Annotated in this window: 51 protein-coding genes and 2 rRNA genes (1 of these 53 running past the window's edge); 25 read left to right on the plus strand and 28 right to left on the minus strand. The window is 35.7% G+C overall.

Annotation, left to right across the window (positions count from 1 at the left end; all coding sequences use genetic code 11):
• The 3 genes from HHU12_RS04690 to HHU12_RS04700 form a co-directional block, all read left to right on the plus strand.
• A 23S ribosomal RNA gene (locus tag HHU12_RS04690) occupies positions 1-975 on the plus strand; the annotation flags it as partial.
• A gap of 117 nt (positions 976-1092) precedes the next feature.
• Positions 1093-1204, plus strand: a 5S ribosomal RNA gene (gene rrf / locus HHU12_RS04695).
• A 178-nt stretch (positions 1205-1382) separates the two neighbouring features.
• Entirely contained in the window at positions 1383-2357 is a 975-nt protein-coding gene (locus tag HHU12_RS04700; RefSeq protein ID WP_169655478.1) for an alpha/beta hydrolase, read from the plus strand.
• A gap of 76 nt (positions 2358-2433) precedes the next feature.
• Here the strand turns inward: HHU12_RS04700 and HHU12_RS04705 are convergent, their stop codons facing one another.
• The 3 genes from HHU12_RS04705 to rnr all read right to left on the minus strand — a co-directional run bounded on the left by HHU12_RS04705 (position 2434) and on the right by rnr (position 5657).
• Entirely contained in the window at positions 2434-2676 is a 243-nt protein-coding gene (locus HHU12_RS04705; protein WP_044211768.1) for a hypothetical protein, read from the minus strand.
• Between the two features lie 253 nt (positions 2677-2929).
• Positions 2930-3439, minus strand: a complete 510-nt coding sequence (locus tag HHU12_RS04710; protein ID WP_044211770.1) for a phosphoribosyltransferase family protein — start codon at positions 3437-3439, stop codon at positions 2930-2932.
• Positions 3440-3467: 28 nt separating this feature from the next.
• Entirely contained in the window at positions 3468-5657 is a 2190-nt protein-coding gene (rnr, locus tag HHU12_RS04715) for a ribonuclease R (protein WP_169655480.1), read from the minus strand.
• 130 nt (positions 5658-5787) lie between these two features.
• Here rnr and HHU12_RS04720 point away from each other — a divergent pair, with 130 nt between their 5' ends.
• A complete protein-coding gene (locus tag HHU12_RS04720) occupies positions 5788-6924 on the plus strand; it encodes a hypothetical protein (protein ID WP_169655482.1) in 1137 nt (378 codons plus the stop codon).
• 41 nt (positions 6925-6965) lie between these two features.
• Here HHU12_RS04720 and cdd read toward each other — a convergent pair whose 3' ends face one another.
• Complete coding sequence (gene cdd / locus HHU12_RS04725; RefSeq protein ID WP_169655484.1) at positions 6966-7454, minus strand: cytidine deaminase; 489 nt, start codon at positions 7452-7454, stop codon at positions 6966-6968.
• Between the two features lie 90 nt (positions 7455-7544).
• The gene (locus HHU12_RS04730; RefSeq protein ID WP_169655486.1) at positions 7545-8174 is read right to left on the minus strand and encodes an Ezrin/radixin/moesin family protein; all 630 of its coding nucleotides are present in this window, start codon (positions 8172-8174) and stop codon (positions 7545-7547) included.
• A gap of 399 nt (positions 8175-8573) precedes the next feature.
• On the opposite strand from HHU12_RS04730, the gene dtd reads away from it, so the two are divergent.
• From dtd to HHU12_RS04770, 8 genes are all read left to right on the plus strand, one after another.
• On the plus strand, positions 8574-9026 hold the full coding sequence (dtd, locus tag HHU12_RS04735; RefSeq protein WP_169655488.1) for a D-aminoacyl-tRNA deacylase: 453 nt from the start codon (positions 8574-8576) through the stop codon (positions 9024-9026).
• Positions 9023-10156, plus strand: coding sequence for a DUF4271 domain-containing protein (locus HHU12_RS04740; RefSeq protein WP_169655490.1), 1134 nt, complete (start codon positions 9023-9025; stop codon positions 10154-10156). The genes dtd and HHU12_RS04740 overlap by 4 nt, the downstream gene beginning before the upstream one ends.
• Before the next feature lie 67 nt (positions 10157-10223).
• The gene (locus tag HHU12_RS04745; RefSeq protein ID WP_044211785.1) at positions 10224-11000 is read left to right on the plus strand and encodes a uroporphyrinogen-III synthase; all 777 of its coding nucleotides are present in this window, start codon (positions 10224-10226) and stop codon (positions 10998-11000) included.
• A gap of 318 nt (positions 11001-11318) precedes the next feature.
• On the plus strand, positions 11319-12263 hold the full coding sequence (locus tag HHU12_RS04750; RefSeq protein ID WP_262889371.1) for a PorP/SprF family type IX secretion system membrane protein: 945 nt from the start codon (positions 11319-11321) through the stop codon (positions 12261-12263).
• Positions 12264-12428: 165 nt separating this feature from the next.
• The gene (gene porK / locus HHU12_RS04755) at positions 12429-13481 is read left to right on the plus strand and encodes a T9SS ring complex lipoprotein PorK/GldK (RefSeq protein WP_205959779.1); all 1053 of its coding nucleotides are present in this window, start codon (positions 12429-12431) and stop codon (positions 13479-13481) included.
• A gap of 72 nt (positions 13482-13553) precedes the next feature.
• The gene (porL, locus tag HHU12_RS04760; RefSeq protein ID WP_169655494.1) at positions 13554-14378 is read left to right on the plus strand and encodes a type IX secretion system motor protein PorL/GldL; all 825 of its coding nucleotides are present in this window, start codon (positions 13554-13556) and stop codon (positions 14376-14378) included.
• Between the two features lie 54 nt (positions 14379-14432).
• A complete protein-coding gene (gene porM, locus HHU12_RS04765; protein ID WP_169655496.1) occupies positions 14433-16052 on the plus strand; it encodes a type IX secretion system motor protein PorM/GldM in 1620 nt (539 codons plus the stop codon).
• Between the two features lie 15 nt (positions 16053-16067).
• The gene (locus HHU12_RS04770) at positions 16068-16955 is read left to right on the plus strand and encodes a gliding motility protein GldN (RefSeq protein WP_169655498.1); all 888 of its coding nucleotides are present in this window, start codon (positions 16068-16070) and stop codon (positions 16953-16955) included.
• Between the two features lie 373 nt (positions 16956-17328).
• On the opposite strand, the gene tsf is transcribed toward HHU12_RS04770, so the two are convergent.
• From tsf to HHU12_RS04810, 8 genes are all read right to left on the minus strand, one after another.
• Positions 17329-18159 (minus strand): translation elongation factor Ts, encoded by an 831-nt coding sequence (tsf, locus tag HHU12_RS04775; protein ID WP_169655500.1) that lies wholly within the window; start codon positions 18157-18159, stop codon positions 17329-17331.
• Between the two features lie 127 nt (positions 18160-18286).
• A complete protein-coding gene (locus HHU12_RS04780; RefSeq protein WP_044211810.1) occupies positions 18287-18466 on the minus strand; it encodes a hypothetical protein in 180 nt (59 codons plus the stop codon).
• A gap of 31 nt (positions 18467-18497) precedes the next feature.
• On the minus strand, positions 18498-19259 hold the full coding sequence (gene rpsB / locus HHU12_RS04785) for a 30S ribosomal protein S2 (RefSeq protein ID WP_062619111.1): 762 nt from the start codon (positions 19257-19259) through the stop codon (positions 18498-18500).
• Positions 19260-19359: 100 nt separating this feature from the next.
• Positions 19360-19746, minus strand: a complete 387-nt coding sequence (gene rpsI / locus HHU12_RS04790) for a 30S ribosomal protein S9 (protein WP_044211815.1) — start codon at positions 19744-19746, stop codon at positions 19360-19362.
• 12 nt (positions 19747-19758) lie between these two features.
• Complete coding sequence (gene rplM, locus HHU12_RS04795; protein ID WP_062619110.1) at positions 19759-20202, minus strand: 50S ribosomal protein L13; 444 nt, start codon at positions 20200-20202, stop codon at positions 19759-19761.
• 255 nt (positions 20203-20457) lie between these two features.
• Positions 20458-21297: a hypothetical protein gene (locus tag HHU12_RS04800; protein WP_169655502.1), complete on the minus strand. Its 840-nt coding sequence runs from the start codon at positions 21295-21297 to the stop codon at positions 20458-20460.
• Positions 21298-21470: 173 nt separating this feature from the next.
• Positions 21471-22745, minus strand: a complete 1275-nt coding sequence (gene glyA, locus HHU12_RS04805) for a serine hydroxymethyltransferase (protein WP_082795984.1) — start codon at positions 22743-22745, stop codon at positions 21471-21473.
• Between the two features lie 263 nt (positions 22746-23008).
• A complete protein-coding gene (locus HHU12_RS04810) occupies positions 23009-23695 on the minus strand; it encodes a Crp/Fnr family transcriptional regulator (protein WP_169655504.1) in 687 nt (228 codons plus the stop codon).
• Between the two features lie 288 nt (positions 23696-23983).
• Between HHU12_RS04810 and HHU12_RS04815 the strand changes: the two genes are divergently transcribed.
• The 3 genes from HHU12_RS04815 (at position 23984) to HHU12_RS04825 (ending at position 30688) form a co-directional block, all read left to right on the plus strand.
• A complete protein-coding gene (locus tag HHU12_RS04815; protein WP_205959780.1) occupies positions 23984-28927 on the plus strand; it encodes a lamin tail domain-containing protein in 4944 nt (1647 codons plus the stop codon).
• Positions 28928-29061: 134 nt separating this feature from the next.
• Entirely contained in the window at positions 29062-29304 is a 243-nt protein-coding gene (locus HHU12_RS04820; protein WP_062619101.1) for a type B 50S ribosomal protein L31, read from the plus strand.
• Between the two features lie 196 nt (positions 29305-29500).
• Complete coding sequence (locus HHU12_RS04825; protein WP_205959781.1) at positions 29501-30688, plus strand: GlmU family protein; 1188 nt, start codon at positions 29501-29503, stop codon at positions 30686-30688.
• A gap of 90 nt (positions 30689-30778) precedes the next feature.
• Here HHU12_RS04825 and HHU12_RS04830 read toward each other — a convergent pair whose 3' ends face one another.
• The 3 genes from HHU12_RS04830 to HHU12_RS04840 all read right to left on the minus strand — a co-directional run bounded on the left by HHU12_RS04830 (position 30779) and on the right by HHU12_RS04840 (position 32830).
• Positions 30779-31354, minus strand: a complete 576-nt coding sequence (locus tag HHU12_RS04830) for a hypothetical protein (RefSeq protein ID WP_169655508.1) — start codon at positions 31352-31354, stop codon at positions 30779-30781.
• Positions 31335-31817, minus strand: coding sequence for an RNA polymerase sigma factor (locus HHU12_RS04835; protein ID WP_169655510.1), 483 nt, complete (start codon positions 31815-31817; stop codon positions 31335-31337). Before HHU12_RS04835 ends, HHU12_RS04830 begins: the two co-directional genes overlap by 20 nt.
• Positions 31818-32089: 272 nt before the next feature.
• Complete coding sequence (locus HHU12_RS04840) at positions 32090-32830, minus strand: hypothetical protein (RefSeq protein ID WP_169655511.1); 741 nt, start codon at positions 32828-32830, stop codon at positions 32090-32092.
• Positions 32831-32972: 142 nt separating this feature from the next.
• Here HHU12_RS04840 and HHU12_RS04845 point away from each other — a divergent pair, with 142 nt between their 5' ends.
• The 3 genes from HHU12_RS04845 (at position 32973) to HHU12_RS04855 (ending at position 35701) form a co-directional block, all read left to right on the plus strand.
• A complete protein-coding gene (locus tag HHU12_RS04845; RefSeq protein WP_169655513.1) occupies positions 32973-33587 on the plus strand; it encodes a hypothetical protein in 615 nt (204 codons plus the stop codon).
• A gap of 176 nt (positions 33588-33763) precedes the next feature.
• Positions 33764-34780, plus strand: a complete 1017-nt coding sequence (gene pdhA, locus HHU12_RS04850; protein ID WP_169655515.1) for a pyruvate dehydrogenase (acetyl-transferring) E1 component subunit alpha — start codon at positions 33764-33766, stop codon at positions 34778-34780.
• 195 nt (positions 34781-34975) lie between these two features.
• Positions 34976-35701, plus strand: coding sequence for a tetratricopeptide repeat protein (locus tag HHU12_RS04855; protein WP_169655517.1), 726 nt, complete (start codon positions 34976-34978; stop codon positions 35699-35701).
• 80 nt (positions 35702-35781) lie between these two features.
• On the opposite strand, the gene HHU12_RS04860 is transcribed toward HHU12_RS04855, so the two are convergent.
• The 3 genes from HHU12_RS04860 to HHU12_RS04870 all read right to left on the minus strand — a co-directional run bounded on the left by HHU12_RS04860 (position 35782) and on the right by HHU12_RS04870 (position 38333).
• Positions 35782-36621 carry a helix-turn-helix domain-containing protein gene (locus tag HHU12_RS04860; RefSeq protein WP_169655519.1) on the minus strand — a complete coding sequence of 280 codons (840 nt, stop codon included), beginning with the start codon at positions 36619-36621 and terminating at the stop codon, positions 35782-35784.
• An 87-nt stretch (positions 36622-36708) separates the two neighbouring features.
• Entirely contained in the window at positions 36709-37029 is a 321-nt protein-coding gene (gene trxA / locus HHU12_RS04865) for a thioredoxin (RefSeq protein ID WP_062619082.1), read from the minus strand.
• A 518-nt stretch (positions 37030-37547) separates the two neighbouring features.
• The gene (locus HHU12_RS04870; protein WP_169655521.1) at positions 37548-38333 is read right to left on the minus strand and encodes an alpha/beta fold hydrolase; all 786 of its coding nucleotides are present in this window, start codon (positions 38331-38333) and stop codon (positions 37548-37550) included.
• A 131-nt stretch (positions 38334-38464) separates the two neighbouring features.
• Here HHU12_RS04870 and HHU12_RS04875 point away from each other — a divergent pair, with 131 nt between their 5' ends.
• The 7 genes from HHU12_RS04875 to HHU12_RS04905 all read left to right on the plus strand — a co-directional run bounded on the left by HHU12_RS04875 (position 38465) and on the right by HHU12_RS04905 (position 47644).
• Positions 38465-39337 carry a dienelactone hydrolase family protein gene (locus tag HHU12_RS04875; RefSeq protein WP_169655523.1) on the plus strand — a complete coding sequence of 291 codons (873 nt, stop codon included), beginning with the start codon at positions 38465-38467 and terminating at the stop codon, positions 39335-39337.
• A gap of 116 nt (positions 39338-39453) precedes the next feature.
• Positions 39454-40245, plus strand: coding sequence for a transporter family protein (locus tag HHU12_RS04880; RefSeq protein WP_169655525.1), 792 nt, complete (start codon positions 39454-39456; stop codon positions 40243-40245).
• Positions 40246-40260: 15 nt separating this feature from the next.
• Entirely contained in the window at positions 40261-41022 is a 762-nt protein-coding gene (locus HHU12_RS04885) for a transporter family protein (protein ID WP_169655527.1), read from the plus strand.
• Between the two features lie 119 nt (positions 41023-41141).
• Positions 41142-42578 (plus strand): hypothetical protein, encoded by a 1437-nt coding sequence (locus HHU12_RS04890; RefSeq protein ID WP_169655529.1) that lies wholly within the window; start codon positions 41142-41144, stop codon positions 42576-42578.
• A 148-nt stretch (positions 42579-42726) separates the two neighbouring features.
• The gene (locus HHU12_RS04895) at positions 42727-44448 is read left to right on the plus strand and encodes a tetratricopeptide repeat protein (protein ID WP_169655531.1); all 1722 of its coding nucleotides are present in this window, start codon (positions 42727-42729) and stop codon (positions 44446-44448) included.
• A gap of 197 nt (positions 44449-44645) precedes the next feature.
• Positions 44646-46796 carry a ligand-binding sensor domain-containing protein gene (locus tag HHU12_RS04900; RefSeq protein WP_169655533.1) on the plus strand — a complete coding sequence of 717 codons (2151 nt, stop codon included), beginning with the start codon at positions 44646-44648 and terminating at the stop codon, positions 46794-46796.
• Positions 46797-46882: 86 nt separating this feature from the next.
• Positions 46883-47644, plus strand: a complete 762-nt coding sequence (locus HHU12_RS04905; protein WP_169655535.1) for a hypothetical protein — start codon at positions 46883-46885, stop codon at positions 47642-47644.
• Between the two features lie 63 nt (positions 47645-47707).
• Here the strand turns inward: HHU12_RS04905 and HHU12_RS04910 are convergent, their stop codons facing one another.
• The 9 genes from HHU12_RS04910 to HHU12_RS04950 form a co-directional block, all read right to left on the minus strand.
• The gene (locus tag HHU12_RS04910; protein ID WP_169655536.1) at positions 47708-48700 is read right to left on the minus strand and encodes a S41 family peptidase; all 993 of its coding nucleotides are present in this window, start codon (positions 48698-48700) and stop codon (positions 47708-47710) included.
• Positions 48701-48823: 123 nt separating this feature from the next.
• On the minus strand, positions 48824-49636 hold the full coding sequence (locus HHU12_RS04915; RefSeq protein WP_169655538.1) for a LytTR family DNA-binding domain-containing protein: 813 nt from the start codon (positions 49634-49636) through the stop codon (positions 48824-48826).
• A gap of 829 nt (positions 49637-50465) precedes the next feature.
• Entirely contained in the window at positions 50466-51842 is a 1377-nt protein-coding gene (locus tag HHU12_RS04920; protein ID WP_169655540.1) for a BatD family protein, read from the minus strand.
• On the minus strand, positions 51836-53587 hold the full coding sequence (locus HHU12_RS04925) for a VWA domain-containing protein (protein WP_169655541.1): 1752 nt from the start codon (positions 53585-53587) through the stop codon (positions 51836-51838). The genes HHU12_RS04920 and HHU12_RS04925 overlap by 7 nt, the downstream gene beginning before the upstream one ends.
• On the minus strand, positions 53584-54573 hold the full coding sequence (locus HHU12_RS04930) for a VWA domain-containing protein (protein WP_169655543.1): 990 nt from the start codon (positions 54571-54573) through the stop codon (positions 53584-53586). The genes HHU12_RS04925 and HHU12_RS04930 overlap by 4 nt, the downstream gene beginning before the upstream one ends.
• Positions 54566-55063 carry a DUF4381 domain-containing protein gene (locus HHU12_RS04935; protein WP_169655546.1) on the minus strand — a complete coding sequence of 166 codons (498 nt, stop codon included), beginning with the start codon at positions 55061-55063 and terminating at the stop codon, positions 54566-54568. Before HHU12_RS04935 ends, HHU12_RS04930 begins: the two co-directional genes overlap by 8 nt.
• Positions 55064-55065: 2 nt before the next feature.
• Complete coding sequence (locus HHU12_RS04940; protein ID WP_169655548.1) at positions 55066-55998, minus strand: DUF58 domain-containing protein; 933 nt, start codon at positions 55996-55998, stop codon at positions 55066-55068.
• 11 nt (positions 55999-56009) lie between these two features.
• A complete protein-coding gene (locus HHU12_RS04945) occupies positions 56010-56984 on the minus strand; it encodes an AAA family ATPase (protein WP_044212563.1) in 975 nt (324 codons plus the stop codon).
• A gap of 285 nt (positions 56985-57269) precedes the next feature.
• Positions 57270-57671, minus strand: the 3' portion of a protein-coding gene (locus tag HHU12_RS04950) for a hypothetical protein (protein WP_169655550.1). 297 nt of this gene lie beyond the right edge of the window; only the last 402 of its 699 coding nucleotides appear in the window; its start codon lies off the right edge, out of view; it ends in the stop codon at positions 57270-57272.

The raw sequence follows: 57671 nt of genomic DNA on the forward strand, positions 1-57671 counted from the left end.
GGCGGCCGTAACTATAACGGTCCTAAGGTAGCGAAATTCCTTGTCGGGTAAGTTCCGACCTGCACGAATGGTGCAACGATCTGGACGCTGTCTCGGCCATGAGCTCGGTGAAATTGAAGTAGCGGTGAAGATGCCGCTTACCCGCAACGGGACGAAAAGACCCCATGAACCTTTACTGCAACTTAACGTTGGCCGTTGGCCAGGAGTGTGTAGGATAGGCGGGAGACTATGAAGGAGTGTCGCCAGGCATTTTGGAGTCATTGTTGAAATACCGCCCTCTCCTGTTCGACGGTCTAACGGGCTTTGCCCGGACATTGTTTGGTGGGTAGTTTGACTGGGGTGGTCGCCTCCAAAAGAGTAACGGAGGCTTTCCAAGGTTCCCTCACGACGGTCGGCAATCGTCGGAAGAGCGCAATGGCATAAGGGAGCCTGACTGCGAGAGAGACATCTCGACCAGGCACGAAAGTGGGACATAGTGATCCGGTGGTACCGCATGGAAGGGCCATCGCTCAAAGGATAAAAGGTACTCTGGGGATAACAGGCTGATCTCCCCCAAGAGCTCAAATCGACGGGGAGGTTTGGCACCTCGATGTCGGCTCGTCACGTCCTGGGGCTGGAGAAGGTCCCAAGGGTTGGGCTGTTCGCCCATTAAAGTGGCACGCGAGCTGGGTTCAGAACGTCGTGAGACAGTTCGGTCTCTATCTGTTGCGGGCGTAGGAAATTTGAGAGGCTCTGACTTTAGTACGAGAGGACCGAGTTGGACACACCTCTGGCGTACCGGTTGTTCCGCCAGGAGCATCGCCGGGTACCTATGTGTGGAGCGGATAAGCGCTGAAAGCATCTAAGCGCGAAACCCACCTCGAGATGAGATTTCCATATAAGGGTTGTTAAAGATTATGACGTTGATAGGCTTCAAGTGTACGTGTAGAGATACATTCAGCTGAGAAGTACTAATCGCCCAAAAGCTTTTTCTTTTACGGTTGGTACTCTAGAAATAGGGTACCAGCAAAGTTTTTCCTTTTCACTGTCAATGACTAATCAGATTAGTTATTACAGTGATTAAATTCTAACTCATTAGATCATTAAGAAATTGATGGTGCCAATGACGTAGGTGTTCACCTCTTCCCATTCCGAACAGAGCAGTTAAGCCCTACCGTGCTGATGGTACTGGGTTAACCCCCGGGAGAGTAAGTCGGCGCCACATTCATTAAATACAGAAGGTTAGTTAACACAAGATGTTGACTAACCTTTTTTTGTGTCTATACATTTTCGAAATGTAATAATATATTAAATCAAACTATTTTATCTACTTGGAAGTATATTGAAAACTTTGAATTTCTTACCTTCGCTATACAAGCACATAACATTATAAATAATAGAAAATGAAAAAAATAGTTACCTATTTATCAACCTTACTTCTTCTGTTTTCTTGTGCTACTGAATCAAAGCAAACAGAGGAGAAACAACAAGAAAAAACATTAGGAGTAGCTTCTGATGATCAAATGCCTAAACTCTATGCAGGAAAAATTGATCGAATCCCTAATTTCGAATCAAAATACATCGACAACAGAAATGTAGATGTATATATGCCTGAAGGTTATTCTAAAGAAAAAAAGTATGCAGTATTATACATGCATGATGGTTTGATGCTATTTGACTCTACGGTAACATGGAACAAACAGGAATGGGAAGTAGACGAACACATCACTAAACTATTGCAAGAAAATAAAATTCAAGACGTAATTGTGGTTGCAGTTCCTAATAATGGGAAGTACAGATCATCTGAATATTTACCTCAAAAGTCACTGAAAAAACTTTCAAAGTCTGATTTGGAGGATGTGTTGGCAAAAAGGGTAGAAGGAAAACTTTTATCAGATGACTACCTGAAATTTCTTACGAGTGAACTGAAGCCATATATAGATAACCACTATTCTACTTATTCAGATAGAGAACATACATTTGTAATGGGGTCTAGTATGGGAGGGTTAATTTCTATGTATGCTATCTGCGAATACCCAGAAGTATTTGGAGGTGCAGGTTGTGTTTCAACACATTGGCCTATGGTTTATGCTGAAGATTTTACTGCAGCTCAAAATAAGGCGATTACAGATGGAGTTATTAATTATGTAGCGAACAATTTGCCAGACCCTAAGACACATAAAATCTACTTTGATTTTGGCACAAAAACGTTGGATTCTCAATATGAACCTTATCAAAAGAGAGTAGATGTGATCATGAAAAACCACGGTTTTACCTCTGAAAATTGGATGACGAAAAAGTTCCCAGGCGAAAATCATTCTGAAATTGCTTGGGCAAAAAGATTGAATATTCCTTTAGAGTTTCTATTGGGTAAATAAATTTAAAGCACTAAAAAAGCCAGAGTAATACTAATTTACTCTGGCTTTTTTATTTGAAATATTTAATCAGGTAACATTAAACATTTGCTGGTGCCCAATCTCCACAAAGCATACCTTCTGTTGCTTGTGCAGGCTTAGAGCAGTTGTCTTTTTGGAAGAATGCACAGTTAGTACATTGAATAGCATTGATTAATTCTGATGCACTAGAGAAGCTGTCACAAGTATATTTCTCATTTACTTTAACATTATGTACGTTACATGTTAATGATTCAGCTAATTCAGCACAGCTCTTACAGTTTGATGATAATCTAATAGACATATTTTTATCGTTTAGGTTTAAACTTTTGTATCTTAATTGATGCTCAAATTTAAGTTGAAAACTGCGATTAGAACAAATTATGGAAGATATAAATACCTGAAAATGATCAGTTTGTATTTAGATTGTTTCTAGTTAAACTTTGTTGATAATTAGTCTAGATTACCTTGTCTTATTTAGAATTAGAATAAAAAAAATCAATGAATTAACGTATTGAAAATCCATTGATTATAATATTTTGAAAGCGGAATATGTCTTATGTGAGCGTCACTGTAAAACTCAAGTGGTCTGTAAGGTCAACTTCTACATTTTGCTTTACAGTAGTTGATAATTCGTAACCTGTGAAGCTAGGAATTACAGGGAACTTATGATATCCTCTATCAACTAAAACTGCAACTTGTAATTTTTCGATTCTAATGCCCAAGAACGGTTTAATACTATAAGCCAAAGTACGACCAGTATTCAATACATCATCGGCTAATAGAATTACTTTTCCTTCCATTTCCTTCAAATCTTTATCAACTTCAATGAAGGTCTGTAGAGGAGCAGTTTTATCAATCGTAATTTTAGTAATGTCAGATGGAATGGTAGAAATTTTATCAAACTCTGCCTTTAGTAATTCAGCAAAGTGATAGCCATTTCCTTTGATTCCTGCAAATATGATTTCTTTAGCTCCAAAGTTATCTTCATACACTTCAAAAGCTATACGGCGTATTTTCTGAACGATCTGCTCATGCTTTAAAATAACATTGCTAATAGTCGTCATGATTAATTATTTTTTGAATATAAAACCATTAAACGATGTCGAAATCAATCGATCGTTTTTCAATGTTTGTTTCCTTAACGATAACTTTTACTTCGTCACCCAACTGATAAGTTTCTTTATATTTCTGACCTGTAACAATCATTGCATCAGGATCAAAAATAAACTGATCATGCGTCATTGATGAATAGCGCACAAGGCCTTCACAGCGAGTATCCTTGAGCTCAATAAACATGCCCCAGTCTGTTAATCCAGAAACAGTACCTTCCATTTCTTCTCCTAGGAATTCAGACATAAACTCCACCTGCTTGTATTTGATTGAAGCTCTTTCTGCATCCGCTGCTACTTTTTCTCTAGCAGAAGAGTGCTTACAGCGATCTTCAAATTCATTCTCATCAGCAGATTTACCTTTATCTAAATAATGTTGTAATAGGCGGTGCACCATTACATCAGGATATCTACGGATAGGCGAAGTAAAGTGAGTGTAGTGAGCAAAACCAAGACCATAGTGTCCTTCTGGATTTGTAGTGTAAATCGCTTTCGCCATTGTACGGATGGCTTGTTGCTCAATGATGTTTTGTTCCGGCTTTCCTTCTACTTCTTCTGTTAAGTTATTCAGAGAGAAAGCAATTTTCTTTTCCGTTAGATCTAAATCATAGCCAAAACGCTTCGCAAATGTGGCAAATTGAGCTAGTTTATCAGGATCAGGATCACCGTGTACCCTGTAAACCATCGTCATAGGTTTGCCGTCTTGTTTTTTACGGAAAATTGATTCAGCTACTCTTTTATTGGCAAGAAGCATAAACTCCTCGATCATTTTATGAGCATCCTTTCTGATTTTTGGAGTCAGTCCTGTTGGTTTGCCATTTTCATCTAAATCGAATTTCAATTCAATAGACTCAAATGAAATCGCACCATTTCTAAATCGAGCATCTCTAAGTTTGTGAGCGATGTCGTTTAGTGTATTAATTTCTTCTTGGAAGTCACCCTCTTTAGATTCAATTCTTTCTTGAGCTTCTTCATAAGAGAAACGTCTGTCAGAGTGAATCACTGTTCTGCCAAATGATTGCTTATGGACCTTACCCGTTTCATCCATTTCGAAGATCGCTGCAAAAGCTAGACGATCAACATGAGGATTTAATGAACATAGGCCATTGGAAAGTTTCTCTGGCAACATTGGAACTGTACGATCCACCAAGTAAACTGAAGTTGCTCTTTTGAAAGCTTCTTCTTCCAATAATGATCCCGGAGTCACATAATGTGATACATCCGCAATGTGAACACCAATTTCATAATGACCATTTTTCATCTTTCTGATCGAAAGTGCATCATCAAAGTCCTTGGCTGTAACAGGATCAATCGTAAATGTAGTTCTATCCCTGAAATCCTTTCTGTTTTTGATTTCATCTTCCGGAATTTCATCAGGAATAGCATTCGCCTCGGCATCTACTTCCTTAGGGAATTCAAATGGAAGACCAAATTCAAACATGATAGAGTGAATTTCAGTTTCATTATCACCTGCCTTACCTAAAACCTTAGTGATTTTACCAGTAGGTGATTTATCATTCTGTTTCCATTGTGTAATCTTGGCAATTACTTTATCCCCATTTTGAGCATCTCCAATCTTTTCAATAGGAATAAATAAATCATAGAACATTTTACGATCTGAAGCTACCACAAATGCAAAACGCTCAGAGATTTGCAGTTGTCCTACAAATTCATCTTTTTCACGCTTTACTATTTTAGTGATTTTTGCTTCATCACGCTTTCTTTGTCTATTATAGAAAGTCGTAAACTCAACTTTATCACCGTTGAGTGCTCTGTTCATATTGGGTAGCAACACACGTATATCCTCTACTTCTTCACCAACAGGTGTGTCTACTACCAGGAATGCAAACTTAGGGTTGACAAAATCAACTGTTGCAGTTCTGGTATTTTGTTGCTCTTCTTGCAACAGAATAGATTGATATTTCTTACCTTTCAGAAGAATTTTACCTTCATCTGCTAAGGCAATCATTATATATTTGAGTTTATCTTTATCAGTTTGACTTTTAATTCTAACATCTTTAACAATTTGTCGAAGACTAAAACCCATTTCAGGTCTAGAATTTAAAAGTTCAATGATATTTTGTATTGTATGAGAATTAAGGCTGCTTCTTCTTTGCACCTTTTTCTTAGATTTCTTATTCTCTTTTATATTCTTTTTTCTGGTTTTTGCCATGTTTTTGATTTACATCTTATAGAGATGGATCAAGATAGGTTTAATTAAAAGTAGGTGGAGATGCTATCTTAATCCTTCAGTTTGCTAAATTACGATAAAATCCTAGTTATAGGGCGATGAATACGAAACTATGTTGAGAAGTTTTTACTTAACCCTTCAAATTTTAATTTTATTCACTTCTAGTTATGCTCAGAAGTCCCAAAAATTGTGGGAAAATGAGGAGGCGTTACAATGTGCCACGTCTATTATGGACGCTTTGTACAAATGTGATTTTGAAACTTCTGATTCTTTGATGCTTAAGTATACAGACCTTATGAACGGTCATTCCTCTACGGCTTTACTTAAAGGATTAAATGTTTATTGGAAAAATGTGCCCTTTGATTATGAAAATGAGGAGAGTGTATCCTTACTTTTTGATTACTTAGACCGCTGTATAGAGCTATGTGAAGAAGCCTATAATAAAGATGCTAGTGATTTTGAATCCATTTATTTTTTGCTGTTGGCAAGAAGTATGAAAGCAAGAACTTACAATTATAAAGGAGCGACTTGGAAAGCAGTTTCCGAAGCAAGGGAAGTTTATTCATTGACGAGAAAGGGAATGAAAAACCTGGAACGTTTTGATGAATTTAATTTTTCATCGGGTATTTATAACTATTACAGAGAGTTCTATCCAGAATTGAATCCAATTTATAAACCTTTTCTCAGTTTTTTTCCCTCAGGAAATAAGGATTTAGGGATTCAGCAATTGGAGTTTGCAGAAAAGCATAGCATTTTCACTTCAACTGAAGCAGGAAGGTATTTGATGTGGATTTATACGAGAAATAATAACCCTATTGCTGTTAATATTGCGTATCAGTTTTTAGATAAATATCCTAATAATCAGCTTTTTATATTTGAATCGCTTATTACCTTAAATTTTAATGGAGAATTTAAAAATGAAAAAGTGTTGCTGTATATCGCTTTATTAGAGAATTCTCATGAGGAATTCAATCAGGTTGGAGGGCTGATCATGAAAGGAGTTTATTATTTTGAAAATGCAGATTATGAGAAATCAAATGCAATGTTATCTGAAGCAGACCAAAGACTTCAGAAATTAGAGTCAAGAAAGGAGTATATTGATTCCCCTCTTTATGCTTATTTATATGCTTTAAATGTGGTTTTGAAGCAAAAAGATCTCTCTAAATTTTATAAAAGGAAAGCTACTGAAACTGAATATGGAGTCAGAATAATTGATCATCTCAATAAAAAGCAACTTTCCCGTTTGTAAGTTCTTAAACAAAAGTATTTAATAATACTGTGCGAACGATTTTATTCAAATAAGTCTTTTTGTGTAAACTTGAAAGGCAGTAAATCCGAAATTGACTGTAGTTCATAAATATCTTTTTCACCTTTCATCAAAAGACGGATTGGGCTTTCCTGTTTTACTTCATACTCTAGCATTGCTTGCCTGCAGGAGCCACAAGGTGAAATGGGGATAAAAGTTTTTTCCTCTCCTTTTCGAGCTGCTATTGCTATAGTCTTTATAGTTTGATCAGGGTATTGTCCTCCAGCCCAGTAAATTGCACTTCTTTCAGCACACATTCCAGAAGGATAAGCGGCGTTCTCCTGATTATTTCCAGTTACTATTTCTCCATTTTCAAGAATCAGAGCCGCTCCAACATTAAAATTAGAATAAGGGGCATAAGACTTGAAAGTAGCTTCTTCTGCAAGTCGCAATAGTTCTTGATCTTCTTTGGATAATTCATCAAGGCTGTCATAAGTAACAATCTCGATGTTAAGGTTTAATTTCTTTGCCATATCTTTTCTTATTTAGAGAATTAAGATACAGAAAAAGCCTTTAGAATTCATATCCTAAAGGCTTTCTTTACCGAAAAGTACTGTTAATAATTACTTTCCTTTTCTCTGTACATCTTTGATGTCTTTACGAACATTGTCGTCATAAGCTACAATCCATGCATCTTTAACGCCCATTGCTCTCATATATTTTTTGAACTGATCAGCCTCTCCATAATCACGGAAGTAAGCGATTGTATATTTTTTCAAACCATCTTGATCTTCCATCCAGAAGTTTCCTTTGTCTTGGAATTTAGAAAGGTCACGATTCTTGAAAGCTCCAATTTGAACTTTGTAAACAATACCTTTTGTGTAGTCATCACCAGAATTAGAAACGTTGTTATCCATTTTCTTTTTCAGCTTTTCATTCTCAGCCTTCAGGTCAGCAATAGTATTGTCTTTCTCTTTCAATTTTGCATCAAAAGAACCTTTTTCCTGCTCTAGTTTAGAAATTTCCGCTTTCAATCCAGAAGCTTGACCTCTAAGCGTATTCAACTCCTGAGTCATATCTCTAAACTTAAGAGGATCAGTGCTTTTTAGTTTTTTCTTCCATTCTTTGATTTCAGCCTTTTCATTTTTAGCATCAGATGCTTTGCTTTTCTTTTTCTTTTTTTGGGCGTATAGATCGTTGTCTACAGCAAGAACACTAAATGCGATAAAGAGTAATATAAATATCCTTTTCATGGTAAAATTAATTTTCAATACTATTTGTTTAGAATAACCTTAAATAGCGGTATTTTATTTTGTTGAAGAATGAAAAAAAGCAAGATTGCTGTTTAAAAATAGATAAACATTATTTTTTCACCTAAAAACATCAATGTTTATGCCACTATATTAACGAAAATTGCTCTAACAGTAAAAATCTTTTTCCAATAACCTTTAAATTCGCAGTACAAAGACTTGTTAGTATCAAGAAAAAATAATTTTCAGTATTTTTTCTATCATTTTAGGCGGTTATCCTTCAAATATTGAAGGGAAATATTGTTGCCGTGGCGTTTTTTGCAATGTTTTCTTGCGTGTGAAATTTGCTGATGCTTGATACTCACTTGAATTGAGGTATTTTTTAATAAAACCATTATTTTTATGAACGCTGTGTTGCAACGTGTTTCTTTCGCTAAAGTTGAGGTGGGAGGTAATGTGATTGGAGAAATTGAGAAAGGATTAATGATTTTGCTGGGTGTCAGTCATGATGATGAAAAAGAGGATCTTCAATGGTTGGCTAAGAAAATAGTGGGTATGAGAATATTTTCTGATGAGGAAGGTAAAATGAATAAGTCAGTTCAAGACGTTGTGGGAAATATATTATTGATTTCTCAGTTCACACTTCAGGCAAGTACCAAAAAAGGCAACAGGCCTTCATATATTGGAGCAGCGCACCCTGACAAGGCAATTCCTCTTTATGAAGAGATGATAGCTACACTGTCAGATCTTACCGGGAAGAAAATTGAAACGGGAGAGTTTGGAGCTGATATGCAGGTTTCTTTATTAAATGATGGTCCTGTGACAATCTTCATTGATTCAAAAGATAAAAAATGAGATATTTTTACCATATAATTTTTTCATTCATTACTTTTTTTGTCCTTCAGCATAAGACATTTGCAGTTGAATTTCCCATTCAAGATAAGTGGCTTATATATGAAAGTAAAGTGAATGGATTCGTTCCTTATATTCCAGAAGAACATCCTTTTGTGAGAAATTACTACCTTCTTTTAGATGTTAAAAATCTCAATGGACTAGGCGTAGAATTTGTCATACCTGAAAACGCGGCTGTATTTGTAAATAATCAGCTTCAGGATATATCCAAGAAAAATAATGGCATTGTTTATTTCTCTAATCTGGAATTAAAAGAACAGCAAAAGGTAACAGGTGAATTGTTGTTTGTTGTGAACACCGTAAATGGTGATGCTCCAAAAGCATTTTTTGTAGATAAGAAAGTTCCTTTTAGTGAAATAGTAACGAGTGCCGCTTTTGAAAAAAATGGAGAGATAGAAAAAGCAAGATATCATTCTGACTTTAGAGAAATGCTGTTGATGTGGTCGCTTATTGTTTTTGCTTTTGTTGGATTATCAGCAAAAGTTGGAGGACTTAAAACAGGAGCGAATTCTTTGATCAGGTCTTTTGAAGGAGTAACGATGGGGAGGGTAGATACAACTAAAATGAACACCCTACAATTGATCATGTTTATCTTTAGTTTTACCTTAGTAGGAAGCCTTGCACTAATGTTGTTTGGAAGTGGAGAAATTTGGCTATCTCAGGTTAATGCTGCAGAATTGAATAAGGATGTCTCTGCCTTTGCAGTCAATATACTCTATGTTATGGTGGCAATTTTAGGATTTGTAGCCTTCAGATTGATAATTATTTATTTTTTAGGAAATATTTTTTCGAATACAAATATACCGTCAATTCATGGGGCTGAATTCTACAAATTAACATGGGTTTATGTACTGTTTTATATGATTATATGCGTTTTTTGGACACTAAATCCTTTTTATATCTCTTGGGAATTTATGAGGTTATTTATAGGGATAGGCTTCCTTGCAAAGAGTTTTTTAGTGTATATAGCTGTATCTAAACAAGTAAACTTTAGAAATAATTATTTATTTTCGTATTTTTGCGCGACTGAATTCCTTCCTTCCTTGTTAGCTGTGAAGGTTTTCATTAGTTGATTTCTTATAACTCAAAGTAAATCTTTTTTTAACTGCGATTTACTACATAAAAAATATATAAAACAACATGGCAAACGACATAGCAGGAAAAGTGGTGAAGAAAGCTGTGAAGTCAATATTGGTGTCTCAACCGGAACCCGCCAATCAAAATTCTCCTTACCATAAATTAGGAGAGAAGTATGGAATCCAAATTGATTTCCGTCCTTTTATCGAAGTAAAAGGCGTGACAGCCAAAGAATTTAGAGCTCAAAAGATTAACATCTTAGAGCATACAGCAGTGATCTTTACATCTAGAAATGCCATTGATCATTTCTTCAGATTATGTAAAGAACTGAAGGTAGAAGTTCCAGCAGATATGAAATATTTCTGTATCTCTGAGCAAACTGCAAATTACCTTCAGAAGTATATTGTAGTCCGTAAACGTAAGTTGTTTACAGGATACAAGACTGCTAGAGACATGTTTGATTTATTTAAGAAGTTTAAAAACGAGAAGTTTTTATTCCCTTGTTCAGATATTCGTAAAGAAGACATTCCAGATTACATGGAGTCTAACAATATCGAGATGAATGAAGCGATCATTTACCGTACAGTAGCTGCAGATTTATCTGATCTTAGCGACATCTACTACGATATGATTGCATTTTTCAGCCCTTCAGGAATTAAGTCGTTATTTACTAACTTCCCTGATTTCGAGCAAAAGGAAACAAGAATTGCAGCATTTGGTCCTACAACTGCTTCAGCTGTTAGAGATGCAGGTTTGCATTTAGATGTAGAGGCTCCTCTACCTAATGCCCCATCAATGACAGGTGCAATTGAGTTGTACATCAAAGAAGCTAATGAGTAAAAACTTTACTCTTTAAGATATTGAAACACCGCAATTATGTGGTGTTTTTTTTTATTTCTAATTTGCGGTGAAACTTTATTTTTTTTGTTAATTTTAGTAGAAGATTCCTAAAAATATAGTAACTTCTTTACGCACTTAATAAGCGAAGAACGGAATGACTTTTTAATTTCAGTAGCATAAAGAAATTAATTCAACTTGGAGCAAAGTACTTATCCTTCTCTTTATTTCGGCTTTGTAAACATTTAACTCAATCATCAACTTTAGGGAGAATCAACCTAACCTGACTTATAAATTATGCATTGGACAAAAATTATCATCATGAGCTGCCTCTTCATGATGTGTACTCATCTAAGCACTCAAGCTCAGCAAGACCCTCAGTTTACGCAATACATGTTTTCCAAACCATTTTTAAATCCAGCGGCTGTAGGTATGACTTCCTCAGAAACTGAAGCTGTGTTATTGCACAGAACACAATGGCTTGGCTATGAAGGCACATTCGAGAACGAAGGAACGTTGAATACGCAGTTTTTCTCTATATCATCTCCTATTCAATCAAAACGTTTAGGCGTGGGCTTTCATGTAGTGAATGATGATGTAGGGTTGATGTCTAATTTAGAAGCACAGCTTTCCGTATCTTATCTAATTCCTCTTAAAAGCGGATCACTTTCATTTGGTTTAAGAGGAGGTATCTACGACCGTAGTGTAAATACAGACAGATTAAGGTTTGTCAATGAGAATGACCCTTTATATAACGGTGGGAAACCTATGAACTCTATTGTGCCGGATATTTCAGCAGGAGTTTATTACCAAAGCGAGAAGCTATACGCAGGTATAGGAGCAAAGCATTTATTAGAATCTGATTTTGAAGGAGGAAGTGCTTCACCCTTCAGTGCTTTAGGGATGTCTTTCAATGGTTTATTTGGAATGTCACTTGATGTAACGAACAACTTAATCATACAGCCTTCTATTTTAATGAAGACAGATTTGAATAATTTTACTTTTGATTTAACTGTTTTAGCCAATCTTCAAGAATGGGTGTATGTGGGAGCTGGATTACGAGAAGTGGAAGCATTAAGTGCACTAGCTGGGGTTTATTTATTGAAAAATAGAAAACTACACCTTGGGTATGCTTTTGATTTCACAATTAAGGATCAATCTGCAAAAGCACCTACCTCACATGAAATAATTCTGTCGTTTGGATTTGGAGCCTTTGGAAGTAAGTCGCCATCTGTGATTAGGACTCCTCGTTATCGTCATGACTAATTTCACCTTATTATTTTAAATTGATTTTATTTTTTTTCTCTCAATTTTAATTTTTGGATTCATTTTTGTTTCACTCATGTTTGATAATGTTTAGTTATAATTTATTAACGTTCATTATCCTTAAAAAAAGAAACGTATCATTCCAATAGGAGAATTTTTTATCATATGAAAAGCTTGTCAAAGAAAAGGCTAATAGGAGCGTTAAGCATTTTGGCTGTCTTAACACAAAGTTGTGGTGGAGGCGGCCTGTTCGGAGGTGGTAATGAATCTGATCAGGGTAATTTGATTGGTTCACAAGACCGACCAGAATGGGATCCAGGAGTGTTACCTTATGGAATGACTAGTGTACCTGGAGGAACATTTCATATGGGACAGGCGGATGAAGACATTACATACTCTATGATCAACATGAACAAACAAGTTACAATTAGTGGCTTCTTCATGGACGAGACAGAGATTACAAATAACGAGTACCGTCAATTCATTGAAGGTATGGAAGCTGAATCTGATACTAGTGCAGATTGGACTTTCGAACAGATTCAAGAAGAATTACGTCCTGACACAACAGTGTGGGAAAAAGACTTCACTTACCACATGGGTGAGCCAATGCAAGACTATTATTATAGTCACCCTGCATTTGATGATTATCCAGTTGTAGGTGTAACAAGAAGAGCAGCAGTTGAATTCTGTGCTTGGAGAACAAGACATTACAACGGTTATAGAACTGAACAAGGACTAGCAGAAATGCCAGCTTTCAGATTACCTACAGAAGCAGAATGGGAATATTCAGCTAGAGGAGGTCTAGATATGGCTAAGTACCCTTGGGGTGGTCCTTATGTGAGAAATGGTAAAGGTTGTGCTTTGGCGAATTTCAAACCAGGTAGAGGTAACTATTATGATGATGGTTATTCTTATACTTCGCCAGTAGCCGCTTATTTCCCTAACGGATTTGGACTTTATGATATGTCCGGCAACGTTGCAGAATGGTGTGATGATGCTTACAATCCATCAGGTTACCCAATTGTTTGGGACTTAAACCCTACTTATACGGATCCAAATGAGCCAAAGAAAATCGTAAGAGGAGGTTCTTGGAAAGATATTCCTTATTACATCCAAACGGGAACAAGATCATACGAATTCGAAACACAAGCAAGATCATATATAGGGTTTAGGTGTGTTATGATTAATCTAGGTAGATCATCTGGGTTAGATTATTAAGAAAGTGAGCCTAAACAAGGAACACACACAAGTTTATCCAAAACAATCAATTTAGACAATTTTAAAAGCAAAATGAGCCATTTACACGAAACAGGAAGAGCAAAATTCTACAGAGTATACGTTCCTATTTTAACTAACCTTGGAGCAGCCGTAGTAATTATTGGTGCAATGTTTAAGATTCTTCACCTACCTAACGGTGGACCTATCCTTGCAGCTGGCCTTATCACAGAAGCATTATTATTCTTTATCGGTGCATTCGCTCCAGCAGCTCCATTTGAGAAGCATTATGACTGGGCATTAGCTTACCCTGAGTTATTATCTGAGGAAGCAGCAGCAGCTCCAAGAAAGAAAGTTGCTAAAGGTGACCCTAAGAAAGATGTTGCAGCTTTAGGTGCAATGGATAAAATGTTAGCAGACGCGAAATTAACTCCAGAAGTATTCAAAAACTTTGGTGCTGGAATGGAGAACTTAAATAAATCAGTAGGTCAAATGAAGTCTGTAGCAAGTGTTGCAGGTGCTTCTGATGAGTACTCTCGTTCATTACAAGTTGCTACTAAGTCAATGGGAGACTTGAATAAGTCTTTTGCTACTACAGTATCAGCAATGAAAACAATGGAAGGTACTGCTGCTGATTCTAAAGCACACCAACAACAAGTTCAAGCAATTACTAAGAATTTAGGTGCTTTAAATGCAGTTTATGAAATGGAATTGAAAGATGCGAACAATCATCTTAAAACAATCAACAAATTCCACGGAAACTTAGCAACTGCTGTTCAAAGCATGGATGAGGCTAGTAAAGAAGCTACTAAATTCAAGACTCAAATGACTGCATTGACTACGAACTTAACTTCGTTGAACAATGTATATGGTAAGATGCTTACTGCAATGAAAGGCTAATTTTAGTCTTTTAGACGTTCACATTTTGTAAAAACTTAACAAAGAAAAGAACTAATGGCAGGAGGAGCAAAAGAAACCCCAAGACAACGGATGATTGGTCTAATGTACTTAGTACTAATGGCTATGTTAGCGTTGAACGTGAGTAATACTGTACTTGATAAGTTTATTTTTATCGAGCAATCATTAGAGAACTCTAATGGCATTACTTCACAAGAAAATGATAGACAGCTACACGCAATTGAGGGTGCGGCTGCAAAGAAAGTAAATGATGTCACTAAATCAGTTTTAGCAGATGCAAAAGCACTTCGTAATGAAACTGCTGAGGTTGTAGCTTATATTGATCAATTAAAAGAAGAGATCAAAGAAAAAACTGGTGGTGTTGATCCACAAACTGGTGACTTGAAAGGAAAGAGTGATTACCAAAAGCCTACTGAACTTTTAATCGGTTTAGAAGGTAAGAAAAATGGTAAAGCTTATGAGTTAGAGAAAAAACTTAACACATTAGCGAAGCACTTTGATGATGTAGCCATGAAACATGATACATCTAAGACTTGGCAAAAAATTGGTAAGCTAGCTAAGCCGGCAAGTGAAATGCCTCAATACAAAGAGGATAAGGATAACAAGAAGAAAGATTTTGCAAACATTCAGTTTGATCATACACCTACAGCAGCATGTATGGCGATCCTTTCAGAAATGTCATCTGAGATACTTCAAAACGAAACTAAAGTATTGAAAGTATTGAATGATCGTGTTGGTGGTAGAGTAGTATTTGATAAAGTAGTGGCAGTAGTAAAGCCTACTTCGAAATATGTTGCAGCTGGTTTAGATTATGAAGCTACAATGTTTATTGCAGCATCATCTTCAGCAGCGAAGCCAAGAATGAAATACAATGGTGGTTCTATCAAAGTAGTAGATGGTATTGGTGAAGTTAAATTCCCTGCAAAGCCTGCTAAATATGATAAAAATGGCCGTTCTCTTCAATCTTGGAAAGGTGAAATTACTTATACAACTCCATTCGGTGATACTACATTATTAGTAGAAGAAGAGTATGTTGTTGTTAAGCCTTCAATCGAAGTTAACTCGGCTACTGTAAACGCTCTTTACAGAAACGTAGCAAATAAATTAGTAATTGATGTACCTGCTTTAGGTGAATCTTACAACCCTCAGTTCTCTGCTTCAAATGCTAAAGTAATGAGTTCTGGTAAGGTAGCTACAATCATTCCAGGTGTTAAAGCTAAATCAGTTGCTTTAACTGTAAGAAGTAATGGTAATAAAATTGGTACTAAAAACTTCAAAACAAGAGGGGTACCAAAGCCATCAATCACTTTCCCTGGTGTTGATTTGAAGAAAGGTATCAGTTCTAAAACAAGAACACTTAAAGTTCGTCCTAAACCAGATGAAGAATTCAAAGCGGCGTTACCAGATGAGGCTAACTACCGTGTAATGGAATGGGAAGTTACTGTAGCATTCGGTACTAAGCCATTGGCTGGTCCTGTTAAAATTAAAGGTGGTAAGCAAGATTTCGATATCGGAAGCTTGTTGAAAAAAGCACCAAAAGGAACACCAGGTGTACGTGTTGTAGTAGATGTGAAAACAGTAGTTCGTAAGAACTCTCAGGGACAAACTGAAAAAGTTTCTGGAGTAGGTGGAATTACTACAATCTCAGTAAACTAAAGAAGAATCAAGATTATGAAAAGTCTAAGAGGATTACTTTTACTAGCATTTGTAGCAGTTGCTAGTATGACTTACGCACAGGAGATTGACGAGAGTGAATGGAATAAGCATTCCGTGAGACCTGTCCGTAATGCAGATATAATGTTTAAGAAAACGGTTTGGTATAGAGTAAACCTTTCTGATAAAATCAATCAGCCGTTCTTTGCTAAAAACCGTTGGTTACCTAAACTGATGATTGATGCAGTAAAGAGTAGTTTACTTAGACCATATGAGAATGACTCTTTAAAGAAGCGTTTGACAATAGACGAATTCAAAGAGCGTATCAAACGTCCTAATGAAGGAGGCAGCAGCTCAGAAGGTGACGACTGGGGTGGTGGCGACGACTGGGGCGGCGGAGGCGGCTGGGGAGACTCAGGTGACTCTGGCTGGGGAGACTCAGGCAGTGGCGGTGGTGGCGGAGCTGTTGCTGCTGAAGCCAACGATGAGGTTTACCCAGAAGATATTTATCTTATGGAAATCAAAGTAGATATCTTATTCGACCGTAGAAGAGGAAAGTGGGTTCATGATATTCAAGTGATCACATTAGTACTTCCTGCAGAGAATAATGGAGGTACTCTAGAGAGAATGGTTGCTTCTTTCAGTTACAAAGAAGTTGTTGAAAACCTTTTCAAAGAAAACAGAGATGCTCTATGGTACAATGATAGAAACTTAGCAGAAAGTAAGAATTTATCTGATGCATTTGATCTATTGTTATATCAAGGTAAGATTACTAAGTACACTAATACACAAGATAAAGATATTGCTTTATTGTATGGTGATGCTAAAGGTGATATCGCTTTGATGAAAGGCTTAGAATACAAATATGATCTAGTAGAGTACGAGTCAGACTTATGGTCAAACTAGTATAATATTAGAATAAAATATAAAAAGAGAATCATGTAAAAGTGGTTCTCTTTTTTTGCTTTTAGGTTTTTGAACTTCATTGATTTCTTTACATATGTTCTTTTTCTCTTAATGGATATTTTGAGGAAGGAGATTTAAAAAAGATAATTATGTCTTAGGATAGATGGAATTGCTCAAGATGTATGGTATACTCCTCTTCTTGGCTTTGATTAGACTAATACAGGTTCAACTAAACCGATTATAAATGTTCAACTGCTTAGAATTGTGATGCAAGTAATAAACTTGTAGATCAGAATATTGATAAAAAAAGGCTACTCCATCAAAAGATAGAATAGCCTTAATATAATTGATTCCTTCGTTGGAAGGAAGTTCATTACTTACCAGTAGAAACTCTGTGGAATGATTTGATAACCATACCTGATTTCACTGAACCTACGTAAGATTTTACAGATTGACCTGGCTCTTTTACGTAGTCTTGGTTCTCAAGAGTGTTCTCTTTTAAGAATTTCTTCACATATCCTTCAGCAATACGCTCTAAGATATGCTCAGGTTTACCTTCTTGACGAGCACGCTCAACACCAATTTCTCTTTCTTTAGCAACAACAGTTTGATCAACGTCTGCTTCAGATAAAGCTAATGGACGCATAGCAGCAACTTGCATACCTACGTTTTTACCAGCTTCTAATACAGCGTCGTCAGCAGCCTCAGAAAGTTCAACTAATACTGCGATAGCGTTACCGTGCTTGTAAGCAGCAACAGCAGCACCCTCAACATTAGCGTAACCGCTAATTTCCATCTTCTCACCCATTTTTGCAGTTAAAGCAGTGATTGCTTCAGTAGCAGGAGCTCCGTCGATTTCTAATGCAAGTACTTCCTCAGCAGTTTTAGCGTCGGCAGCAACAGCAGCGTCAAGTAATTTTTGTCCTAAAGCTTTGAATTCGTCGTTAACTGATACTGGTTCAGTTTCACAAGCGAATGCTAAAGCTACAGATTTAGAGTTGTCAGCGTTTTCATAAACGAAAACTTGACCTTCTGTAGTCTCTCTGTCAGCTCTTTTTGCAGCTAATTTTTGACCTTTTTTACGAAGGATTTCAACTGCTTTTTCGATGTCGCCTTCAGCCTCAGTAAGGGCTTTTTTACAGTCCATCATACCCGCACCAGTGATAGTACGTAGCTCTTTAACGTCTTTTGCTGTGATAGCCATCTCTATAAAAGATTTAAAAGAATGGTTGAAAATTGGTAGAAATACTCTACCCTTAATTTATTTACGAACGAACCCGCAAGGTACTAAGTACGATGCGGGTCCGGCTTTAAACCCTAATAAGCTTGAATTATTTCTTATTAGCTGCTAAGCCTTCTTTTACTTTAGCTTTCAATTCAGCCATCTCAGTACGGATAGCCTCAAGAGCTGCAGTATCACGCTCAGCTTTCTTCGCTTTGAAGATGTCGCCTTGCTTCACTTTTAAATCGTGAAGTTTAGCTTCAAGCTCTTTGATATCTTTAATATCCATTGTAATCAAATTTTAAAGGTAATACGGTGAATTACTCAGCAGAAGCTTCATCAGCTGCTTTTTTCTCTGCTTCAGCAGCAGCACTAGCAGCTTCGTCACGCTCCTTCTTACGCTCGCCAATTCCTTCTTCGATTGCAGAACCTACAGCACCCATGATAGCACTTACAGATTTGAATGCATCGTCGTTTGCAGGGATTACAAAATCAACTCCTTCAGGGTTTGAGTTTGTATCAACCATTGCAAAAACTGGGATACCTAATTTTTGAGCTTCTTTTACAGCGATTGACTCACGCTTAACGTCAACGATGAATAACGCAGCAGGAAGACGAGTTTGGTCAGCGATACCGCCCAATACTCTTTCTAACTTCTCACGCTCACGTTGCATCATAAGACGCTCACGCTTAGCTAATGAATTGTACTCATCACTCTTCATTAACTTGTCAATTGATGTCATTTTTTTCAATGACTTACGTACAGTTTGGAAGTTAGTTAACATACCACCTAACCAACGCTCAGTAACGTAAGGCATTTTTAAACGTGCAGCCTCTTGTGCAACGATGTCTTTTGCTTGCTTTTTAGTAGCAACAAACATCACTTTACGACCAGACTTCACAATATTTTTTAAAGCATTTTGTGCTTGCTCTAAAGATGTCTTTGTTTTGTTCAGGTCAATGATGTGGATACCATTGCGCTCCATGAAAATATAAGGAGCCATCTTTGGGTTCCACTTTCTGGTCAAGTGACCAAAGTGAACACCTGCGTCAAGCAGTTCTTTGTATTCTAAATTTTTCATTGTTTCTAACAAGTAGAGTTTTTTGCAAAACGTAATTTAAAGCAGTATGGCAGATAGTCTGTATAAGACCATCTTTGCCAAAATAACTGCATAATCCAGATTAACGCTTCGAGAATTGGAATCTTCTTCTCGCTTTTCTGCGACCTGGTTTCTTTCTTTCGACCATACGAGGGTCACGAGTTAAGAAACCTTCTGGTTTCAATGTCAATCTGTGTTCTGCGTCAATTTCGCATAGCGCTTTAGAGATAGCTAAACGTACAGCCTCAGCTTGTCCGTTGATACCGCCACCTTGTACGTTTACGTTGATATCGTACTTGCCAGACTCATTAGTCAATTCTAATGGTTGTTGCACTTTGATTTGCAAAACCTCAGATGGGAAATAATCCGCAAACTCACGTTTGTTGACAGTAATTTTTCCTTCACCTTGAGACAGGTAAATTCTTGCTACAGAAGTTTTTCTTCTGCCTGAAGTGTTAATTACTTCCATCACTAAATTTTATTAAAGTTCAATTTTCTTTGGTTGTTGTGCTTCATGCTTATGCTCGCCACCTGCATATACATACAAGTTACGGTATAAATCACGGCCCAAACGTCCTTTCGGCAACATGCCTTTTACTGCGTTCTCAACTAATCTTGTTGGGAACTTTGCTTTCATTTCTGTAGCAGTTCTTGATTTAAGACCACCTGGGTAACCAGAGTAACGAAGGTATACTTTTTCGTCCCACTTTTTACCTGAAAGCTTCACTTTTTCTGCGTTGATAACAACTACGTTATCACCACAGTCAACGTTAGGTGTAAAGCTAGGCTTCTTCTTGCCACGTAAGTACATAGCAATTTCTGTAGCTAAACGACCCAATGTTTTACCTTCAGCATCGATCAAGATCCACTCTTTTTGAGCAGTTGTCTTGTTTACTGAAACAGTTTTGTAACTGAGTGTATCCACTGTGATTCTTCGTTTTATTTATTAAAACTTGAAGTATTTACATCACTGAAATACAGCTACTTGCAAATACCTCGACCTGAACACGCAATACGGGTTAACGTATGCGACGGGCAAAGGTAGAACATTATTTTGTGATTACCAATACTTTAGCAATTATATATGTCTAAATAATTCATAACCGCCCCATAAAAATAAGGTGTTCATTATTGATAATGAACACCTTATGAATTAATATTTTATAAACTAAATGTAAATTTACTGTATAGTGACTGTTTTTGACCATGTTCCAAACATTGGAGTACTATTTTCAGTACACTCAATAGTGGAGTTGTAATAATTGTAAATGATTGATATTGTAAATTCATTTTGAGGTAATTCTGAATTTTCTCCAGGTCTACTTACAGTATATTCTACGTTGAAATTGTAGACATAATATCCGTTGCTATCTTTTTCTAGGTTATGTTCTTTTACTTCAAAACCAATTCTATTGGAATGAGGAAGTGTAGCCGGAGTGTTGTCTACAACAGCATCGAATCCACCTTCTAATACACTTGTTCTAAATTGAATACCTGTTTGTCCGGGAATATCAACAGAGGTAGTTGTGCCATTGTATGGAAGTACAGATTTAAAAGTTCCTGTTACAGTAAATTTGTCTCCTTCAGCTGCTGAAGAAGGCACTTTTGTACTGTCGATTTCCATGATAAAAGGTTCAGCTACTACTTTGATTTTTTGTTCCACATTTGATGTTTTCCCATCATCAGTATAAGCTGTAAATGTGATGGTGTAGTCTCCTTTGCTGTATGGAGCTAATTGTCTATAATTCAAATAGCCTTCATTTTCATTTAGTGTGGTGTCTTGTGCTTGAATACAACTACCATCACCTGTGGTCTCAAGGTCGCTTATTGGTTTATCGCTATTTGTTTTGGCGAGAACATCAAGCTGTATTTCTTGAAGCGGATAGACTTCTAAGATATCTTGTTGATTTTCAATTGAAATCGATGGAGGATTATTAGGCGTTTCATTATTGTCATTATTTGAACAGCTAAATAGTTGTACAGATAAAATAGATAGGATAATGATTGATAGGTTTTTCATTGTAGTATTATTAGATATTATAACGTTTTAAACGATTTTAGAGAAAATAGGTAGACCGTAGTTTACATTTGTTTTATAATTTATTGAAAATTAGGTTTAAATAAAAAAAGCCAAGTCCATTGCTGAACTTGGCTTTTTATTTTTTAGTAGCTAGTACTAAAAGTATATTTTAATTACCATTGGAATAATGGGAATTGACGCATCCACTCATTGATTTCAGCTCTCACTTTATCAATTTCCGCATCGTTTTCGTGGTTCATCAATACACGGTCGATGAAGTCAACGATTTTACCCATATCAGCTTCTTTCAAGCCACGAGTAGTAACGGCTGCAGTACCAACACGCATACCTGAAGTAACAAATGGAGATTTGTCATCAAATGGTACCATGTTTTTGTTGATAGTGATATCAGCTTTGATTAATGTATTTTCAGCGATTTTACCTGTCAAGTTTTTAGAACGAAGGTCGATTAGCATCATGTGGTTGTCAGTACCGCCAGAGATGATATCATAACCTTTTGCTAAGAAATGTTTTGCCATTTCTTGAGCGTTTTTCTGAACTTGAGTAGTATAAGCATCATATTCAGGAGTTAAAGCTTCGCCAAATGCAATTGCTTTAGCAGCGATAACGTGCTCTAATGGACCACCTTGAGTACCAGGGAATACACCTGAGTCTAATAAAGAAGACATCATACGTACTTTACCTTTTGGAGTTTTTAATCCCCAAGGGTTCTCAAAATCTTCACCCATCATGATCACACCACCTCTTGGTCCACGTAAAGTTTTGTGGGTAGTAGTAGTAACGATATGACAGTGCTTTAAAGGATCATCTAATTTACCTTTAGCGATTAGTCCTGAAGGGTGAGAAATATCGGCTAATAATAAAGCACCAATTTCATCAGCTACAGCACGTAATTTTTTGTAGTCCCACTCACGTGAGTAAGCAGAAGCACCTGCAATAATTAATTGAGGCTTTTCTTCACGAGCAGTTTCAACAACTTTATCAAAGTCGATAAAACCTGTTTCTTTTTCTACACCATAGAATGTAGGCTTGTATAGTTTTCCTGAGAAGTTTACAGGAGAACCGTGTGTTAGGTGACCACCATGAGATAAGTCAAAACCTAAGATTTTATCACCTGGCTTCAATACTGCCAACATTACTGCTGCGTTAGCTTGAGCACCAGAGTGAGGTTGAACATTGGCCCAAGCAGCGCCAAATAATTCTTTAAGACGGTCAATAGCAAGGTTTTCTACCTCATCTACTACTTCACAGCCACCATAATAACGTTTGCTAGGCAATCCTTCAGCGTATTTGTTTGTCAATACACTGCCCATAGCGTTCATCACTTGTTCTGAAACAAAGTTCTCTGAGGCGATAAGTTCAATTCCAGAAATCTGTCTTTCTTTTTCACGATCTATAAGATCAAAGATGATGTCATCTCTTTTCATGGTTGCAAAAGGGGTTTGTTCGTTTTGTTGATTCATCCCATTGTAAATAGGAGGTTGTACCTTTTTAGACATGCAAAACTACTAAAATCCTATTATTCAATAATTATAAATGACAAAAAATATTCTTTAATCCATTGAAAAAAAGAAAAAAAAGCACTCTACTTTCTCTTTTTTTCATAATCGGGTAACAAAAAAGTCATTAAAGTAAGCTCAATTTGAACTTTTAACTTTAATGACTTTATCATATGAAATCAAACCTTTCACTAATCGTAAAGGTGACTAATTTTTACTAATCCATCCGGATTGATAATTTTAATACTTCTCTTATTGATTTCAATTAGTTTTTCATGCTTGAATTCAGAGATAATACGAATGGCCGTTTCTTTCACCGTTCCTACTAATCCTGCTAAATCTTCACGTGTTAAAGTGATGTGCTCTTTGTCTACAAACGCTTTGTCTAGTACCAATAAGGCTTCCGCTATTCTTCCTCGAACAGGTTTATAAGCGATGTCAGTAATCTTAGTTTCTGCGTTGTCAATTACGTCGCATAATAAATGGACAATCTGTTGGTAAAATTCCACATTCTCATGAAGAAGCTCCATGAAAATTGCTTTGGGTATGAGACAAATGGATGAATCTTCGATTGCTATAGCAGAAGCTCTATAGCGACTCCCTTTAATAAGAGATTTGTAGCCTACGAAATCGCCAGGTTTGGCAATTCTTAAGATCTGTTCCTTCCCGTTGCTTCCCAACTTCGTAACCTTCACAAGGCCCTCGCTTATACAATACACTCCGGTAGGCATAGAATCTTCTTGGAAGATAGGTTGCCCTTTTTTAAAGAAGTGACATGTATGAGACTGAAGCTTCTCATGTTGCTCAGCGGTAAGACAAGAAAACATAGATTGGCTACTCTTCACTTTACAAGCACAAGAGGGTTGTACCAATTTCATCTTTGTTTAAGTAAATGGATAATTCTGATAAAAGCACACTAAAAGTAATATCAAATTTAGAGATTTGCTAAAAAAAGATGATTTTAGTTACTTTTTTGGCAAAAAAAACACAGCTGAGAACCAAATGTGTCCCCAACTGTGCGCTTTTATCAGAATTATCCACTACAAAAGTAGATTCTTATATCTAAACTCTTTATGACTTAAGTTGTTCTCTATTATGAGAGAAATCACTAAATTAACCCTGCAAATTCTAACTTATTAACGATTCTATTCTTACTTAATTTAATTATGCTAACAATTTCTCTTAAAAAGGTTCTCTTCAGCCTTATTTTATTTTGCTTTTATTCTTCATTTTCTTTCGCTCAAAACATTTTAATTGAATCGAGTTTTGAAAATTTGGAAGAATGGAAAGGTGAAACTTTCACAACGGGGAAAGACGCTCAAGGCTGGTTTGAGATAAATACTGAAAATCAATTAAAAGTCAATGTAACAGGAGGATCAGGACAAAGGTTTGTAACGGCTATTCATAATTCAGACCTCAAAAATTTTTCAGATAAAGATACTTTGATTTGGGAGTTAACTTTAATGCACGATTTCACTGTGTCTTCTAGTTTGCAGAAAAAGAACTATTCAAGATTAATCCTTTGTCAAAATACACCTCTTTTCTCTAATGCTGATACCTTGTTATATTTAGAGTTTTCTGATCGGTTATTATTAATTTATGAGGCAAATAGTGAAACGAATTTAATAGGTGATGTTCATCAAACGCTCAGTCCATCACAATGGCATAACGTAAAAGTTCAAAAAGCAGGTGATAAATGGAATGTTTATTTAGATGAAGTAGTATTGATAGAGGCAAAGTTTAGTGATCATTCATTTCCATCTTACTCAACAGGACTGTTATCATCTTTTTCATCTTCAGCCAGAGGGCAACATTTTTATTACGATAATTTTATTCATTCAGTAAGACTCAAGGCACTTGATACTCAACCTCCCTTTGTCGTAAACACATTTTTACCTCATCAGGATACTTTAAAGATAGAATTTAATGAGCTTTTGAGTGGTAATGCTAATTGTGAAGGAAGTGTGATGATAAACGGCTTGCTTTCTCCTTATACATTCAGTCATGATTCTTTGTCCTTATTGATTCCTCAGCATTTTGAAATTGATAGTATATATAATGTCGCATTAAGTGGTTTTTGTGATAAAGCAGACAATCACTTCAATGATTCTACTTTTCAGTTTTTAGCCGAAGACCTTTTTCCTCCTTCTATTGATTCATTGCATGTGAAAAGTGATTATGTAATAGATTTATTTTTTAATGAGGCTGTTTCTTTGTTTGACCTTTCAAGTGTTTATTTGATTTCAAAAAGCGATACTATTAATGTAGTAGATACTTTAAGGAGTGATGAAAGCAGGAAGAAAACCATTGTACTGCAAAAAGCACTTTCTGCGAATAAAAGTTATGAATTACATATTGATGCTTTAAGTGATACAAAAGGAAATACCCAAAATGTGGTTATACCATTTTATAATGATACTAGAGCTCCAAAATTAGAATCAGCTGAAATACGAAGCCCTTATTTTGTCACATTGTATTTTGATGAGCCAATAGCTTCTCATCATAATGACCCTTTTAATTATGTAATAGGTGAAGGAGAAATTCCCGACAACATTCAAATTAGGGAGAATCAAATCGATATCAATTTCAAAGAAAATGTATTTGAGCAAGACGCTGTATATACTTTAAATATTAATGCTGTTCAAGATCTTTTCGGTAATGAAATGAAAACTAAAACGATTGTTTTGGAATATGATACTATCGAAGCTCAAATCTTGAATACTTTTCAAGGGGAAGATTTTAATACCATTCTTTTTGATGAAAAGATTGTGGCTATTGATAGCTCTACATATTTTTATTTGGATATAACTTGCCCTACCTCCATGGTAAAAGTAGAGCGAACGCCAACACTAAAGTTATTTGGTGTGGAAGATGAAAATCAAAATGTAATTGACTCGGTTACTATTTCGTTCGATGAAAATGAAGTGATCCAAAATATATTTTTCCTCTCAGATAGTAGTATAAGGATTGTTGGTGATGCCATTCAAGGGAAGGCTCTTAGGATGGGAAATTCTGAAATTGATTCATTGCAGACATTTTTGGATAAGTTGGACTTTTATTTCAGACCAAAGTTTATTGAAGGAGAACAAAGGGTATTGAGGATTGGTGAAAAGGATTTTACGGTTGCATTTAAAAAAAATGAGATCCAATCCATTGAAACGTCCACTGATTATTCTATTGTACTTGAATTTGAAAATGCATTAAAACCGAATTGTGTTCCTTTTATCAGTGCTCAACCTCAAATTGAAATACAGAGCAGTATTATTGAAGGTGATCAGTTACATTTGTTTTTCAAGGAAGCAATCAAAGAAAATGAAAAATATCACTTCATTATCGAAGATCTGATTTCATGTGAAAATAAAATACTACCTCATTACTCATTTTCTTATACTAATGATACTCAAGCTCCCTTTTTGACCGGTTCTAAATGGAAGAACCGTTTTCAATTATTGCTTGATTTTAATGAGGAAATAGACGAGTCTTCTTTAGAGAAAAGGCTGTTTTTATATCAAAATGAGCATGAAATTACAGATTATTCTATTAAGGTCGATGCTGAATCTGTAGAAGTAACTTTTGATGATGAGTATTGGAAAGAAGACATCAAGTTTGTCATTTATGAAGGACTAGAGGATCAAAATACAAATACAACAGATGAGGTGATTGAAGGGAGTGTTTTCTCAATTTCATCTGTGGAAAAAGGAGATTTGATGATAACTGAGATTTTTGCAGATCCTTCTCCAATTGTTGGTTTGCCGAACGGTGAAGCTATTGAAATTTATAATGCTTCGAGTGATTCTTTATCATTACTCTCTGTCAGTCTTCTTGTGGGTGATGACACGCTCTTTTTTGAAAATAAAGCTATTGCTCCTGAAGAATATGCGATTTTGGTTCCTTCTACAAAAGTTGAAATATGGTCTGAATACAGCTCAGTGATAGGTGTGAATCATTGGAGTGCTCTTAATAATTCTGGAGAAATAATTCAGCTGTATAATGCCCAAAGTAATGCTAAGATTGATAGTGTAAACTATGATTTGTCAAGCTATCAAGATGAGTTGAAAGCAGAAGGCGGATACACTCTAGAGAAAAGAGATTTAGCTTTTGATTGTCATCCCTTTATAAATTGGAAAGCCAGTCAATCTGAAATTGGAGGAACTTTAGGAAGACAGAATTCAGTTTTTGAAACTATCCAAGATACTGTGCCTGCTACTATTGTAAGTATTGAGGTGGTGGATGAGCATAATATGTTGATATCATTTGATAAAAGCATATATATGTTTTCCACTGAAAGTACTATCAAGTATCGTGTTGGTAATGTTGATAAGTCTGTTGATAAGTGTTTTTTTGTTGATAACTCTACTCTTAAAGTGCTAATAAATGAGGATTTACCGAAAGGAGTGTTGATAAGTTTAATTGTTGATAACTTTCAAGACTGCTTTAATAACATATTATTATCAAAAATTGCAGATTTCGTAATTAAACCAAAGGTTAACTATCAACAATTGTTGATAACTGAGTTGATGATTGATCATTCACCTATTAACAAAATGCCTGATTCTGAATATATAGAGGTTTATAATAACAGCGATTTGAGAATCAATATGGATAAGTGCATAATGTTAGTGGATGGTGATACGGTGAGATTGCCTGATAATTGGATTTTCCCAAGAAATTATGCTGTTCTAGTTCCAAGTGGGAATAAGTCTTTATTTGATAGTTTGGGAATCCCTTCAGTGGGTGTTTCGAGTTGGGAAAATTTATTGAATGAATCTGGTGAAGTAGCATTGGTGAACGAGGAGGATGAGATGATACATTCTATCAGTTACACTTTAGACTATTATCATGATCAGTTGAAAGAAGAAGGTGGTTGGTCCATTGAAATGAGAGATCTATTGAGTCCGTGTGTGGGGGTGGAAAATTGGCAGGCATCCGAAAATGAAAATGGAGGAACACCGGGTGTGAAAAACTCTATTGAAGAAACGGTCATAGATCATCAAGTGCCTATTTTGGAATATGCTTTCGTGCAGGAAGAAGAAAACAAAGTGGTGTTGAATTTTTCAGAAGTGATCGCATTGACCAGCCAAACTGAAATTATTTTAGATGATGAAAAAATCCTTTTTGATAAAGTAAGCTTGAAAGGAAAACAGCTAACGATTGATCTCGCTTTTGATATTTTTTATCAAGAAGTGAGTATATCTACCATCACAGATTGTTCAGGAAACTTAAATTCTACTTTGATGACTTCTGAAATATTATATCCCTCTTTAAATGAAGATGTTCATTTGTCTGAAGTATTATATGATCCGAGTGTTTTAAATACTGATTTTCTAGAAGTTTATTTTAATGTAAAAGCTGGGGAGTATATCAACCTTAAAGAATGGTCTATTGGCAGGGTTAGAGAAGGTGTCATTGAACAAATGGTAGCATTATCTAAAGTAGATGATTACTTGTTTTCGAGTTGTTTTATGGTTTTTACCAAAGAGCAAGAGAAGTTGCTAAGCTTTTACCCTAAAATAAAAAAAGAAGATATAAGGGAGATTAATCTGCCTTCCTTTCCAAATGAAGAAGGAAATGTGGTGTTGCTGTATAAAGGTGAGGTGCATGAGAGTTATGACTATTCTGAAAAACACCATCAAGCTTTTTTAAACAACACGGAAGATATATCCTTAGAAAGAATTGATTTTACTGTTTCTTCTTCTAATCCTAATAACTGGACTTCAGCTACCGAAAGTAGTGGTTTTGCCACACCCACATTTATAAATTCCAGAATTGTGAATCATGAATTGAATGAAGGGGCGGGGGAAAGTCTTGTATTTTCTTCAACCTTGATTACTACAAATGGTGATGGAGTGGATGATTATCTTAAAATTGAGAATAATAGTAGTTCTCCATTAAGAATTTTGAGGATGGAAATTTATGATATTCATGGAAGGGTAATCTATCCTTGGCTTAGTAACTATGAATTATCAAGCCGAGATTTTGTGAAATGGGACGGAGTAGATCAGGAGGGAAGGCGTGTAATGGGTAAGTTTTTAGTGTATTATCAATTAGTTGATCACAATGGAAACCAACAAGAACAAACAAAAATTGTGAGTGTAGCCCCTTGGAATTGACGTGATTAGCACTTTTTTTAAGATATTCAGAGATGTTATCGAATTAATAGTCAGTTATTTTGTGTTATAAGTTTCAATATATTACTTTTGCATTTCGATTTGGGATTACAGAAAAAGTAAAAAATATTAATAAGATGAAACAAGACATTCATCCGGATTTCAGACCAGTGGTATTCCACGATCTGACTTCTAACGAAAAGTTCCTTATTGGATCTACAGTAGCTACATCTGAGACAATTGAATTCGAAGGTGAAACTTATCCTTTATTCAAAGTCGAGATTTCTTCTGCTTCTCACCCGTTCTACACTGGTAAGAAAGCGGCTATCTCTGCTGCAGGTCGTGTTGATAAATTCAACAAAAGATACGGAAAAAAATAATTTCGTTTTTATCCACAAAAAATCCACAATTTCATACGAAGTTGTGGATTTTTTTTGTGCCTAACTTTCTTCATTGCATCTTTGTCCCGTCATTTTTTGTTCGTTAAATATCTAATCTGGGATATTTAGTTTTTCAGATGTAAATCACCATTTTACCATTGCGATTTTGTGTGTAACATGGTCTAAAGCAATTATTATGAATATTATACTATTCGACAATCCGAAGACAAGAATTAAATTATTACCCTTCACGTTTGTAAGACCTATTGCAGATATTCGTGTGGGTATTTTTAAGATATATGAAAAGTGGGAGAAGGCGTTTAATGCAGAAACTTCATTCTTAACTGAAGAGTATTTGCAAGGTAAGTTTCCACTAAAACATGGTGCAGACCAGTATTATATTAATGGTTCTCTTTGCCCAAATCCTTTTTTGATTCAGAAAATTCAGGAATTGAAAGATGGGCAGGGTTTAGTTTCAGGAGAAGATCTTTTGGTACTGCATACCTCTGAAAAGTTTGATCATCTAGATGCTGAACCTGGTGATTTTGAAAAAATTGAAGTGCCGGCTGAAGAGGTGACCTTGATTAAACATCCATGGGAAATTTTTACTCACAATAGAGAGCAGATTATGCTTGATTTTGAGGTGGTGACTAAAGGAAGAATCAGTCATCATATTGAAGATCCCCATACAGTGGTATATGGTCGTGCTAATATTTTTGTGGAAGAAGGTGTAGAAGTAAGAGCTTCTATTTTGAATGCACAGAAAGGCCCAATTTATATTGGTAAAAATGCCGTGATAGAAGAAGGTGTGATTATCCAAGGTACATGTGCCATTGGTGAAGGAACACGTATCAATATGGGGGCGAAAATCCGTGAAGATTGTTCATTCGGACCGCATTGTAAAATTGGTGGAGAGATCAATAACTCTGTGGTGTTTGGTTATTCTAATAAGGCTCATGATGGCTACTTGGGTAACTCAGTTGTAGGAGAGTGGTGTAACCTTGGTGCTGATACCAATAACTCTAACCTGAAAAATAATTATGGCCCAGTAAGAATATGGAGTTATAAAGAAAGAAAATATGTAAGTACCGAACAGCAGTTCTGTGGTATGATGATGGCTGATTATTGTAAAGCAGGTATCAATACCATGTTCAATACTGGTACTGTGGTGGGGGTTTCTGCACATATTTTTGGTGGAGGTTTCCCTCCGAAACACATTCCTTCGTTTGCATGGGGAGCAATTGATTCTAATGAGGTAGCAAACTTGGATAAAATGATTGAGATAGCGGAAAGAGTGTTTGCAAGAAGAAAAGCGGATTTTACAGAGCACGATCGTCAGATTCTTCAGAAAGTTTTTGAATTGAGTAAATTTGACAGAATGTAATTTTTTGCATTAAGTGATATAATTAAAGAAGGGATCTTCCTTACATGAAAAATGTAGAGAAGATCCCTTCTTCGTTTATAACCAGACTTTTTAACTTTCAATGCTACTGAAATATTGAATCAATTCATCAATTTTAGCTGTTTGTTTCTTGATCGCTCTTGGTCTGAAATAAAACCAATTCACGGCTAACCAAGCCAATGTAACAATTGCGATAGGAATAGAATAGTTAGGTTGGAGTGCCAGTAAATATTCATACATATAAAGCCCTAATCCTAATGAGAATAATAGGAAATAAGAAGATGTAGTTGTGGTTTGAATCCTACGTTGCCTGTTTTTGATTTCCTTCAGTTTCTCCAAATAGGCCATTGAATTTGTATCAAAACCAATATCATTGATCAGAAAGTATAGTTTATTTTGTGAAACGGTATAGATAATCACAGCTAAGATGGCACATCCAATACCTAATTTTGCTAACAATAAATCAGGATCATAATAGAAAGCGATGAAAAGTAAGTAAGCAATAATTCCTACTCCAGTGATATTTTGGACAATAATATTTTGTGTAGATTTCTTTTTATAAGCTTTTGCTTTTTTTAAAACCTCTTCAATTTTTGGTTGATTGGTTGGCTGTTGTTGCCATAAGTTTTTAAGATCCAGAGTACTCATAACGTGACATTTTTTTATTTAATTTTTCTTTAATTCTATGGAGTTTTGTTCGAACATTTCCATTCGATAATCCTACAATTTCAGCAATTTCACTTTGCGGAACTTCTTCTAGTTCAAGAGAGATAATTAATCTGTCAATTTCATTTAATGATGAGATACATTGATAGAGAAATTTAATTTGGTCATTGACTTCAAACTGATTTTCAGAAGCAGACAAATCTTGCGGTAATGCTGTGGTTTGATGTTTTTGTTTTTTCTCCACAGATCTCAGACAAGTATTTGAGGCAATTCTAAAAATCCATGTGCCAATGCTTGATTGCTGATTAAACGTAGAAAGCTTTTGATACACAATGATGAAAACATCCTGTGTCAGATCTTGAGCAAGGTCCTCATCGTTGACATAACCCATTGCTAATCGAAAGACTTTCTGCCAATAGTTCTGATATATTTCTTCAAATTTCATTTATTGAATATTGAGAGCGTTCATCTTTTGGTTTCATTTCTTTAGATACAAGTTATTGGGAAATGTTACACTAGGAGTTTATTTTTTTTTAGAAAAAAGAAAAATAGCGGTTTGCAGTGCTGTAGGGTAGTATTTTTTTATAAGATCAATAAATGTTCATAAAAAAAGCATTGCACTTAAATGTTATAAATGCAATGCCTTAAGTACTAAGTCAAAAATTAATGTTATTTATTTTCGTCTTGGTACTTATACTTGAAAGTTGATAAGATATACTAGAAATTAAAACTTGCGTGTCGTGCTTTTCTAGCTTTTCTTTTCGTATCAAAAATATTACAGTTCAGAGAGAAGTAGAATACATTACCCTGTAGCTGATTATAATTTAGCGTAGTGCCGTCGATATTCGCTTTATCACTTCCCCATGATTGATTGAAGAACGGCGTCATATAATACTTGAATTTAAGGTTGAGACCTCTTGCAAATTGAATTCCGAGCATTACACTTTCTTGGGGAACCACCCTATCGCTGAACCAAAGAGAGAATTTACTTTTATGACCTCCCACAAATGTTTTTTCTTTATAGTGAATAGGTTGTTCGAATTCATATCCACCGTAAATAAAAAATCCATTTAAATTCCCTAATTTAAACCCAACAGGAAATCCTATATTGTAAGTTCTCATTTTCTTTCTCATCGAACCTGAAGCACCATCTTCTTTATATTCGTCGGGAACATCAAAAATGAAACCTATATTGCGGATCGATAGACCTGCAAAAAGTCCGAAGCGGTCACCAAAATCGATGTTGTAAAATGTCTGTCCATTAAAAACAGGAGCAAACCGAATGACATCATTCTTGATTTCCTGATTGTCGATATTGATGGCTGTCATACCGGAAAAAATAATTTCCAATCCTCCGGAAAAGTAGAAGTCAGTTCTTCTTTCTTCTTGACTGAAACCTGAAAGTGATAGCAGACAGATTCCAAGAATGGTAAAGAGTAGTTTTCTTAATTTGACCATAAGCTTATAGTTTTGGAGTTGATAGCAGGTGTAAATTGAGAAGAGTTCCTGCTTTAAATTAATTAATTACACTAGTGATTAGTTTAAAGACAAAATTAGAATCCGTAGGTTGCGCCAATTCCACTTTAAACATTGATAAATTATGAAATACACTGCACTGGATCTTGTTTTAATTCCAAGTGATGCATTTTTAAAAGAGATTGTTGAATATAACAAAAAACTTCCTGAAACAATACTGAAACTTGGTGAAAAACAGACAGTTCCGCATTTGTCAATTGCAATGTGCAGAGTTGTTACCACTCGATATGATGAGTTATTAGGGAAATTACAAGATTATTTAGAGGTGCTTGACCTTTCAGAATTATTATCATTGAATGTTCCATCTATCTATCAGCATAGTATAAAAACAGTAGGCTGGAATGTGAAGTTGACTACACCGCTGAAAAACCTTCATTATTCTCTGTCTACATTGATGAAACCCTATCATTATGATAAGATGGCAAGAGAAGAAAATAATGATTTTGCTGTTATACACCCGCAGATGCCTTTTTCAGGTGTTGATTATCTTAATTCATTTTTTGAAAAATATGCCTTTGAAAACTTTAATCCTCACATCACTTTAGGGCAGGGAAATGCTCAAGTTTGTGAAGAGTGGCTGATGAAAAATATTGAGTTTGACCGGATTGCTCTTTTTCAGATGGGAACAGGCTGTACTTGCGAAAAGTTGCTTTGGGAGATAAAGCTCAATAATAATTAATACCCTAGATTTTAGTGGAAATGATTAAAAATTGACGATAGTAATTAATTGAAGGTGATATTGATTGTTTTTTTATCGATTTATTAGCAGATTTGGGGGGAAAACGAAAAATTAAAAATATCTTTTAGCGCTCTCACCGCTTTATGGAAGACGCTAACACTCAACAACCGTAAGAGATGTCTCAAGAAAAAGTACTGAAAGAAGAACGTGCATTCTCCAAAGAACAATACTGGGAATGGTATGAAAATATGCTATTAGTTAGACGTTTTGAAGAGAAAACGGCACAGCTATACGGTCAGCAAAAAATCAGAGGTTTCTGTCACTTATACATCGGACAAGAAGCTTGTGCTGCAGGTCAAGTATCAGCACTAACTAAAGATGATCATTATATCACAGCTTACCGTGACCACGCTCACCCAATCATGTTGGGAACTGATCCTGGTGCAGTAATGGCTGAGATGTATGGTAGAGCTACTGGTACTACAAAAGGTAAAGGTGGTTCAATGCACATTTTTGACAAATCAGTAAACTTTGCTGGTGGTCATGGTATTGTAGGTGCTCAAATTCCAATGGGTGCAGGTATTGCATTCGGTGAAAAATATAAAGGCACTAAGAACCTTTGCGTGACAATGTTTGGTGATGGTGCAATCCGTCAAGGTGCAATGCACGAAGCATTCAACATGGCAATGGCTTGGAAATTACCAGTAATCTTTATCGTAGAGAACAATGGTTATGCAATGGGTACTTCAGTAGAGCGTACTTCCAATGTACACCACCTTTATGAATTAGGTTCTGCTTATGATATCCCATCTCGTCCAGTTGACGGTATGGATGTAGAAGAAGTACATATCGCTATGGAAGAAGCAGCTGCTCATATCCGTGCGGGTAAAGGTCCTTACTTCTTAGAATTCAGAACTTACCGTTACAAAGGTCACTCTATGTCTGACCCTGCAAAATACCGTACTAAAGAGGAAGTTGCAGAGTACAAAGCACAAGACCCAATCGAGAAAGTGAAAAACAAACTGATCGAAAAAGGTTATGCTACAGCTGAAGAGTTGAAAGAGTTTGATAAGAAAATGAAACAGAAGGTATTGGATGCTGTGAAATTCGCAGAAGAATCTCCTTATCCTGAAGCTTCAGAAGCTTATACAGATGTATATGTTGAGCCAGATTATCCTTTCTTAGATTCTTAATTTGAGTCGGAAAATTTAAAATATACGTAAGGCATCCCGTTTGGGATGCCTTTTTTTTGTGAAAAAAACTTTAAAATATCAATTTTAAGTGCAAACAGTACTTAAAAATATTATGTTTCGGGAATATTTTTTAAATTTGCCGACTGATAATTTTGAAATTTTAGGCTTAGCCTATTTTATATATACATGGCGACCATGAAAGAAAAGAAACACAATACAGTGAAAGGAACTACGAAGGAAGAGCACAACGAGTATGAAGTATTCGAGAGTGCTGAGGTTTTACAGGACAGAATTGTAGAGTCTCAAGATTTTTTTGAAAAGAATAAAAATGTCGTTCTTGTTGTTTTAGGCGTTATCGTAGCAGCAATTGCGGGTTATTTTTTCTATGGTGTAAACATCGAGAAGCAGAACACTGAAGCACAAGCTGAATTGTCACCTGCAGTTTTCTATTTTGAAAAAGACTCTTTAGGAAAAGCATTAAACGGCGATGGTAACCTTACAGGAGGTTTCTTAGAAATCGCTGACGAATATAGTGGAACAAAAGCAGCGAACTTAGCAAATTACTACGCTGGTGTTTCATATATGAGATTAGGCGATTATGATAAAGCAATCTCACACTTAGAAGCATTCTCAGCAAAAGACGATTTAGTACAAGCTCGTGCTTATGCTTTGATTGGTGATGCTCACGTTGAGTTAGAAGCTTATCCTAGTGCTATTTCTTCTTACAAAGAAGCAATCTCATACAAGCCGAACAAAGAATTTACTCCTTCATACATGATGAAACTTGCTTTCACTTATGAAGCAGCTGGCGACAACGCTAAAGCTTTAGATACTTACAACAAATTAGTTAGCGAGTACCCTAAAGCTCAAGAAGTGAACGACGCTAAGAAATTTGCTGCAGTTTTAGCTGCAACGAAATAAGTATAAATCTTTTCTTATAAAATAGGCTATCTTTTTTTAGAAGATAGCCTATTTTTTTATGCATAAAACCAAACAACAGATTAAGCAGTCTCTTTCTCCGCATATTTATTTCTGTAATCACTAGGACTGAGGTTTTCCATTTTCTTGAAGAACCTGCTGAATGCCTGAATATCATCATAGCCTAATTCATACGCTATTTCTGAAATTGACTTATCTGTATATATAATTTGTCTTCTTGCTTCGAGGATAATTCTGTCTTGAATAAACTGTAAAGGAGACTTCTGACCCAATAACTTAAAGGCATTGGAAAGTGTTTTTGGTGATTTATTCAATAATTCAGCGTATTCCCCTACGGATTTTTTTTCTTTAAAATGTAGTTCTACTAAGAAATTAAATTCTTTGACCACGGTTAGTTTGTCTTCACTCAATGTGGAAAGTGAAGTTTGTTTCTTCATAATTCTAGTACACAGGATCAACAATCTTTTCAGGAGCATCTGAAGCATTTCCAGTTGATGATCGTCTGTTGATTCCATTTCATTTTCGAAGACTCTCCAAAGTGCCATCAATGTATCTCCGTCGTTGTTGGTGATACTGATTTTAGGAAGTGAAGAAGCTCCAAAGAAAAGGATCCCTTTACAGCCTACATCTGAATCATGATCCAGAATACAGTAAAAAGGCCTGTTGAAGCGTAGCAATTTACCTTTTACAATGTTAATTTCTTCTATTTTATGGAATTCTGTTAGAAAGACAATTTCGTTGGGACAGAAAGAATACATTCGCCCATCAATTCTCAGCTGGCTTTCTTCAGCAAACCAGATCACACTAAGCTTACTGCTGCTGTCCTCGAAAAGTGATAGATTTTTTTCGTCTGTCAGTTCTGTGATTTCGAGGTATTCTCCTGTAGATTTTAAAAATTTCATAGGAATAAAAATAGGGTTAAGCGAGTAGCACCCAATAAAAGGTATATCTACTCGCTAAACAACATTTTTATAAAAAAACTAGCTGTTCTAGTTCGCAATCGCTTCCAAATGAGTTCTTAACTCTTTCTCTGCAGCCATGCCTACGTGAGTTTTCACTACCTCTCCATTTTTAATGAAAACAAGGTTTGGAATACTTCTCACCTTATAGAGTGTGGCCAATTCCGGCACCTCTTCAATATTGACTTTTTGAATAGCCACTTTGCCTTCATATTCATCAGAAAGCTTTTCTACAGTGGGCAGTAAAGCTTGACAAGGTCCACACCAATCAGCATAAAAATCAATTAGGATAGGTGTGTTGCTTTCATTGATCAATTGATTGTACTCTTCAAAATTGTTTATCTTTTTCATCGTATTGTTTTTTATCTGTTTATCTAAATGAACAATACAAAGATGCAGGATAAACTAGAGGGAGTGTTATGCTTTAATACCCGAAGGTTGTGCTAATTTTCCTTTGAGTGTAAATCAGTCTAATTACATTGTAAACTAAATTACCGTAAGCTTTCAATCGGCATTTCTACAAGTTTTCGAAGTTCTTTTTTCAAACTTCCTTCTTCTTCATTTTTGTCTTAACACAAAAACGAAGCAAAAAAGTCAAGGCTTTGAAGTCAAAAGCTAAATTCCATTCCTCTCGCCTAAATGATTTTAAACTCGCTAAAGCTCAAACAAGAAAATCATTTTTAACGGCTCAATCCATGAAATTCTTAACGCTTTTCCCTTCAAGGCCGGGGGAGTACTCTCAACCTGATAGGGTAGAAATTTCACTGATGCGAATGTTAAGTGTTAGCGTCATTCGTGATCTTATAGATCATCAGAAATCACATGATTTCTAGACACTATAATTATTTGAAAATTTAGTTTACAATGTACTAATTCATATTATTGACATGCGTAAGGAAGTTGAGTAGCACTTGCTGTGTTTCTAAAGTAGCTTCAAACATACCCATGTGTCCCACATCGTCTTTGATAAAAATATGAGCGTTTTTAGGCAGGTGTATTTCTTCAATACTTTTTCGAAGAGGAACGGCATTGTCTTTCTTTCCTATTATATAAAGTACAGGAATTTCCAGTTGTCCCAGTAAAGCACTGCTGTCTTCTCTTAGTCCCATGGCAAGAGATATTTTGGCTATAGTTTCTACTTTCTCATGACAAGCTGTATCAATAATTTCCTGAATAATAGGTCTGTGGTTTTCTCTATGTTTTTCAGCAAATAAATTACCGATCATAGGGGCAACAAAAGTGCGGATACCATTATCTCTCACAAAGTCAGCCGCTTTTTTTCTTACTTCTTTTTTCGCTTCATCATCTTCAAAAGCAGTGGAGTGGAAAAGACCAATTCCATTAAGACTGCTTTCGTATTTTTTCGCATATGCTAAAGTTACATAGCCACCTAAAGAATGACCTACAAGCGTAAATTTTGGAATAGAAAGGTTTTGTAATGTCTGGTGAATCTCATCCGCAAAATCACTTAATAGAGGTTGTTCTTGTTGGATTGCATCACTTTCACCACAGCCGGGCAGGTCAATACATATTACTCTATAATAAGGTGTGAAGACCTGAATAAAGTCTTTCCATATTGTCTTGGTTTCACAAAATCCGTGAATTAATACTAATGCAGGTTTATCTATGGCTTTATTATCTGTGTATGAAAGCATCTGAATTTGTTTTAATGATTAAATTTTCTCACAAATAATAACCAAGGCAGGTGATTAAACCAAACATTATTTTTTTAGGTTATATTGAAAATGAATAATCACGCTATCAACACCAACAATTTTTAAACACAATGAAAAACACAACATTTATTACTCTTCTTTTACTTTTCAGTGGACTTTCAGCGCTATTGGCTTTGCACAATCCTTCCAAACCTGAAAAAGTGGTGCTTTGTCATGCAGACATTGAGGCTGTACGAAAATTTGCTTTATTCACAGAAGAAGCTGAATTTAGAAAGGCACATGCAATGACGAGGGAATTGAATACACAAAAATTTTCTGGAAAAAGAATCTCTTTTGATGTGGCAGGGGGAAAGAAAGGGGAAGCTTATTTTGTCTCTTCCAAAAAGAAATCAAACAAGTATCTTTTTGTTTTCCATGAATGGTGGGGACTCAATGACTATGTGAGAAATGAATCTGACCGTTTATCGAAAGAACTGAAAGACGTCAATATTATTGCATTGGATTTATATGATGGAAAAGTAGGGACAACAAGAGAAGAGGCAAGTAAATACATGAAAGCTTGTGACCCCGAAAGAGCGGCTTCAATTGTAAATGGGGCGATGGCTTATGTCGGAAAAGATGCAAAAATAGCAACTATTGGCTGGTGTTTTGGTGGCGGTTGGTCACTTCAGTCCGCTTTGCTTTTAAAACAACAGGCTGTAGGCTGTGTCATCTATTATGGAATGCCTGTGCAGGATGTGGAGCGCTTATCAGAATTGAACTGTGATGTATTGGGAATTTTTGGAGAGGAAGATAAATGGATCAATCCTGATGTAGTAGCTGAATTTGAAGGTCAAATGAAGGAAGCTGATAAAGGATTGACAGTGAAAATGTACAAAGCGAATCATGCTTTCGCAAACCCTTCTTCGGATAGATATATGGAGGCAGATGCTCAAAATGCGAATAAAGAAGCTTTGATGTATTTAAAGAAAAGATTTAAATAGTTGATTACTCTCAAGCTTGTCACTTCAAAGAATTACTCTAGGAGACAAAAGTCAGAATAGGGTAATTCTTTATTTTTTGCACTTCTAATAATGAATTCACTTAAACAATAAGAAAAATGGTTAAGAAATTTATTATTGGAACATTAATGCTTTTGTCCTCTTTAACTATCTACGCTCAATCACCTATGTTACCTTCTATGTCAATTCCTTCTTTAGGAGGAGGCACGAATGCACATGCAGGTACATATACTGGCGATGGCGTATTTGTAGGTGTAGCAACATTACATTCTCAGTATTTAAATTTTGCATCAGCCTCTGTACTTTGGAATACAGGTTGGGATGTATTGGGTGCGAAGTATTCGATGATGATTGCACAGCCTATGCTGATGGATGGAAGTTATAAGAATCATTTCTTTCCTGTGGTCTATATTACTCCCCTTCAATTGTCGTGGGATTTAGGAAATACAAAATTACAAGGTAGCTATTCAGCCTTAATAGGAAGAGAATTGCCCGTAGATGCACATTTAATTTCTGTTAAAGCCACTCAGTATATTTTAGACGGAAAATATTCACTAAATGGAGGTGTGACTTACGAACACAGAGTAGCTAGGCCAGAATTAGGACGTACATTAGGAAGTGCAATGGTTTTTGAAGCCAACATTTCAAGGCACTTTACTAACGGAAGTACTGTAGGTGTTTTTGGTTACTATAATACCAATACATCACAGGAAATTGTTGAAGGACGATCTCTCTTCAATGACATTTCAGGTACCCGCGGAATAGGTGTAGATACCTCACATCCCCTTGGTAAGCACTTGTTTTTAAATGGTAAATTTATCTATGACATGCAGCCTAACAAGGTGACAAGATGCAATAAAGTAGTACTTTCACTCGCATATAAATTTTAGAAATGTATGAGGTGGATGAAGAAAGTAGTACAATGCGTTTTATGTTTGATGGTATTTGGCGTAAGTAATGGTTACGCTCAATCTGATGAAAAAGTCATTGATCCCTCTAAACCTACTAATGTTTATACTAGGATTAATAACAACTTTGAGCATACAAATCTTAAAGATGGTACACAATTGACGGGTTATCGTTTTAACTTGAGTTATGCTGTAAGTGATTTTCAGACCACATTAGAAATTCCCTTATTGTACAATCACACTACTCAGAAAGTGGGAATGGGTGATTTAAGATTAAGGACTTTTTATGTGCCGTATACAGATTATTCTAAAACGTTAGGAGGTTTAGGTATATCAATGGATATTTTTGCTCCGATGGGCAATAGAATAGAAGGTATCAGTTCTGGCAATTGGAGTATTTCACCCGGTATTATAGCAGGTATTATGATCAGTGATAGTTATTCACTTTGGCCAATTTTGTCCTACAGATATCAGTTTGCTGATCCTAATTTAGTAGAAGGAAGAGCACAGAATATTGAGAAACATGGTATGACATTTCAGTTGATGAACTCAATAAATATATCAGAAAAGATTTATTTGCTGGTCACGCCAATGCTTATTCAAAATGACTTTGCTACGATGCAAAGCTTTGATTACGGAGGAGAGGTAGAATTCAATTATATGCTACTGAAGAATAAATTGCAAGTGGGTTGTTTCTCCAGACAGCTAGCCAATTCGGAATATTCTTCATACAGACTAATGTTGAGATTCTTTCTGTAGTTCTATTATAGTTTAATCAGATAAATACCTCAGTACATAAAAGAAAACAAGCGTATTCTTTTTCGTGCTGAGGTATTTTTATTTACTTAAAGTCAAAAGCAGACGATACCAACACTATTATGAGAGAACTTCGACTTTATACTTTCCTTTTTTTCTCCTTCTTCTCTTTCGCTCATGCCCAAGAACACAAGGTTCATGAGAATGGAATGGTCTATCATGACTCAACAATTTCTCACTTCAGAACTATAGTAGATTCCATAACAGCAGTATTTGATACCGTGGCATTGAACAAAATCTATTATTCAAAGAAACAATCGAAAGGGTATTGTTTTGAATTTCGAGGAGATACTGCCGAACAGATCAACAAAGACTTTGAGCATAGAATAACCTTTGAGGATTTTAAAGCAAAATACTTAAAAGGTAAAGAGTTAGAGGAGGTAGTGATGCATAAAGTTCATCTCTTTGATAAATTTATTATCCTAACTAAACCTTCAGGAGAGTATTTTTTTCCACTGTCTGATATGTCATATAGAAGTACAGCACAAGATTCTTTAGATTATAATAAGTTCATCAAAGACAAACTAAAAGGAGAACTTTGTTCAAACTTTATTGACTATAAAGCTTTAAAGCAGGAGAGTACAATAAGTATCTTCTACATTATAGATGATTTTGAGAATGGACCTCTAAAAGAAGATTATGCTCGGATGATTCAATATAGTTATAGTTTGATCGATACAAATCATACAATCTTATTTGAAGATGGAGAACTTTTTAAATCTAATCCTTCCGTTGAACGTTTTTATAATTACATAGAATCCGAGATAGAACAAGGTAAGTCTGAAAAGGAGTTTGCACAGACAGAAGAATTTGAACAGCTATTAGCGGCCGCGATAAAAGAAGGATATGATGGTGGATTCAAACGAAGAAGTTATGAATATTATGTAGAAAAATATCATTCAGCAGAATTAGCTCTATTCTTTAAAAGGAGTGTAGAATTTTTTCTATCATGTGCTGCCGACCCTGCAGATAATGTTCATTATCAAGAAATATTCAGTTTAGTGACTAAAACTTTGAATAAAGATATTTTCTTCAGATGTCATGTCAATAATATGTGCCCTTCTTACCCTGATTGTGCTCAATTTTGTTTTAATAATGAAGATCTAAACGTTCATAAATACACTTCTTTCGAAGATTTTTCACCTAAAATCAAAGAATTGGAAGCGATGAATATCAACGTTTTCGATTTCTTTATGGGCTTAATATTGGATGTATCTAATCCAGTTCCTAATGGAATCGATGCCTGTTTGCATACTTTAGGTTCCAATCTATCCAGGGCTAGTGATTTAGATCAGATTGATGCCCGGCTCTTTTCTGTTTTGGAGGATGAAGAGCTTGATCTAAACAATAGAATCAGAATTAACTATCTATTTCAAATCTATAATATTAATGTGAGAGATATTGATGTCGATCGATTCCATCAAAATGAATATAGGTTTGATATATTCGTTAGTAATCTACCGAAAAACTTGAGAGGCAATTTTAAAAAGATCTATTAGATAGTGCATTAGAAAGGGAAAGAGTGTCTATGGATCTTTTAGCGCTAATTTGTAATCATAAATTAAACAAGACGAGTCTACTATTCCTTAATTATTTTTATATATTTAATTACTGAAATGCTTTAAATTTAAATAAATAACTATTGTAATGAAGCAAACTATCGTCCTTCTGCTATCCTTGCTGTGGATAGGGAACTTAAATGCTGTTGCTCAAAAAGCTGCTGAAAAGAAAGTAAGAATTAATATGCTTATCAAACCTCTTCAAATATTGAATGGTCATGCCTCACCGTATCAAATAGATGGTCAGATAGCGGATACAATCATGCCGCCATGTTTTGCTGTAAAGGCAATTTCTACAGGAGGTAATAAAACGGTGAAGAGTTTGTTTGATAAAGTCACTATTGTAGGAATTAAGAAATATGATAAGGGTTCATCTTCAGATCAGCTTCTTGCCAAAAGTAAAATATCAAACAACGGTATACATGGTTATGATTATGCGCTGGAATATTACGGAGGAAGTTATACTAAAAAATTAGCCATTGAAACGATTAAAACAAAACAAGGTGACTCCACAGTCGTGACTTATACTCCTTATGCTGAGGTGCAAATTTCTGTGAATTATAAGTTCAAACATGTGGATGGTACTTTGTTATTGGAAAAGAACTTTACGGGAGAAGAAGTTTTTAAAAGAAGAAAAGAGATAGGAGGGGCTTATGCAAGCAGATCTTTGGCATTGAGCAAGAAAAAAGAATTGGGTAGTACTACGCTGGCGAATTTGGAAAAAAATGTACAGGAAGATTTCTATAATGGGATTGTGGATAACCTGAATAATCAATTTGGATATTCTTGCAGGTATTACACTTTCAAGCTGGCTATGGGTAAGGGGAAAAAACATGACTATTCAGCTTCTGAGGAAATCATAACCGAGCTGGATGAAGTTTTCAAAGAAAATGAAAAAAAGTGTTTTTTGAATCAAAGAGAAGACTTTGCTAAAACATTGCAGCCTATTCAAGCTAAATTTAAAGAGGCTATTCCAGTTTGGGAAGAACTGATTGCCTTTTATGAGAAAGGAAATAAAAAGGCGAAAGTTTCTGACAAAAATATTGCTTACTTTTATTACAATATTGGTGTAGCTTATTTGTTTTTGGAAGAATATGAGAAAGCATCAGATTATGCTAAAAAAGCGTATGCTTTCAAGTATAACAATAAAGGAGAGGTAAATGGATTGTTTTATGCGATTAAAAACTTGAAACCAAGGAGCAATCCCAAAGTGCATCAATTTGAATTTACTGACGCTGCTGTCGATAAATTTTATGCTGCGGAAGTTACAGCATTGAAGCGAACAGCAAATTCCTCTAAAAATATAGCTGATTTACCTTTTGCATTGAGAGTAGATTATAGCAAAGTGGATCTAGAAAAAGAGATAACACTGAGTTATAGAAAAATTATTGATGCGGCAGGGTGGTTGAAATATCAGCTGTACCTTACCAATAACTCTGATACGCCTATTATTGTACCTTATATGGAAGGCAATGAAAATGTAGGTATTGTCACTCAAGTCAGTTATAAGAAAAAAGGAGGGGCTAAAGAAAAGGTCAGTTTGGAAAACGAACCGCTGCAGAATACTTTCTTATCAGAAAAGAGTTATTATTTATTACTTCCTTCAGATAAATGCTTAGTCAAGACTTTAGACATTCCTAAAGTGAAAGAAAAAGCAGTGTATGAAATTGATATTCGTCTGCAAATAGAGCCACGTTTTATAGAAGACAAGTGGTTCAAAAATGATAATACTAGAAGGGTACGTTTGCAAAGTATTGTATTGGATAAAGTGCTCACTTTTGATGATAAAATTGAAGCGAGCGAACTTTAATTGAAGAGATGTTTCAAACATGCTCTAATGGTTTGTTGTAATATAAGCTGTATTTTTTTACTGGGAAATTTCCTGGTGCTTTATTGTAGAGTAAACAGGTGTATTGGGTTGAGAGGTGATGCTCAATTCAGGATTTCACTTAAAGCATAAATAAAAAGTTTACTCAACTCAAATTTTTAAATATTAAATTCCTAAAAATGAAATCAAACTTCATGTTACTCTTGTTGGCATTTTTTGCTAACTCGGTATTTGCTCAATCTCCCAAACACTTTACCATTTATGGAGAGGTATTTAACTATCAGAATGGAAAATATACTGCCGTTAAAGAGGCGTCTCCTACACAAAGTCAAATCTCTTCCTTAAAAAGAATGAAGGATGGGAGTATTCTTGCTGTAAGCAATTTGAAAACACTTCGTATCAATAATGGAAAGCTGGAAACACTAGAAAGCCACACACTCGATGCTGATGTATATGGTGAGTCAGCTTCACGTTTAAATTCAACGATTTTTTCTTATGAAGCTAACGCCAAAGAAAATAAATACCAGGCACTCAACTCTGCCGGATGGGATGACCTGGACATCCTATATATTCCTGATAATGAACAGGGCCTTAGAATTATCAAAGGAGATATAGAAAAGCAATATCCTCTTCCTGAAAAATATATAGACAATGGAGCTTTACGTAATATTACAGGTATTGAAGTGGGGTTTGTGGCGATTATGAGAGGGCCTCACCTTGCTAGAATTGTACATTTCGATGGTGAGCATTTCAAGGTCTATAAATTGCCCGAGGTTGCTGTGGGTCTAAACATTGCAGAAGACATCTATAGAGATAAGAAGGGACAATGCTGGGTAGCAGGTTCAAAAACACTTTACCTTTTCAAGAATGGTCAATTCGAGAAAAAATTAACGGTCGATACTAAGGATGAAATTCAAAAATTTGCTGTGAATGCTAAAGGACAGGCTTTAATAGAAATTTCATCAGGACATGTAGCGGTTTATGATATTGAATCACAAAGAAGGCTATTGAATTTCAAAAAGTCAGAAACAATAATTGACGGACATGTAGGTACTAGTGGTTCTGTGATGGACATTGAAGTGGACAATCAAGATAGATTTGTAATAGCAAGAGGAATCTGCACAACGGAATACAATGAAAAGAATCCAAAATTTATTAATTCAGAGACGGTCTACAAAGGTTCAATTGTAATTTTTGATGTTCCAACATTTGAGTTTGATCATAACTTTAAGGTACTCAACACTGTAACAGACAAATCTAAAAAATTCAAAGACTATATAGGAGCAGATAGATTGACGGATGATTTAGGTAATGAATATATCTTGGCGACTGATTTTGAGTCTTTCAAGAAAATAGATAAAGAGGGAACTGTAAAAAAGTTTACCGTTGATGATTTAACTGTGAGTGCGGGTTACAAATATCCAGACACAAAAGTTTATGCCAAGAATTGGGCGGTTGATAAAAAAACAGGAACGCTATACTTCGTAACGGCGACAAGAAAGTACACTTTCAAAATGAATGCTGACGAGTCAACGGAACAAATAGCTCTTACATTGGATAAGAAATTAGGAGGGAAACCTAAGATGATGGTTTTTGACGATTTGAACAATGCTTTTTGGTTAGCGACGAGTAAAGGCTATGCTTATTACCCTGTAAGTGGACAAGGAGTGAAGTACTTCACGAAAAAAGAAACAGGGTTGGGAACAGGTTATGGTCTATTTGAAATGAGATTAGATGAAAAAGGAACTCTTTGGGTAAGTAATTCCAAAGGATTGGGAGAGTTTACAAAAGAAGGTTTTAAAATTCATACCTCTACAAAAGAAGAGGGTTACATCTCAAAATTCATCATTAAAGATTACAACGGTGAAGTGAATTTTGTAGGTACTAGTCATATTTCTCAGTCTAACGGTGGAGAAATCAAAAACGTCTATGATTTTGCAGGATTGAAAAAGGCAGTAAAAGAGAAATTCCCAAATGATAATAATACAAATTGGGTAGAACAAGCATGTTTTGATAAAGACAACCAATTATGGGTAGCGACAAAAGAAAATATCATTGGTCACTTTGACGGTACTCAGTGGGAAGTTTTCAAAATCAGTGATTTCTATGCTGGTGAAAAGATCTTCAGTATGTTTTTAGATAAGCAAGACAGAGTGAACATTGTAATTACTAAAGTACCTGCACCTGTGGTTACATCTCAAACTCAAGCAACTACTGCTGCACAGGAAGTGGCAAAAGAAACCTTGGAAGATAAAGTACAGAAGCAAGCCAAGTCATCTATTTATTTTGATGATACAATTGTTCTTGTGGATAAGAATAAAGAGAATTAATTCGTAAAAAAATTACTAAGCCTGGTTTGCTGTATAGGTAAACCAGGCTATTTTATCATCATTTTTTGTTTGCTCAATAACCCAAAATGCTAAATTTATTCATGAATAAGAGCTGTTCTATTATCCTCTTTTTACTATTGTTTTGTAGTGTATGGTCACACGGACAAACTGTAAGTTTAGAAAACACACATGAAAAATTCTTCAAAGTTGACACTGTAGTTTGGGAAGATACCCGAGTGTTGAACTGTTGGGTAGATGCAGTATATCCTCAATTGAAGAGCAGTTCCAGTTTCTGTTTAGCAATCAATAAGCAAATCAGGGAAGCTGTGTTCAAAAATATTGAAAAGATCCAATCAGTTTGTGAAGGTTTAGATGAAAGTGACTTAGAGTTGGTGACGAATAATGATATTGAGGAGTATACGGAAGTCTTTTTTGAAGGAGGAATAAATTCGTCCATTGTCTCAATTGTCGTGAAAAAAAATTCTAAAGGTGCCGGCGCCGCTTATACCCATGTAGAGTTTGTTTATTATAATTTTGATATTGAAAATACCAAGCCGTTATACCTCAATGATATTGTAGAAATAGACAAACTGATTGCTTTACTTCAGAAGTCAGCATCATTAGTTGAAAATGACGTATTTGATGAGAAGGCAATACTTGATTTTCTACAAACACCAAAATTTTCAAGTTTTATCATTACAAAAGAAGGTCTCAAGATTGATCCAAGGGAATTATATGAACGTTCAGATGTTATGACTGTAGAATTCGATTTTTCAGTTTCTATCGATGAAATTCAAGCATTTTTAAAGATAGATCGGAAGTTATTACCATCTCCGAAAGAAAATTAAAGACCGGCATAATGTACTGTAAGCCGATCTTGTTTTTTCTTTTATGTGAAGTTAAAATTAGAATTACTTCGACTTCAACGCTATATTTTCCAATACATATTCAAGTGCCTTATTTGATTCAACATAGACATCAGGAGCAACACCCACTTTATCCAATCTTGATCCATTGTAAGTCTGATAATCTGCAATGGGGATAAAGACATTAAAATTCTCATTTACTTCAAATGAAGCTCCACTTAGCATTGCTCCAGCAGATGGTGTACCTACCAATGTGGCAATTTTTTGTTCTTTGAGTAAGTAGATCAATGGCTCACACGCACTGGCTGTATTTTCATTGACCAATACATATACTTTTCCTTTAAAAGTTGGATTATTGTGAGAAGGAACCACCATTCTAAAGGCAGAGTTTTCCATAAACATTTTTGAAATACCAGCATAAGTGAAATCCATCAAAAAGGGCAGGGAAGTGATCTCCTCAGCTGTAGCAGGTTTTGTGTGATTTGCATACCACCCTCTAGTGAGGTAAACCCCTGCGTCGATAGGATTAGGTGTTAAAAACTGACCTAAAATAACTGGAGCATCCAACGAACCTCCTCCGTTGTTTCTTAAATCAATAATTAAATTTTCGAAAGTATCAGTTCCAATTTCTTGAAGTGCTTGATACATTTGACGAGCCCCACCAGCAAAAGAACGAACATCAAGATAAGCGGTAGAATCGTTCATTTTTTTCCATGATAGTTTTTCTATCTCACCTTCTGATGCTGTTGTCGTAGACTTTATTTTTTTAAGATAAAAGTGCGTAAAATAAAGTGTATTACACTGTCTATTGAAAGTTAAATAGAATTCCTTTTCATCAAGTTTCAACGTTTCTTCAGCATACATATGATGCTTAAATTTGATAAAACTGTCTTCTTTTAACCATCTTGGATTTGCCACTTTTTGTTCTAATAGTTGAAATACTTTATCAAGAAAGGCTTTGTGTTCTGACTTATTTTCTTGAGCAATTGAAGAGAAAGCAATAAATAAAGCGATGAATAGCACTGTGATAGATTTCATAATAATTTCCTTTTGATTAAACACTGATTCAAAGGTATTTCAATGAATTATTATGAAAAAATGGGAGTGATGAGCTTGAAGTTTAAATGCCGAAATTGAACTCTGAGGGCTGTTTTTGAAGGTTTAGGGATGAAATTGAAGCTCTTTTTTTAATGCTGAGAAATATTTTGGTGAGACTGGAACCTCCATTTCAACGTGATTTAAAACGGCGGCCCCTTTTCTTGTATTTCCTTTGAGTTCGCTGATGAAAACAGTGTTGATTAAAAAAGAACGATGCACCTGAGTAGCCATTGGCAGTTGATCAAAAAGTTTACTTAATGTGCTTCTTAATGTAAACTTCTGCTGTTCGCCATTTTTTGTGTAAAGAAAAATATCAATATAGTTTGATTGAGATTTCGCCATGACAAACTCGTCCCATTCAAATTGAATTTGCTCATTGGCATTAGCCCCTTCTATACTGATTAGTTTGTTTTCTATTTTCTCTTCACTCATTAAAATCTGTCCAAAGCGGAAACGTAAGTAAGCCCAAAATGTGATGAAGATACACGCGAAAGGCAAGCCATAATAGATATTCCAATAGAACAGTCCAGCCAAAGTAGGTTGAACACTATTCATGACATAACAGTTGTATAAATAGCATAACAAATTGATAAAGAAAAAACCAAAAGTAAGGACGAGTAACTCATTGAGAAGCGTCCATTTTTGACCGTGTTTTTTATACCATATTTTTTCAATAGCATGTATACTCAATAAGGGTATAATCACACATAAACTATAGCCGGCAAGTTTCAAATTTTTGTAGGGAGCATTGTAAGTATAAGTATCAAAAGGTTGAAGAAATATCAAAATAATACTTATAAAAACGGACAGAATAAGCGTAATGAAAATGGTGTTTTTCCAAGAGGAAGTGAAAGAGATGATTTTGTTAGCTTGCATATTAATGATTAAAAAGTCTTAGCCTTGCAAGGCTGATTTCTAGCTCGTTTAAAGATAGATGAATCTATTCAGAGAACAAAAATCAGCATTAAAATGTAAAACAAAAAAAGCTCTTACTCCTTCTGAAAGGAATAAGAGCAATATCTATTACTTTTTATTTTTTGAAGGTTTTTGATTAATCTACTGAATCATAATAATCTCCTTCTAATAATGTACTTGATGTTAAATCATGGATTAATGATTTAAAGAATTGCAATGCTTGTGAAATAATCTTCATATTTAAAATAGTGTTTCCTTATTGTTTTTGAACGATACAAAGGTGAGGGTTTTAGCAAGGATTTTTTTATACGAATTGGGATTTGAATTACACGAAATCGTTATAATTGAGAATTGATATTTGTTTAGTTTTTAGATTGTTAGTGAACTTTAAACTCAGTTTTAGAATATTTATGGTTAGTAGAAATCAGGAGATTTCTACTGATCTGTAAGGCAGGAATGACACTGACGCTTAACATTCGCGCCAGTGAGTATTCTACCCAATTCAGTTGGTAGTACCTTCTTTGGCATTGAAGGGAAAAGCGTTAATAATTTCATGGAGTGAGCCGTTAAAAATGATTTTGCTGTTTGAGCGTAGCGAGTTTAAAATCATTTAGGCGAGAGGAATGGAATTTAGCTTTTGACTTCACAGCCTAGATTTTTTGCTTCGTTTTTCATCAATGGAAAAATGAAGAAGAAAGAAGCTTGAAAGTAGATCGTAGAAATTTCAGCAGAAAGATGGATTGAAAGTAAAAAAGGCTCTCACATCTCTGCAAGAACCTTTCTTCTATAACTAAGGATTCAACTCCTCCAAACGCTTCGTTTTCCTTTCCTTATAACTCTTCTTCTTTTTCACTTGAAGAATAATTTTTCGGTCCCAATTCAATTGGTCCAATAAGGCATTTTGAATGCTTTTCGGAATCATCGTTCCACCTTGACTGTACTTGATATCGGAAATTTCAGAAATCAAATCACTCAATTTGTGTGTCAATACTGCTTGGTAAAGTGTTTCTCTGTAATTACTCACACTTTGATTGGGCAGGGTATTGATCCACTGATAGAAACTTTGAATGCTTTGTTCGATATTACCTTTTTTGATATCACTTCTTAGCTTATTGTAAGCTTGTTTTTCCTTGTAAGTGGAAGTCGAACGGATATCTTCTAGTTTCTTTTTGATCTTGGTAATCGGTTTGTATTTGTACAATAACCAAAGAATCACTAGACCTAAAAGAATATATTCCCAATGCTGAGGAACGTAATCTCTCCATGTTTTTTTAGGAGTTGTATCTACTTCTTCCGGCACCTGATTGAGTTTATTCAAACTGTCCTGAAGGGATTGCAACATGCTTAGGTTAGGATTTTCTTCAATGGTGATGGTTCTATTTTTCGAAGAAATATCTTTCGACTTTTTGGTATAAGGATTATAGTAACGAACTGTAATTCCTGGTACTTCAAATTCTCCTGCTTCTTGAACAAGGTAAGTAATGACTTGTGTTTGCGTACCCGAAATATAATTGTCCTTATTATAATTACTGTTGGTTGGGTGTTCTGGATAAACGCCTGCCCAGTTTAATGAATCATAAGTTCTCACCGGAATCATTGGGCCGAGGGTGTTACCCGCTGTGATACGCACCGTTCTTTTGAGTACATCACCGACTTTTACTTGAGACAAGTCCTTATTCCAAGTATCAGAAATTCTTACACTAGAAGCAACCAGCCAAGATTTTGGATCTTCACCAACAGGTGGAGGAACCACTTTGATCGACTTTTCTTTAGTATGAATCGTATGTTTTTTCCCTTTAAAATCTCCTGGATCTGGGGTTGTTACTTCCAATTCCAAAGAAGGAAAGACGTTTTCACCAGCCGAAAAAGGAAATACCCAATATGTTTGTTCCACACCTGAATACTGATACTTGCCGATCTGCAAGGAGTTAGGAATCGCTCTGCCGTCTTTAATCATTAAAGCATTGGGCAGTTGAAAATCCTCAAAGTTCAATCCTTCCGTAAACCAAGTAGTGGTGTAGATGGAAAGCTTCACTTTGAAAGGCTGTCCGACCATTACTTCCTTCTGATTGATGGTTGTAGTGGTAAACAGGTTGACCTTCTTTTGAGCGTAAGTATTCAATGCCCAAAACAACGTCAGTACGATTATAATGCTTTTTCTTACCATGACTGATCTGATTTTTTAGGCTTGTCTTCATCAGTGAGGTACTGATACTGAAATTTCTTTTTGAGATACATCGAAGGGTCCAATTTCACCTGACGGATCATGCTTGCCTTGGATTGCTGTTTGGTTTCAGAAAACTGCATTTGCAAGAGTTCCTCCATGGTGGGATTCACTTCTTTTTCTCCCATTTCTTGAATGGTTTCCCCTTCTCCTTCCCCTTTTCTGTCCGAATGCTGAGCAGATTCCTGTTCTTGTTCTCCGGCTTCAGGTTCGTATTTTTTTCCTTTGAAAGGATCTTTTTCGTTGAGTTTACTGCCTTCCGACATATTAATATTGATCATACGAACTTGTTCAGAAGCAATATTGAAATTTTTCTCTGCTTCTTTGAATTGAGGATCAATATCCAGTGCCATTTGAAAGGCTTTTTGCGCCGCTTCCCAATTCCCTAATTTGGCTTGAGAAACGCCCAAGTTATACATATTATTGGCGGTGATGTCTTCTGCGTATGCATCTGCTGCTTTCTCATAATCTCCCATTTTACTGTAGGCATAACCTGCTTGAGATTGATCAGAGAAAGTCACTGCCGCTGTAGCTGTATCTCCTTTATCCAATAATTCTTGAGCCTGTTGATCTCTCGTATAAAAAAGGTCTTTGGCTTTTAAATCGTCTTTTGGCAATTGGTCAATACTATCGCAACTGATAAAGAACATCGGAAGGAGTAAGATCCAAGTCCATTGTACTAAAAGTCCTTTTCTAAACCAGAATAATAGGAAAAATGCAACGACAAACGAAAGGTAATATCCAGCATCTACCCAATCCTCTTCCGCTTTTGTGCTATCCTTAGTGAAGACCAAATTGTCTTGGATGTTTTTTGCGTAAAGCTCCACATCGGTGTTGTCCAATGTAAAAGGCGTAAGGTTGACATGTGGCATGGCAATCGCATTTTGGAGTTGGGCTGTATTTAGTCCAACCGTTACTGCTTTACCATTTTTATCTTTTAAAATTCGATTTCTATACGTAGGAATATGTGCTCCCTGAGGAGTGGCTAATACCAATAAGTTGTATTGATCTTTGGTGTTACTTCTTTGACCGAAAGCTTGTACATCAGAAGCGTTGATATCATCCGTAATGATCCATACAAAACTTGGTGCATCTGTATTTTCTAGGATTTTATCCGTAAGATCTAAGGCATCCGGTAAGTTACTTCCTTGCAATGGCATACTACTCGGACTTAAAGCATCCAAAGTAGAACGGAAGGTTTTGTAATCTTTGGTAGGAGGTAGTGCTTCGTGAGCAGAACCTGCAAAAACCACCAAGCCGGTTTGTACACCTTGATTGATTTTCAAGTAATCCTTGATCTTCATTTTGGCTCTTTCCAATCGGCTAGGACCAATATCTGTTGCCAACATCGATCTACTCATATCGAGTACAATGACTACTTTGGCTTCGGTTTGATTTCCTGGCTTGTCTACCCTTTTCCAAGTAGGACCTGCCATGGCAATGACTAAGATACTTGCTGTGAAAATCATCAGCATTTTAGGAAACCAAGCTCCTCTTTTATTGCCTTTGATCAGCAGTAAATTCAATAACTGTGGGTTGATCAATTTCTTCCATCCTTCAGACTCACGAATAGAAATCCATGAGAGGATAAACAGAATACCTACCGGAACTAATGCCCATAAATAATCGGGTCTTATAAAGTGAATGTTGGTCGAAAACCCTTCGAAAAATGCTTCTATTTCTTTCATGATTTTCGTCTGTTAAATGATGAGAAAAATTGAACAACGATGGTGATAAATTGTAAAGACATCGCTAATAGAAATCCAATACCTAAAGGAATATAGAACAACAAACGAGTAGGTCTGTAGCCTTCATCTTCAAACTGTATCGGTTCCATTTCATTCAACTTGTCGTAGATGGTATTGAGTTCCTCTACATTTCCGGCATTGAAATATTCACCACCTGTATTTTTAGCGATCATTTTCAAAGTCTTATCATCCAATTCATATTGGGAACTTTTCTTAGTACCAATACCAATCGTGTAGATCTTAATGCTGTCTTCGGCTGCCATTTGAGAAGCAGTGATCGGTACAATTTCACTACCACTGTCTTGACCGTCGGTCAGTAAAATCATCACTCTTTGATCGATAGAATCCGCTTCAAAAACTTGCGTAGACAAGGCAATGGCATTACCAACCGCCGTTTTATGACCTGCCATACCGATACCTGTTTCATCTACGGTATGTTTGATAATATCTAAATCAGGTGTGAAAGGCAGGGCAAATACATCACTACCAAACATCATCAAACCGATGCGGTCACCTTCTCTTTTATCTATAAAATCAGTCAATACATTTTGAACAGCTTTCCATCTCGTGATACGATTACCGTCGGCATCAAACCAATCGGTAGTATTCATACTCATCGAAATATCAGCAGCGATCAACATGTTTCTCGCGTTCTTTACTTTTTTAGCCGGCTCTCCAATGTATTGTGGGTTGGTCATCGCCGTTACCACACAACACCAAACTAGAAAGTTGACGAGGTACTGAAACCATTTTCTTTTTAAAACTGTCGCACTTTTTTGAGGTTTCAGACCAGTAGCGTCTGTCAATTCATCAAATTTAGGATAGTACAATGCATCTTTTTTCTGTTTATATGCAGGGACTAACCACCATATAAGAATCGGCAGGGGAAGCAGTGCAAACATCCACGGGTAGGCTAACTCATACATGACTTTTAATCCATTTTTTTGATGATTGAATCAATTGCGTCAGTGTTTCATCATGATCAGCGGAAGGCTTCATATAGGCTCCATTGATCAGTAAATCACTTTCTTTATCAGAAAAATTATTTTTCCAATGTTTATTTAAAAAAGTAACCCATTCTTCACCGCTCAAGTGTGCTACCTGATCACGGTCGTAGGAAGTCAGTGCTACTCTTTTCAGTGTGGTATTCACCTGAAAAACACTTTCCTGTAGGGATAACTTTTGATTGATTATTTTATCTAAATCCTTATTCGCTACTCTTTTGTAAGTAGAATTAAGGTAGCGATTGTACTCTCTGATGCTTACGATCAGTACCAATAAGACGGCTATTCCACCCAAGATATACCATCCTGGACCGGTAGGAGATAGGTCTACCTTTTCCGGAGGAATAAAGTCCAATACTTCGCTCGCAAGCTGTGTAGAGTCCTTTAGGAATTGTAAGGAATCTTGAGGCATAATTAATGGTCTTTTAGTAAATCACGAAGCTGATCTGCCAGTCTTTCGTTGGTGTTGAAAGTAAGTACCGGAATACCGTATTCAGCAAACTGATCTGTGAGCATTTCTTTTTCGTTCGCAAAAGCCTTCTGATGTTTCTCTCGGACTTTTTTCATACTGTTTTCAATAGAAACCTGACGGTCCGAATTGGAAAGGGAAATGGCTCTCAATGGAAGTTCTTTTTCCCAATCATCTTCAATATGAAAAACCATGACATCGTTATGTCTTTTCAAGTTGAAGATATGATGAATGGTTTTATCTGAAATTCCTCTAAGATCGGATATAATGACGATCAAGTAATCGTGATTGACTGTACTTCTTACTTTTTGAAAAACGCTTTCTAAAATCAACGTTTTGGATTGAGGAGGCTGTTGGGCATTCAGTTGATTGTTGTAAACTTCTATGGTTTTCAACATCGAAAGAATGGCCGTTGAACTTCTCTGAGGTCGGATATTTTCAAATTTTGTATCATTGAAAACAAACGCACCTACTCGGTCTCCCACATCTACCGTTCTCCAAGCGCCAAGTGCCGCAAGGTGAGCGGAAACTGTCGATTTCAAATAGCTTTGTGTTCCAAAAAACATAGAGGAAGATTGATCCACCACTAAAAGAACTGGGCGTTCTCTTTCTTCTGAAAATACTTTGGTATGCGTTTTTTGAGTACGTGCTGTCACTTTCCAATCAATGTTTCGGATATCATCACCCGCAACATATTGACGAACTTCCTTGAAATCTAAACCTCTTCCTCTCATCGCGGATTTATGTCGGCCAGCCAAAAGCGATTGCACTTTGTATTTTGGTAAAAAGCTGAAGCCTGATGCTTCAAACTGCATACCGTGCAATTCATGGAGGGTGACATAACCTGATGTTGGATTTTCTTTTTCTGATTTACTCATAAGAAAAGAGATTAAGCAACTGCCACTTTACTGATCAGTTCATCAATGATTTGTTCTTTGGAAATTCCTAAAGCATTCGCTTCGAAACTGCTTACAATTCTGTGGCGGAATACATCTTTGATCACCTCTTGAATATCTTCCGGTTTCACAAAATCACGACCATTCAACCAAGCTTGTACTCTAGCTACTTTATCTAATGCGATTGTCGCACGAGGCGAGCAACCTACATCGATCCATTTCGCTAAATCTTCGCTGTATTTTTCAGGAGTTCTTGTAGCGTAAACTAATGCTACGATATATTTTTCGATTGCCTCAGAAACGTGTACTTCTTGTACCTCTTTACGAGCATCAAATACAATTTCTTTTGGCAGTTTTTCTTTTGCTTTAGATTCCTTCTTTTCTCCGGCAGATTTCTCTTCGTTTCTTACCAAACGCAATACCTCTAACTCTGCTTCTTCAGAAGGATAATTGACGATAACATGCATTAGAAAACGGTCCATTTGAGCTTCTGGAAGAGGATAAGTACCTTCTTGCTCAATAGGGTTTTGAGTGGCCATCACGAAGAAAGGTTTCGGTAATTCGTAGGTATTACCCGCTACTGTTACTTGTCTTTCTTGCATCGCTTCCAATAAAGCCGATTGTACTTTTGCAGGAGCACGGTTGATCTCATCCGCTAAGATTAAGTTGTTGAAGATAGGACCTTGCTGGAACACAAAGCTTTCTTCACCTTGACTTTGGTAAATTTCTGTACCTGTAATATCTGAAGGTAATAAATCAGGGGTAAATTGAATTCTGCTCAATCCTAAATCCATATTTTTTGCTAAACTATTGATCGCTCTAGTTTTAGCTAATCCAGGAAGACCTTCCAGTAGTAAGTTACCATCTGATATTAAACAAGAAATAATTCGGTTGACCACTTTCTCTTGGCCAATAATTGATTTGGAGATCTGTTCTTGTAACTGTTGTATAGATTCTAATGCTGTCACGGTAGTAATGTTTTGTAAATATAATTAAGCTATAATTGTTCGTTATTAAACAAATAAACGGTTTAAGATTAAACAAAAATAATTTTATTAAGAAATATTTATTCTATTATATGAAAAGAGAACACTCAAATTTATTAGAAATAGAAGGGGTTTTGATTAGTAAAATTCTCATTTTTAATGGTTAGGTATTTTACCTATCCGCTTTCTATATGACTAGAAGTTAATGATTTATTACTAATTATAATGCTTCTGTAAATAATAAATTGATGTTCTCTTACTTCTTTTTTAGAAAATGAATTTCACCCCTGAATAAATTATGTATTCATTATTATAGAGATCATATTCAGGCTCACAATAGATGTAGGTCATAAATGTTTTTGCTCTTACGGTATGTCCTAAACCAACCCCGACAGGAATTTCATGTACTCCAGTTTGTGTATTAAAAAGCATTCTAGGGTGGGTTCTCACTTCCCAGTTTCCGTTTTTAGTGAATTTATAGTAAGCACCATATTGTGCTTCTATGGTTCCATTGGATTGGTAAGTCAGCAATTCTACGAACTTCCATTTCTCATTGGTCTGTACACCCACAAAGTTTACACCTATGGCTGAGCCATTTACCTTTGAATTGGAGACTACTACACCAAAACCACTTTGTACTTTCCACTTTTCATTGTTCTTAGCAAACTC

Origin of the sequence: Flammeovirga aprica JL-4, from assembly GCF_012844305.1 — a bacterium.
GTDB lineage: Bacteria > Bacteroidota > Bacteroidia > Cytophagales > Flammeovirgaceae > Flammeovirga > Flammeovirga aprica.

Bases quoted from the DNA above. Each gene is read 5' to 3' on its own strand.
- HHU12_RS04910 (WP_169655536.1), bottom strand. From the start codon at position 48,700: ATGAAATCTATCACAGTGCTATTCATCGCTTTATTTATTGCTTTCTCT.
- porM (WP_169655496.1), top strand. From the start codon at position 14,433: ATGGCAGGAGGAGCAAAAGAAACCCCAAGACAACGGATGATTGGTCTA.
- HHU12_RS04840 (WP_169655511.1), bottom strand. From the start codon at position 32,830: ATGGTCAAATTAAGAAAACTACTCTTTACCATTCTTGGAATCTGTCTG.
- HHU12_RS04740 (WP_169655490.1), top strand. From the start codon at position 9,023: ATGAGATATTTTTACCATATAATTTTTTCATTCATTACTTTTTTTGTC.
- HHU12_RS04890 (WP_169655529.1), top strand. From the start codon at position 41,142: ATGAGAGAACTTCGACTTTATACTTTCCTTTTTTTCTCCTTCTTCTCT.
- HHU12_RS04875 (WP_169655523.1), top strand. From the start codon at position 38,465: ATGAAAAACACAACATTTATTACTCTTCTTTTACTTTTCAGTGGACTT.
- HHU12_RS04915 (WP_169655538.1), bottom strand. From the start codon at position 49,636: ATGCAAGCTAACAAAATCATCTCTTTCACTTCCTCTTGGAAAAACACC.
- HHU12_RS04750 (WP_262889371.1), top strand. From the start codon at position 11,319: ATGAGCTGCCTCTTCATGATGTGTACTCATCTAAGCACTCAAGCTCAG.
- HHU12_RS04860 (WP_169655519.1), bottom strand. From the start codon at position 36,621: ATGAAATTTTTAAAATCTACAGGAGAATACCTCGAAATCACAGAACTG.
- tsf (WP_169655500.1), bottom strand. From the start codon at position 18,159: ATGGCTATCACAGCAAAAGACGTTAAAGAGCTACGTACTATCACTGGT.
- HHU12_RS04930 (WP_169655543.1), bottom strand. From the start codon at position 54,573: ATGTATGAGTTAGCCTACCCGTGGATGTTTGCACTGCTTCCCCTGCCG.
- HHU12_RS04780 (WP_044211810.1), bottom strand. From the start codon at position 18,466: ATGGATATTAAAGATATCAAAGAGCTTGAAGCTAAACTTCACGATTTA.
- HHU12_RS04770 (WP_169655498.1), top strand. From the start codon at position 16,068: ATGAAAAGTCTAAGAGGATTACTTTTACTAGCATTTGTAGCAGTTGCT.
- porL (WP_169655494.1), top strand. From the start codon at position 13,554: ATGAGCCATTTACACGAAACAGGAAGAGCAAAATTCTACAGAGTATAC.
- HHU12_RS04815 (WP_205959780.1), top strand. From the start codon at position 23,984: ATGCTAACAATTTCTCTTAAAAAGGTTCTCTTCAGCCTTATTTTATTT.
- HHU12_RS04895 (WP_169655531.1), top strand. From the start codon at position 42,727: ATGAAGCAAACTATCGTCCTTCTGCTATCCTTGCTGTGGATAGGGAAC.
- dtd (WP_169655488.1), top strand. From the start codon at position 8,574: ATGAACGCTGTGTTGCAACGTGTTTCTTTCGCTAAAGTTGAGGTGGGA.
- rpsI (WP_044211815.1), bottom strand. From the start codon at position 19,746: ATGGAAGTAATTAACACTTCAGGCAGAAGAAAAACTTCTGTAGCAAGA.
- rpsB (WP_062619111.1), bottom strand. From the start codon at position 19,259: ATGAAAAATTTAGAATACAAAGAACTGCTTGACGCAGGTGTTCACTTT.
- HHU12_RS04810 (WP_169655504.1), bottom strand. From the start codon at position 23,695: ATGAAATTGGTACAACCCTCTTGTGCTTGTAAAGTGAAGAGTAGCCAA.
- rnr (WP_169655480.1), bottom strand. From the start codon at position 5,657: ATGGCAAAAACCAGAAAAAAGAATATAAAAGAGAATAAGAAATCTAAG.
- HHU12_RS04900 (WP_169655533.1), top strand. From the start codon at position 44,646: ATGAAATCAAACTTCATGTTACTCTTGTTGGCATTTTTTGCTAACTCG.
- HHU12_RS04880 (WP_169655525.1), top strand. From the start codon at position 39,454: ATGGTTAAGAAATTTATTATTGGAACATTAATGCTTTTGTCCTCTTTA.
- porK (WP_205959779.1), top strand. From the start codon at position 12,429: ATGAAAAGCTTGTCAAAGAAAAGGCTAATAGGAGCGTTAAGCATTTTG.
- cdd (WP_169655484.1), bottom strand. From the start codon at position 7,454: ATGGCAAAGAAATTAAACCTTAACATCGAGATTGTTACTTATGACAGC.
- HHU12_RS04940 (WP_169655548.1), bottom strand. From the start codon at position 55,998: ATGAGTAAATCAGAAAAAGAAAATCCAACATCAGGTTATGTCACCCTC.
- pdhA (WP_169655515.1), top strand. From the start codon at position 33,764: ATGTCTCAAGAAAAAGTACTGAAAGAAGAACGTGCATTCTCCAAAGAA.
- HHU12_RS04920 (WP_169655540.1), bottom strand. From the start codon at position 51,842: ATGGTAAGAAAAAGCATTATAATCGTACTGACGTTGTTTTGGGCATTG.
- glyA (WP_082795984.1), bottom strand. From the start codon at position 22,745: ATGAAAAGAGATGACATCATCTTTGATCTTATAGATCGTGAAAAAGAA.
- HHU12_RS04710 (WP_044211770.1), bottom strand. From the start codon at position 3,439: ATGACGACTATTAGCAATGTTATTTTAAAGCATGAGCAGATCGTTCAG.
- HHU12_RS04745 (WP_044211785.1), top strand. From the start codon at position 10,224: ATGGCAAACGACATAGCAGGAAAAGTGGTGAAGAAAGCTGTGAAGTCA.
- HHU12_RS04925 (WP_169655541.1), bottom strand. From the start codon at position 53,587: ATGAAAGAAATAGAAGCATTTTTCGAAGGGTTTTCGACCAACATTCAC.
- HHU12_RS04720 (WP_169655482.1), top strand. From the start codon at position 5,788: ATGTTGAGAAGTTTTTACTTAACCCTTCAAATTTTAATTTTATTCACT.
- HHU12_RS04935 (WP_169655546.1), bottom strand. From the start codon at position 55,063: ATGCCTCAAGATTCCTTACAATTCCTAAAGGACTCTACACAGCTTGCG.
- HHU12_RS04830 (WP_169655508.1), bottom strand. From the start codon at position 31,354: ATGAGTACTCTGGATCTTAAAAACTTATGGCAACAACAGCCAACCAAT.
- HHU12_RS04820 (WP_062619101.1), top strand. From the start codon at position 29,062: ATGAAACAAGACATTCATCCGGATTTCAGACCAGTGGTATTCCACGAT.
- HHU12_RS04905 (WP_169655535.1), top strand. From the start codon at position 46,883: ATGCTAAATTTATTCATGAATAAGAGCTGTTCTATTATCCTCTTTTTA.
- HHU12_RS04870 (WP_169655521.1), bottom strand. From the start codon at position 38,333: ATGCTTTCATACACAGATAATAAAGCCATAGATAAACCTGCATTAGTA.
- HHU12_RS04835 (WP_169655510.1), bottom strand. From the start codon at position 31,817: ATGAAATTTGAAGAAATATATCAGAACTATTGGCAGAAAGTCTTTCGA.
- HHU12_RS04885 (WP_169655527.1), top strand. From the start codon at position 40,261: ATGAAGAAAGTAGTACAATGCGTTTTATGTTTGATGGTATTTGGCGTA.
- HHU12_RS04705 (WP_044211768.1), bottom strand. From the start codon at position 2,676: ATGTCTATTAGATTATCATCAAACTGTAAGAGCTGTGCTGAATTAGCT.
- HHU12_RS04800 (WP_169655502.1), bottom strand. From the start codon at position 21,297: ATGAAAAACCTATCAATCATTATCCTATCTATTTTATCTGTACAACTA.
- trxA (WP_062619082.1), bottom strand. From the start codon at position 37,029: ATGAAAAAGATAAACAATTTTGAAGAGTACAATCAATTGATCAATGAA.
- HHU12_RS04730 (WP_169655486.1), bottom strand. From the start codon at position 8,174: ATGAAAAGGATATTTATATTACTCTTTATCGCATTTAGTGTTCTTGCT.
- HHU12_RS04700 (WP_169655478.1), top strand. From the start codon at position 1,383: ATGAAAAAAATAGTTACCTATTTATCAACCTTACTTCTTCTGTTTTCT.
- HHU12_RS04845 (WP_169655513.1), top strand. From the start codon at position 32,973: ATGAAATACACTGCACTGGATCTTGTTTTAATTCCAAGTGATGCATTT.
- HHU12_RS04825 (WP_205959781.1), top strand. From the start codon at position 29,501: ATGAATATTATACTATTCGACAATCCGAAGACAAGAATTAAATTATTA.
- HHU12_RS04855 (WP_169655517.1), top strand. From the start codon at position 34,976: ATGAAAGAAAAGAAACACAATACAGTGAAAGGAACTACGAAGGAAGAG.